General features: G+C 68.3%; 54 protein-coding genes (1 of these 54 cut by a window edge). 19 read left to right on the plus strand and 35 right to left on the minus strand.

Features of this window, described 5'->3' with window-relative positions:
* Positions 1-286: 286 nt before the first annotated feature.
* Positions 287-1,177 carry a class A beta-lactamase gene (gene bla, locus AX690_RS07935; protein WP_066680424.1) on the minus strand — a complete coding sequence of 297 codons (891 nt, stop codon included), beginning with the start codon at positions 1,175-1,177 and terminating at the stop codon, positions 287-289.
* Positions 1,178-1,273: 96 nt separating this feature from the next.
* Between bla and AX690_RS07940 the strand changes: the two genes are divergently transcribed.
* From AX690_RS07940 to AX690_RS07950, 3 genes are all read left to right on the plus strand, one after another.
* A complete protein-coding gene (locus AX690_RS07940) occupies positions 1,274-2,143 on the plus strand; it encodes a LysR family transcriptional regulator (RefSeq protein ID WP_066680422.1) in 870 nt (289 codons plus the stop codon).
* 179 nt (positions 2,144-2,322) lie between these two features.
* The gene (locus AX690_RS07945) at positions 2,323-2,892 is read left to right on the plus strand and encodes an OmpA family protein (protein WP_156449603.1); all 570 of its coding nucleotides are present in this window, start codon (positions 2,323-2,325) and stop codon (positions 2,890-2,892) included.
* Between the two features lie 321 nt (positions 2,893-3,213).
* Entirely contained in the window at positions 3,214-4,593 is a 1,380-nt protein-coding gene (locus AX690_RS07950; protein ID WP_066680419.1) for a M28 family peptidase, read from the plus strand.
* A gap of 141 nt (positions 4,594-4,734) precedes the next feature.
* On the opposite strand, the gene AX690_RS07955 is transcribed toward AX690_RS07950, so the two are convergent.
* The 10 genes from AX690_RS07955 to AX690_RS08000 all read right to left on the minus strand — a co-directional run bounded on the left by AX690_RS07955 (position 4,735) and on the right by AX690_RS08000 (position 15,896).
* On the minus strand, positions 4,735-5,004 hold the full coding sequence (locus tag AX690_RS07955; protein WP_066680417.1) for a GNAT family N-acetyltransferase: 270 nt from the start codon (positions 5,002-5,004) through the stop codon (positions 4,735-4,737).
* A 146-nt stretch (positions 5,005-5,150) separates the two neighbouring features.
* Positions 5,151-5,996 carry a 2,3,4,5-tetrahydropyridine-2,6-dicarboxylate N-succinyltransferase gene (gene dapD, locus AX690_RS07960; RefSeq protein ID WP_066681373.1) on the minus strand — a complete coding sequence of 282 codons (846 nt, stop codon included), beginning with the start codon at positions 5,994-5,996 and terminating at the stop codon, positions 5,151-5,153.
* A complete protein-coding gene (locus AX690_RS07965; protein WP_066681375.1) occupies positions 5,993-6,658 on the minus strand; it encodes a pyrimidine 5'-nucleotidase in 666 nt (221 codons plus the stop codon). Before AX690_RS07965 ends, dapD begins: the two co-directional genes overlap by 4 nt.
* Positions 6,655-7,569: an acetylglutamate kinase gene (argB, locus tag AX690_RS07970; RefSeq protein WP_066681377.1), complete on the minus strand. Its 915-nt coding sequence runs from the start codon at positions 7,567-7,569 to the stop codon at positions 6,655-6,657. The genes AX690_RS07965 and argB overlap by 4 nt, the downstream gene beginning before the upstream one ends.
* 76 nt (positions 7,570-7,645) lie before the next feature.
* Positions 7,646-7,918, minus strand: a complete 273-nt coding sequence (locus tag AX690_RS07975; protein ID WP_066681379.1) for a SemiSWEET family sugar transporter — start codon at positions 7,916-7,918, stop codon at positions 7,646-7,648.
* Positions 7,919-8,386 carry a response regulator gene (locus AX690_RS07980; protein ID WP_066681381.1) on the minus strand — a complete coding sequence of 156 codons (468 nt, stop codon included), beginning with the start codon at positions 8,384-8,386 and terminating at the stop codon, positions 7,919-7,921.
* 135 nt (positions 8,387-8,521) lie between these two features.
* Complete coding sequence (locus tag AX690_RS07985) at positions 8,522-9,622, minus strand: histidine kinase dimerization/phosphoacceptor domain -containing protein (protein ID WP_066681382.1); 1,101 nt, start codon at positions 9,620-9,622, stop codon at positions 8,522-8,524.
* A gap of 130 nt (positions 9,623-9,752) precedes the next feature.
* Positions 9,753-10,790, minus strand: coding sequence for a sulfate ABC transporter substrate-binding protein (locus AX690_RS07990; RefSeq protein ID WP_066681384.1), 1,038 nt, complete (start codon positions 10,788-10,790; stop codon positions 9,753-9,755).
* A gap of 91 nt (positions 10,791-10,881) precedes the next feature.
* On the minus strand, positions 10,882-12,345 hold the full coding sequence (locus tag AX690_RS07995; RefSeq protein WP_066681386.1) for an OprO/OprP family phosphate-selective porin: 1,464 nt from the start codon (positions 12,343-12,345) through the stop codon (positions 10,882-10,884).
* Between the two features lie 293 nt (positions 12,346-12,638).
* A complete protein-coding gene (locus AX690_RS08000; RefSeq protein ID WP_082769563.1) occupies positions 12,639-15,896 on the minus strand; it encodes an autotransporter outer membrane beta-barrel domain-containing protein in 3,258 nt (1,085 codons plus the stop codon).
* Positions 15,897-16,058: 162 nt separating this feature from the next.
* Between AX690_RS08000 and AX690_RS08005 the strand changes: the two genes are divergently transcribed.
* From AX690_RS08005 to phoB, 7 genes are all read left to right on the plus strand, one after another.
* A complete protein-coding gene (locus AX690_RS08005; RefSeq protein ID WP_066681482.1) occupies positions 16,059-17,438 on the plus strand; it encodes a cell wall metabolism sensor histidine kinase WalK in 1,380 nt (459 codons plus the stop codon).
* Between the two features lie 692 nt (positions 17,439-18,130).
* On the plus strand, positions 18,131-19,111 hold the full coding sequence (locus AX690_RS08010; protein WP_066681390.1) for a TerC family protein: 981 nt from the start codon (positions 18,131-18,133) through the stop codon (positions 19,109-19,111).
* Positions 19,112-19,252: 141 nt separating this feature from the next.
* Positions 19,253-20,686, plus strand: coding sequence for a phosphate ABC transporter permease subunit PstC (gene pstC / locus AX690_RS08015; protein WP_066681392.1), 1,434 nt, complete (start codon positions 19,253-19,255; stop codon positions 20,684-20,686).
* The gene (gene pstA, locus AX690_RS08020; protein ID WP_066681394.1) at positions 20,679-21,974 is read left to right on the plus strand and encodes a phosphate ABC transporter permease PstA; all 1,296 of its coding nucleotides are present in this window, start codon (positions 20,679-20,681) and stop codon (positions 21,972-21,974) included. Before pstC ends, pstA begins: the two co-directional genes overlap by 8 nt.
* A 58-nt stretch (positions 21,975-22,032) precedes the next feature.
* Positions 22,033-22,875 carry a phosphate ABC transporter ATP-binding protein PstB gene (gene pstB, locus AX690_RS08025; RefSeq protein ID WP_082769568.1) on the plus strand — a complete coding sequence of 281 codons (843 nt, stop codon included), beginning with the start codon at positions 22,033-22,035 and terminating at the stop codon, positions 22,873-22,875.
* Between the two features lie 22 nt (positions 22,876-22,897).
* On the plus strand, positions 22,898-23,590 hold the full coding sequence (gene phoU / locus AX690_RS08030; RefSeq protein WP_066681396.1) for a phosphate signaling complex protein PhoU: 693 nt from the start codon (positions 22,898-22,900) through the stop codon (positions 23,588-23,590).
* Between the two features lie 18 nt (positions 23,591-23,608).
* Positions 23,609-24,301 carry a phosphate regulon transcriptional regulator PhoB gene (gene phoB / locus AX690_RS08035; protein WP_013080924.1) on the plus strand — a complete coding sequence of 231 codons (693 nt, stop codon included), beginning with the start codon at positions 23,609-23,611 and terminating at the stop codon, positions 24,299-24,301.
* Positions 24,302-24,304: 3 nt separating this feature from the next.
* Here the strand turns inward: phoB and AX690_RS08040 are convergent, their stop codons facing one another.
* Complete coding sequence (locus AX690_RS08040; RefSeq protein ID WP_082769564.1) at positions 24,305-25,117, minus strand: LytTR family DNA-binding domain-containing protein; 813 nt, start codon at positions 25,115-25,117, stop codon at positions 24,305-24,307.
* A 23-nt stretch (positions 25,118-25,140) separates the two neighbouring features.
* Positions 25,141-25,824, minus strand: a complete 684-nt coding sequence (locus tag AX690_RS08045; protein ID WP_082769565.1) for a hypothetical protein — start codon at positions 25,822-25,824, stop codon at positions 25,141-25,143.
* Between the two features lie 113 nt (positions 25,825-25,937).
* Between AX690_RS08045 and purD the strand changes: the two genes are divergently transcribed.
* The 3 genes from purD (at position 25,938) to AX690_RS08060 (ending at position 29,783) form a co-directional block, all read left to right on the plus strand.
* Positions 25,938-27,221: a phosphoribosylamine--glycine ligase gene (purD, locus tag AX690_RS08050; RefSeq protein ID WP_066681397.1), complete on the plus strand. Its 1,284-nt coding sequence runs from the start codon at positions 25,938-25,940 to the stop codon at positions 27,219-27,221.
* A gap of 184 nt (positions 27,222-27,405) precedes the next feature.
* Entirely contained in the window at positions 27,406-28,488 is a 1,083-nt protein-coding gene (locus AX690_RS08055; protein ID WP_066681399.1) for a phosphotransferase family protein, read from the plus strand.
* 8 nt (positions 28,489-28,496) lie between these two features.
* Entirely contained in the window at positions 28,497-29,783 is a 1,287-nt protein-coding gene (locus tag AX690_RS08060) for an amidohydrolase family protein (RefSeq protein ID WP_066681401.1), read from the plus strand.
* Positions 29,784-29,919: 136 nt separating this feature from the next.
* On the opposite strand, the gene lpxK is transcribed toward AX690_RS08060, so the two are convergent.
* From lpxK to AX690_RS08085, 5 genes are read right to left on the minus strand one after another with little or no spacing between them, the layout of a single operon-like run.
* Entirely contained in the window at positions 29,920-30,927 is a 1,008-nt protein-coding gene (lpxK, locus tag AX690_RS08065) for a tetraacyldisaccharide 4'-kinase (protein ID WP_066681403.1), read from the minus strand.
* Positions 30,924-32,168, minus strand: coding sequence for a 3-deoxy-D-manno-octulosonic acid transferase (locus AX690_RS08070; RefSeq protein ID WP_066681405.1), 1,245 nt, complete (start codon positions 32,166-32,168; stop codon positions 30,924-30,926). The genes lpxK and AX690_RS08070 overlap by 4 nt, the downstream gene beginning before the upstream one ends.
* A 9-nt stretch (positions 32,169-32,177) precedes the next feature.
* Positions 32,178-33,185: a cation diffusion facilitator family transporter gene (locus tag AX690_RS08075; RefSeq protein WP_066681410.1), complete on the minus strand. Its 1,008-nt coding sequence runs from the start codon at positions 33,183-33,185 to the stop codon at positions 32,178-32,180.
* Positions 33,186-33,215: 30 nt separating this feature from the next.
* On the minus strand, positions 33,216-33,917 hold the full coding sequence (locus AX690_RS08080; RefSeq protein ID WP_066681411.1) for a lysophospholipid acyltransferase family protein: 702 nt from the start codon (positions 33,915-33,917) through the stop codon (positions 33,216-33,218).
* Entirely contained in the window at positions 33,914-35,707 is a 1,794-nt protein-coding gene (locus tag AX690_RS08085; RefSeq protein ID WP_066681412.1) for an ABC transporter ATP-binding protein, read from the minus strand. The genes AX690_RS08080 and AX690_RS08085 overlap by 4 nt, the downstream gene beginning before the upstream one ends.
* Before the next feature lie 143 nt (positions 35,708-35,850).
* Between AX690_RS08085 and AX690_RS08090 the strand changes: the two genes are divergently transcribed.
* Positions 35,851-36,516: a tyrosine-protein phosphatase gene (locus tag AX690_RS08090; protein ID WP_066681413.1), complete on the plus strand. Its 666-nt coding sequence runs from the start codon at positions 35,851-35,853 to the stop codon at positions 36,514-36,516.
* Positions 36,517-36,644: 128 nt separating this feature from the next.
* Here the strand turns inward: AX690_RS08090 and AX690_RS08095 are convergent, their stop codons facing one another.
* The 10 genes from AX690_RS08095 to obgE all read right to left on the minus strand — a co-directional run bounded on the left by AX690_RS08095 (position 36,645) and on the right by obgE (position 45,774).
* Entirely contained in the window at positions 36,645-36,878 is a 234-nt protein-coding gene (locus tag AX690_RS08095; protein WP_197426812.1) for a DUF4170 domain-containing protein, read from the minus strand.
* A gap of 20 nt (positions 36,879-36,898) precedes the next feature.
* Positions 36,899-37,678: a 3'(2'),5'-bisphosphate nucleotidase CysQ gene (locus AX690_RS08100; RefSeq protein WP_066681420.1), complete on the minus strand. Its 780-nt coding sequence runs from the start codon at positions 37,676-37,678 to the stop codon at positions 36,899-36,901.
* Complete coding sequence (locus tag AX690_RS08105) at positions 37,675-39,006, minus strand: TldD/PmbA family protein (protein ID WP_066681424.1); 1,332 nt, start codon at positions 39,004-39,006, stop codon at positions 37,675-37,677. The genes AX690_RS08100 and AX690_RS08105 overlap by 4 nt, the downstream gene beginning before the upstream one ends.
* A gap of 55 nt (positions 39,007-39,061) precedes the next feature.
* Entirely contained in the window at positions 39,062-39,463 is a 402-nt protein-coding gene (locus tag AX690_RS08110; RefSeq protein WP_066681427.1) for an MAPEG family protein, read from the minus strand.
* An 81-nt stretch (positions 39,464-39,544) separates the two neighbouring features.
* Complete coding sequence (locus AX690_RS08115; protein WP_066681429.1) at positions 39,545-41,371, minus strand: M14 family metallopeptidase; 1,827 nt, start codon at positions 41,369-41,371, stop codon at positions 39,545-39,547.
* Positions 41,372-41,408: 37 nt separating this feature from the next.
* The gene (locus tag AX690_RS22145; RefSeq protein ID WP_082769566.1) at positions 41,409-41,726 is read right to left on the minus strand and encodes a type II toxin-antitoxin system PemK/MazF family toxin; all 318 of its coding nucleotides are present in this window, start codon (positions 41,724-41,726) and stop codon (positions 41,409-41,411) included.
* Positions 41,720-41,986 carry an AbrB/MazE/SpoVT family DNA-binding domain-containing protein gene (locus AX690_RS08120; RefSeq protein ID WP_066681431.1) on the minus strand — a complete coding sequence of 89 codons (267 nt, stop codon included), beginning with the start codon at positions 41,984-41,986 and terminating at the stop codon, positions 41,720-41,722. The genes AX690_RS22145 and AX690_RS08120 overlap by 7 nt, the downstream gene beginning before the upstream one ends.
* A gap of 42 nt (positions 41,987-42,028) precedes the next feature.
* Complete coding sequence (locus AX690_RS08125; RefSeq protein WP_066681433.1) at positions 42,029-43,558, minus strand: UbiD family decarboxylase; 1,530 nt, start codon at positions 43,556-43,558, stop codon at positions 42,029-42,031.
* Positions 43,559-43,582: 24 nt separating this feature from the next.
* Positions 43,583-44,713: a glutamate 5-kinase gene (gene proB, locus AX690_RS08130; protein ID WP_066681435.1), complete on the minus strand. Its 1,131-nt coding sequence runs from the start codon at positions 44,711-44,713 to the stop codon at positions 43,583-43,585.
* Complete coding sequence (gene obgE / locus AX690_RS08135) at positions 44,710-45,774, minus strand: GTPase ObgE (RefSeq protein WP_066681438.1); 1,065 nt, start codon at positions 45,772-45,774, stop codon at positions 44,710-44,712. The genes proB and obgE overlap by 4 nt, the downstream gene beginning before the upstream one ends.
* A gap of 198 nt (positions 45,775-45,972) precedes the next feature.
* Here obgE and AX690_RS08140 point away from each other — a divergent pair, with 198 nt between their 5' ends.
* On the plus strand, positions 45,973-46,932 hold the full coding sequence (locus tag AX690_RS08140) for a hypothetical protein (protein WP_066681440.1): 960 nt from the start codon (positions 45,973-45,975) through the stop codon (positions 46,930-46,932).
* A gap of 9 nt (positions 46,933-46,941) precedes the next feature.
* Here the strand turns inward: AX690_RS08140 and AX690_RS08145 are convergent, their stop codons facing one another.
* From AX690_RS08145 to rplU, 3 genes are all read right to left on the minus strand, one after another.
* Positions 46,942-47,475 carry a GNAT family N-acetyltransferase gene (locus AX690_RS08145; protein WP_066681442.1) on the minus strand — a complete coding sequence of 178 codons (534 nt, stop codon included), beginning with the start codon at positions 47,473-47,475 and terminating at the stop codon, positions 46,942-46,944.
* 183 nt (positions 47,476-47,658) lie between these two features.
* Positions 47,659-47,928, minus strand: coding sequence for a 50S ribosomal protein L27 (gene rpmA / locus AX690_RS08150; protein ID WP_004615680.1), 270 nt, complete (start codon positions 47,926-47,928; stop codon positions 47,659-47,661).
* Positions 47,929-47,958: 30 nt separating this feature from the next.
* Positions 47,959-48,516: a 50S ribosomal protein L21 gene (gene rplU / locus AX690_RS08155; RefSeq protein ID WP_066681444.1), complete on the minus strand. Its 558-nt coding sequence runs from the start codon at positions 48,514-48,516 to the stop codon at positions 47,959-47,961.
* A 203-nt stretch (positions 48,517-48,719) separates the two neighbouring features.
* Here rplU and AX690_RS08160 point away from each other — a divergent pair, with 203 nt between their 5' ends.
* Together AX690_RS08160 and AX690_RS08165 are read left to right on the plus strand one after the other, a co-directional pair.
* The gene (locus tag AX690_RS08160; protein ID WP_082769567.1) at positions 48,720-49,349 is read left to right on the plus strand and encodes a hypothetical protein; all 630 of its coding nucleotides are present in this window, start codon (positions 48,720-48,722) and stop codon (positions 49,347-49,349) included.
* A 48-nt stretch (positions 49,350-49,397) separates the two neighbouring features.
* On the plus strand, positions 49,398-50,498 hold the full coding sequence (locus AX690_RS08165) for a GTP-binding protein (RefSeq protein WP_066681447.1): 1,101 nt from the start codon (positions 49,398-49,400) through the stop codon (positions 50,496-50,498).
* Between the two features lie 245 nt (positions 50,499-50,743).
* Here the strand turns inward: AX690_RS08165 and AX690_RS08170 are convergent, their stop codons facing one another.
* A complete protein-coding gene (locus tag AX690_RS08170; protein ID WP_066681448.1) occupies positions 50,744-51,193 on the minus strand; it encodes a biopolymer transporter ExbD in 450 nt (149 codons plus the stop codon).
* Between the two features lie 238 nt (positions 51,194-51,431).
* Here AX690_RS08170 and AX690_RS08175 point away from each other — a divergent pair, with 238 nt between their 5' ends.
* Positions 51,432-52,463 carry a WD40 repeat domain-containing protein gene (locus AX690_RS08175; protein ID WP_066681485.1) on the plus strand — a complete coding sequence of 344 codons (1,032 nt, stop codon included), beginning with the start codon at positions 51,432-51,434 and terminating at the stop codon, positions 52,461-52,463.
* Between the two features lie 9 nt (positions 52,464-52,472).
* Here the strand turns inward: AX690_RS08175 and AX690_RS08180 are convergent, their stop codons facing one another.
* Positions 52,473-53,135, minus strand: coding sequence for a nitroreductase (locus AX690_RS08180; protein WP_066681449.1), 663 nt, complete (start codon positions 53,133-53,135; stop codon positions 52,473-52,475).
* 86 nt (positions 53,136-53,221) lie between these two features.
* Here AX690_RS08180 and mtgA point away from each other — a divergent pair, with 86 nt between their 5' ends.
* Positions 53,222-53,926 carry a monofunctional biosynthetic peptidoglycan transglycosylase gene (gene mtgA / locus AX690_RS08185; protein ID WP_066681487.1) on the plus strand — a complete coding sequence of 235 codons (705 nt, stop codon included), beginning with the start codon at positions 53,222-53,224 and terminating at the stop codon, positions 53,924-53,926.
* Here mtgA and AX690_RS08190 read toward each other — a convergent pair.
* The gene (locus AX690_RS08190; RefSeq protein ID WP_066681455.1) at positions 53,923-54,555 is read right to left on the minus strand and encodes a glutathione S-transferase family protein; all 633 of its coding nucleotides are present in this window, start codon (positions 54,553-54,555) and stop codon (positions 53,923-53,925) included. The genes mtgA and AX690_RS08190 overlap by 4 nt on opposite strands.
* Positions 54,552-55,243 carry the 3' portion of a VOC family protein gene (locus AX690_RS08195; protein ID WP_066681458.1) on the minus strand. Its footprint extends 55 nt past the window's final position, so 692 of the gene's 747 nt are visible here — the last part of the coding sequence; the start codon falls outside the window, past its right edge; its stop codon occupies positions 54,552-54,554. Before AX690_RS08195 ends, AX690_RS08190 begins: the two co-directional genes overlap by 4 nt.

Here is a 55,243-nt window from a genome sequence, read left to right on the forward strand (position 1 = left end):
GGTGGGGGAGGGGGCGGTGCTCATGACTTCAAGCATGAGGGCGGGGGAGGCGCCGTGCGTAAGAAACCTGCGTTTTTGTGTAAGTGGCCGTGGCGTAAGGGAAACGTCTGTTACTGGGCGGGGAAAGGAACGGGAATTGATCCTTCTCCCCTTGCGGGAGAAGGTGGCCCGAAGGGCCGGATGAGGGGTTGAACGGGTGCATCGGAGTGACCCCTCACCCGACCGGCTTCGCCGGCCACCCTCTCCCGCAAGGGGAGAGGGGCGGCCCTGTGGATAACTTTTCCCGCTATCCTCCAAACCCCGCCGCCACGACGGCCCGCGCCACGTTCGCGTGGACGGTGTTGCGGGCGTCCTCGTCGCCGCCGCGATCATGGAAGACGCCGATCAACACCGGCCCCCGGCCCGGCGGCCAGGCGATGGCGACGTCGTTGGTGATGTCCTTGCCGTTGTTGCCGGTCTTGTCGCCGACGCGCCAGCCGGGCGGCAGGCCCGCGCGCAGCCGTCTGTCGCCGGTCTTGTTGGCGATCAGCCAGTCGCGCAGCCGCTGGCGCGAGGCGGGGGAGAGGGCGTCGTCCAGCAGCAGCGCCTTCCAGGTCGCCACGATCGCGGACGGTGTCGTCGTGTCGCGCGGATCGTCGGGGGCTCCGCCGTTCAGCGCCGGCTCCAGCCGGTCGCTGCGGGTGGTCTGGTCGCCGATGGCGCGCAGGAAGCGGGTCAGGGCCGCCGGTCCGCCGCTGGGACCGCCCAGGGCCTCGAACAAGAGGTTGGCCGCGGCGTTGTCGCTGAGCGTGATGGTCGCCTCGCACAACTGGCCGATGGTCAGGCCGTCCTGGACGTGCTTCTCGACGATCGGCGAATTGCCCATCAGCACCTCGGGGCCGAAAGTCACCCGTCGATCCAGCCGTTCGCGACCCTGGTCGACGCGGCGGAGAATGGCCGCCGACAGAGGCGCCTTCACCGTGCTGCACATCCGGAAGCGCTCGTCCCCGCGCCAGGCGAAACGGCGGCCGTCTTGGGTGTCCAGCACCGCCACGCCGATCCGTCCGCCGCTAGCGCGCTCCAATTCGTTAATACGTGAGCTAAGGGCTTTCTGGTCGATGGGCGCCGCGCCGGCGACGGCGGGCAGCAGGACGGGCGCGGCCGCCAGGGCCGTGATCAGGTTTCTACGATGCAGCATGCGGGGTTCTCCTCGGGCGGGACCCTGCCCAGGCCTGGCTTTCCGCGCAAACGACGATAGCTTGGCGCAGCCATTAGCTGAATTAGGGTCTGACCCGTGAGCCGCGCTCAACTGCCCCTCAACGCCCTGCGCGCCTTCGAGGCCTCGGCCCGCCACCTGTCCTTCACCAAGGCGGCGATCGAGCTGTGCGTGACCCAGGCGGCGATCAGCCACCAGGTGAAGGGGCTGGAGGCGCGGCTCGGCGCGGCCCTGTTCCGCCGCCTGCCGCGCGGCCTGGCCCTGACCGACGAGGGGCTGGCGCTGCTGCCGTCGGTGCGTGACTCGTTCGACCGGCTGGATGGCGCCCTGGCGCGTTTCGAAGGCGGCCGGGTCACCGAGGTGCTGAGCGTCGGCGTGGTCGGCACCTTCGCGGTCGGCTGGCTGCTGCCGCGCCTGCCCGCTTTCCGCGAGGCGCATCCGTTCGTGGACCTTAGGCTCTTCACCAACAACAACCGCGCCGACCTGGCGGGGGAGGGGTTGGACTGCGCCATCCGTTTCGGCGACGGGGCCTGGCACGGCACCGAGGCCGCGCCGTTGTTCGCCGCGCCGATGAGTCCGCTCTGCGCCCCGGCGGTGGCCGAACGCCTCGCCGAGCCCCGCGACCTGTTTGGCGAGACCCTGCTGCGCAGCTACCGCGCCGCCGACTGGCCCGACTGGTTCGCGGCCGCCGGCCTGTCGCCGCCGCCGATCCGGGGGCCCGTGTTCGACAGCTCGTGGGTAATGGTCGAAGCGGCGATCCAGGGTCTTGGCGTGGCGCTGGCGCCGCCCAATATGTTTAGCCGGGACCTCGCCCAAGGACGCGTGGTCCGGCCCTTCGACATCGAGGTCGGGGCGGGTCGCTACTGGCTCACCTGGCTGAAGTCGAAGGCGCCGGGACCGGCCCTGAAGGCCTTCCTGGCGTGGCTTTCGACGTCGGAAACGGAATAAATTTCGACGGAACCAAAGGCCGCCACCTGGGTTCGCGCGCGGTAATAATGTGCTTGAGAATCAATGCTCAAGCTTGGCTCGGAAGCGCCGGAATCGCGCCCATCTTTAGCCAAGTTCGGCTGTCCGTTTTGAAACAGCGAGCGTTGCAGGACGCCGCGTCACTACGGATGAGACGCAAGATGATAGCAAGCACGAAGACCATGATGGTCGCCGCCGCCCTGGTGATGGGCGGCCTTACGGTCAGCGGCTGCGCGACCAAGAAGTACGTCAACACCCAGGTTGGGGCCGTCAACGAGCGGGTCAGCGCTCACGACACCCAGATCGGCGAACTGGACCAGACGGCGAAGGAAGCGCTGGATCGCGCGACCAAGGCCGGCAAGCTGGCCGAGGGCAAGTTCCAGTACGCCCTGGTGCTCAGCGACGACTCGGTGAAGTTCCCGGTCAACGCCGCCAACCTCTCGCCGGAAGCCGAGCAGCGCCTGGGCGAATTCGCCGAGAAGCTGAAGGCCGACAACAAGAACGTCTACCTCGAGATCCAGGGTCACACCGACAACTCCGGCTCGAAGGAATACAACGACGAGCTCGGCGAAAAGCGCGCGGAGACGGTGCGCAAGTTCCTCAGCCAGCACGGCGTCGCCCTGAACCGGATGGCGACGATCTCCTACGGCCAGGATGCTCCGGTCGCCCCGAACGAGACGCGCGAGGGCCGCGCCCAGAACCGCCGCGTCGTCGTGATGGTCCTCAGCTAGTTCCTCCCGCGTTCCGGACGGGCGCTTCGGTCGGCATCAAGCCGAAGCGCCCGTCCTGGGCGGACTCGCCGGCGCGGGAGTGAGCGCCGCGCCGGCGAGGATTCCGTCCTGGGACGGAATGGCCTTGGAAGCGGAGATCAATTCCCGCCTTCCTGGGCCTTGCGCCCAGGACCCATCGTTCGCCGCCGCCGATTTGCTCAGTGACTCCCAAACCGCATCCGGATGCATCTGGGCCCCGGGCATTCGCCGGGGAGGTCGGGGTTTTGGGTTGTTTCTGGAGAGTAGGATCGGCAACGTTCGCGCTCTTGCTCCGGAGTCGCCATGCGCCTTTCCCTCGTCCTCGCCGCCGGCCTGATGGCGGCCGGCGTCGCTCACGCCGAGACGCCAGCCCCGTCGACGGATCAACCGTTGCTGCGGACGGTGGCCGCCGATGTGGACGCCAAGGCGCTGGAGAGCACGATCCGTTCGCTGGTGGGCTTTGGCACCCGCCACACCCTGTCCGATACCCAGTCGGACAAGCGCGGCATCGGCGCGGCCCGGCGCTGGACCAAGGCCCGGTTCGAGGCGATCTCCAAGGACTGCGGCGGCTGCCTGACCGTCGAGACGCCGTCCCAGGTCGTCACCGGCCGGCGCATCCCCAAGGCGACCGAGGTGATGAACGTCCTGGCGATCCAGAAGGGGACCAGCGATCCCAGCCGGGTGATCATCATCGCCGGCCACATCGACAGCCGCGTCTCCGACGTCATGGACTTCACCAGCGACGCGCCGGGCGCCAATGACGACGCCTCGGGCGTGGCGGCGGTGATCGAGGCCGCGCGGGTGCTGTCCAAGCACAGGTTCCCGGCCACCCTGGTCTACGCCGTCCTGTCGGGCGAGGAACAGGGGCTTTACGGCGGCAAGATCCTGGCCGACTACGCCCGCGCCAACGGCTGGAAGGTCGAGGCCGATCTCAACAACGACATCGTCGGCAACAGCCGCGGCCAGAGCGGGGTGATGAACAACACGGAGGTCCGGGTCTTTTCCGAAGGCACCAAGGCGGTCGAGACGCCCGAGCAGGCCAACGGCCGCCGCTACAATGGCGGCGAGGTCGACAGCCCTTCGCGCAACCTGGCCCGCTATCTGGACGGCCTGGCCGACAAGTACCTGACCAACTTTGACGTGGTGATGGTCTATCGCACCGACCGCTATGGCCGGGGCGGCGACCAGGTCCCGCTGCTGGAGGCCGGCTATCCGGCCGTGCGCGTCACCGAGGCCGTGGAGAACTACGACCGCCAGCACCAGGACCTGCGAACCGAGAAGGGCAGGGTCTATGGCGACACGATCGAGGGCGTGGACTTTTCCTATCTGGCCCAGGTCGCGCGGCTGAACGTGGTGGCGATGGCCAGCCTCGCCTCGGCCCCGCCGCCGCCGTCGGGCGTCAAGATTGAGGGCGCGGTCAGCCCCGACACCAAGGTCGCGTGGGCCCCGACGCCCGGCGCGGCCGGCCACCGCGTCTGGTGGCGCGTGACCACCGACCCGACCTGGAGCCTGAACCGCTGGGTCCCGGGCCCGGCCGCGACCGCGACCCTGAAGGACGTGGTGATCGACGACTACTTCTTCGGCGTCTCGTCGGTCACCGCCGACGGCTGGGAAAGCCCGATCGTCTTCCCCGGACCAGCGGGCAGCTTCGAGAGCGTGGTCCCGACGGCGGCCCCCAAATAATCCGACTTCCCCGGCGAATGCCGGGGTCCAGATCGAAACCCATTGAGCTTGCGCACCTTGCGAGGCCCGAGGGCGCGATCGCCCAAACCTTTCCGGATGAATCTGGGCCCCGGCGTTCGCCGGGGAGGTCGGGGTGATGGGCTAAGCGATCAGGTCCGGATCGTTCCGCTTCAGCCAGGCCGCCGCGTAGGAGCACAGCGGGGTGATCCGCATGCCCTCGGCGCGCGCGGTCTCGGCGACCTTGGTCATCAGCCGGCCGGCGGCGCCCGCGCCGCGCAGGGCGGGGTCGGCCTCGACGTGCGGGATGACCAGCCTATGCCCCGAACGCTGGTAGTCGGCGAAGGCCAGCAGGCCGTCGACCTCCAGCTCGTAGCGGCTGAGTTCGGGGTTGTGGCGGAAGATGTCGGTCATGAGGCTTCCAACGCTTGATCCTCCCCCGCGTTGCGGGGGAGGTGGCCCAGAGGGCCGGAGGGGGCGAACTGGAGGTCGGCCGAGCTGGCCCCCTCCGGCCCTCTGGGCCACCTCCCCCGCGACGCGGGGGAGGAACTAAGCCGCTATCAATCCCGCAGCAGGTCGTTGATGCTGGTCTTCGACCGCGTCTGCGCGTCCACCGTCTTGACGATCACCGCGCAGTAGAGGCTGGGGCCGCCGTTCGGGTCGGGCAGCCCGCCCGGGACCACGACGCTGTAGGGTGGGACCTTGCCGATGTGGACCTGGCCGGTCTTGCGGTCGACGATCTTGGTCGAGGCGCTGATGAACACGCCCATCGACAGCACGCTCCCCTCGCCGACGACCACGCCCTCGACGACTTCCGAGCGGGCGCCGATGAAGCAGTTGTCCTCGATGATGGTCGGGTTGGCCTGCAGGGGCTCCAGCACGCCGCCGATGCCGACGCCGCCCGACAGGTGCACGTTCTTGCCGATCTGGGCGCACGAGCCGACCGTGACCCAGGTGTCGACCATCGTGCCTTCGTCGACATAGCCGCCGATGTTCACGAACGAGGGCATCAGGATCACGTTCTTGCCGATATGGGCGCCGCGGCGGACGATGGCGCCGGGCACGGCGCGGAAGCCGCCGGCCTCGAACTGCGGCGCGTCCCAGCCGTCGAACTTGTTCGGCACCTTGTCCCACCAGGGACCGACGCCGCCGCCCAGCGTCCCGGCGCGCATCACGGTGTTGGGGTTCAGGCGGAACGACAGCAGCACGGCCTTCTTCAGCCACTGGTGCGTGACCCACTCGCCGTCGATCTTTTCCGAGACGCGCGCCTTGCCGCTGTCGAGCAGCAGCAGGGCTTCGTCGACGGCGGTGCGGACCGGACCGGTGGTGGCGGCCGAGACGTCGGCGCGGGCTTCCCAGGCGGCTTCGATCTCGGTTTGCAGATCGGCGAGGCTGACGGCGGTCATGCGGGATTTCCTTGCAGGCGGGCCGAGCTCAGGAACTCGGCGAGGTCGGGAGTGCGGAAATGGACGTGTTCCGAGGTCGAGGCGGCCGCGTGCGGGCCGACCAGCACCGTGGTCATGCCCAGGCGGGAGGCCGGCACGAGGTTCTTCTCGCTGTCCTCGAAGAAGGCGGTCATCGGCGGGTCGATGGCGTGCAGCTTGGTGATCTTGTCGAAGGTCGCCAGGGCGGGTTTCGGCACGTAGTCCGCCGTCTCGATCGCGAAGACCTCGGAGAACAGATCGCGCAGCTCCAGGTGCGTCAGCACCCGCTCGGCGTGGCCCAGCGAGCCGTTGGTGAAGATCAGCCGGCGGCCCGGCAGGCGGGCGATCGCCGCGCGCAGGGCCGGGTTCGGCGTCAGCCGGTCCAGCTCGACGTCGTGGACCTCGTCCAGGAAGCGCTTGGGCTCCAGGCCATGGTTGATCATCAGCCCGGCCAGGGTGGTGCCGTGCTCGGTGAAGTAGCTGTGCTGCAACGCCCGGGCCTCGTCGCGGGGCAGACCGGTCTCGCGCTGGACGAAGTCGGTCATCTTGGCCTCGATCAGCCCCATGAACTCGCTTTCCAGCGGGTACAGGGTGTTGTCGAGGTCGAAGAGCCAGGTGTCGACGTGGGTGAGGTCGGCGCTCATTTCGAGATGAGCGTGCCCGCGCCGTGTTCGCTGAACAGCTCGACCAGCATGGCGTGGGGACGCCGGCCATCCAGGATGACCACGGCCTCGACGCCCGACTCCACGGCGTGGATGGCGTTCTCCAGCTTCGGGATCATGCCGCCGGTGGCGACGCCCGTGGCGATCAGCGCGCGGGCCTCCTCGATCGTCATCTGGCGGATCAGTTCGCCGTTGGCGTCGAGCACGCCCTTGATGTCGGTCAGCATCAGCATCCGCTTGGCCTTCAGCGCGCCCGCCAGGGCGCCGGCCACGGTGTCGGCGTTGATGTTGAAGGTCTCGCCCGCCTCGGAGACGCCGATCGGGGCGATCACCGGGATGTAGTCGGTCTCGGAGGTCAGCAGGGCCTGGATGATGTGCGGGTCGATCTTGGTCGGTTCGCCCACGAAGCCCAGGTCCACGACCTGCTCGATATTGCTGTCCGGGTCCTTCTTGGTGCGGGTCACCTTCTCGGCGGTGATCAGGCGGGCGTCCTTGCCCGACAGGCCCACGCCGCGCACGTCGGCCTCGGCGCCGGCCTGGGTGATCCAGTTGGCGATTTCCTTGTTGATCGCCCCCGACAGGACCATCTCGGCCACTTCCATGGTGGCTTCGTCGGTGACGCGCAGGCCGTCGACGAAGGTCGACTTGACGCCGGCCTTGTCGAGCATGCGGCTGATCTGCGGGCCGCCGCCGTGGACGACCACCGGGTGCACGCCCAAGAGCTTCAGCAGCACGGCGTCGGCGGCGAAGACCTTGGCCACCTCTTCCTGGCCCATGGCGTGGCCGCCGTATTTGATCACCACCGTCTCGCGGTCGTAGATCTGGATGTAGGGCAGGGCTTCGGCCAGGGTCTTGGCGGTGGCCCAGCCGGCTTCCTCGGCGGCGTCGGTCAAGGCGGCTTGTCCTCGAAGGGAAATTAGGCGCGCCTCGATAGCGGACCCCGCCCCCCCTGTCATCAAAAACGCTGAGTTAGCCGCGCCGCTCGAACCGCCACTTCATCAGCAACACCGCGCCCGACATCAGCAGGCAGGCGATGTTGGACGCGATCACCGGCCAGGCCCGGATCATGATCCCGTAGGCGATCCAGCAGGCGAAGCCGGTGACGGTGACGACATAGGTCCGCAAGGACACGGCCGAGGCGTCCTTTTCCTTCCAGATCTTCAGGATCTGGGGCGCGAAACTGGTGATCGACAGCAGCGCCGCGATCGTCCCGATGGTCGCGGCGACGGGCGTGACGGCCATCTAGGCGGTCTGGGCCAAGGTCTGGTCCAGGCCCCACAGGTCGGCGTAGGCCGGCGCCAGGGTCAAGCCCACCGGCGTCGGGCCCGGCGCGTGGCCCTCGCGCAGGCAGTGGGCCAGGTAGGACAGGGCGGTTTTCACGCCATGCTCGGAATAGGGCTTGCCGATCACGCCGCAGGCGCCGGCGAAATCCTCGGGCAGCCGCTTGACGTTGGCGGTCATGAACAGCGCCACGCCGCCGCAGTCTTGCGAGATCTTGCGGGCGACATCGACGCCGGTCGGGCCGTCGCTGAGGTGGACGTCGACCAGGGCGAGGTCCGGATGCAGTTGCTGGGCGAGGGCCACGGCCTCGTCCGAGCTCATGGCCAAGCCGAGCGGATGGCAGCCGACCTCTTCGATCAGGTGCTCCAGCTCGATGGCCAGCAGCATCTCATCCTCGACGATCAGTACCTCGAGCGCTCGACCGCTCATACCCAAAGCCTTGTCCTTCACTCTAGAGCCTGTCTGGTTTAGATGGTTCCATCTAAACCAGATAAACAGGCTCTAATTCAAACACTTAGAGCGCGTTCGAGCGGTTCAACCGCTCACACTTAAACCTAACGCGCTCTAATGCGCGCCATTCACGGGCAGGAGAACGACCACGCGGGTTCCAGGTTCCGCGTCGGTGGTTTCCCACTTAGCTTTCAGCTGCTGGCAAAGCAGCTGAACGATGGTCAGGCCAAAGCCGATGGCCTGTTGCTGGATTCCAACGCCGTTGTCGGTGATTTCGATCCTGAAATCGCCGTTCAAGCGGCTGACGCCCACGAAGATCCGGCCGCCGCGGCCTTCGGGGAAGCCGTGCTTCAACGAATTGGTCAGCAGCTCATTGACCACCAGGGCGAACGGCGCGGCCTTGGCGGCGGGGATGTCGACGCGCTCGAGATCCAGCTGCATCTCGATGTCGTCGCGGCCCGCCGAGCCCATCAGGTCGGCGACCATGTCGCGGATGAAGGCCGAGACGTCGAACCGTTCGACGTCCTCGCTCTGGAACAGGCGCCGGTGGACGGTGGCGATGGCGTTGACCCGGCCCAGCATGCCCTTCAGCGACGCCTTCAGGGCCGGATCAGGAACCCGGCGCGTCTGCAACAGCAGCAGGCTGGAGATGAGCTGCAGGTTGTTCTTCACGCGGTGGTCGACCTCGTGGAGCAGGGCGGTCTTCTGCTCCAGGGCTTCGGTCAGCTCCCGCGTGCGGGTCTCGACGACCTGCTCCAGGTCGTCCCGATGCTCGCGCACCTTGGCCTCGGCGGTCTTCTTATCGGTGACGTCCAGTTGGGACCCGAAGAAATAGACGATCTCGCCCGCCGTGTTGCGCACGGGCGAGACGTAGAGCGCGTTCCAGAAGGTGGCGCCGTCCTTGCGATAGTTCAGCAGGTCGACATTCATGTCCTCGCCGGCGGCGATGGCCTTGCTCAGGGCCGCGACGGCGTTCCGGTCGGTGTCCGGCCCCTGCAGCATGCGGCAGTTGCGACCGATGACCTCGTCGCGCTCGTAACCGGTCAGTTTCAGGAAGGCGTCGTTGGCGAAGATGATCGGGTTGTCGGCCTGGGCGGCGTCGGTGACGATCATCGCCATCCGGGTCGCGCGGATCGCCGCGGCGAAAGGATCGTCGATGCCGTGTCCGGCGGCCAGGCGGTCGCCGGCGCGTCGCGATTCCGAATAGTCGTCCATGCCTGCAATCAGCTCCACCGCCCCGTGGACGCTCAACGTACTCGATGGTGTCGAGTTCCCTACATAGGTTCAATCCAAAAATAGGGACGGCGGGTAGGCTGCGGCCGCCGCCGCGCTGTCTGGAGGCCCCCTACCTGGGCTGATAGATCCTGTCGAAGACGCCGCCTTCGCCGAAGTGCGTGGCCTGGGCTTTCTTCCAGCCGCCAAAGGTGTCGTCGATCGTGACCAGCGGAATCGACTTGAACTTGCTGGCGTATTTGGCCGCCACGGCCGCGTTGCGTGGGCGGTAGTGGTTCTTGCCGATCAGATCCTGCGCCAGCGGGCTGTAGAGAAAGTTCAGATAGCCCTCGGCCACGGTGCGGGTCTTGTGGCGGTCGACGTTCTTGTCGACCAGGGCGACCGGCGGTTCGGCCAGGATCGAGATCGACGGATAGACGATGTCGAACTTGCCCGGCAGCTCCTCCTGGGCCAGGAACGCCTCGTTCTCCCAGGCCAGCAGCACGTCGCCGATGCCGCGCTGGGTGAAGGTGGTGGTCGCGCCGCGCGCGCCGGTGTCCAGCACCGGCACGTGGTCGAACAGGCTGCGCACATAGGCCTCGGCCTTGGCGGGGTTGCCGCCGGGCTGCTTCAGCGCCCAGGCCCAGGCCGCCAGATAGTTCCAGCGCGCGCCGCCCGAGGTCTTCGGGTTCGGGGTGATCACGTCGACGCCCGGCTTGATCAGGTCCGGCCAGTCCTTGATCTTCCAGGGATTGCCCTTGCGGACCAGGAACACGATCGTCGAGGCGTAGGGCGTCGAGTTCTGCGGCAGGCGCGACTGCCAGTTGGCCGGCAAGAGCTTGGCCCTGGCGGCGATCTCGTCGATGTCATAGGCCAGCGCCAGGGTGACGACGTCGGCCTGCAGGCCGTCGATCACCGAGCGGGCCTGCTTGCCCGAGCCGCCGTGGCTCTGGTTGATCGTCAGGGTCTGGCCGACCTTGTCCTTCCAGTACTTGGCGTAGGCGGCGTTGATGTCCTTGTAGAGTTCGCGCGTCGGGTCGTAGCTGACGTTCAGCAGCGTGACCGGCTTGGCCTGGGCGTGGGCCAGGGGCCCCGCCATCAGGGTCGCGGCCCCGGCGCCGGCGCCCGCCAGCAAGCCGCGTCGGGTGGGAGCCTTGCGGGTGTCGCTCATGGGCGCGATCCTTTCCTTGGACTTGGACGACGGGAGGTGAGGGGCCGCCCATTCCGGGCTCTTCGCCTTGCGGCGCGGGCGGCCTGTTAAGCTAGAACGCGAACTGACTGCGGAGGTTGATCGCCTGGTAGCTCTGGCTCAGCGGCAGCAGGCCTCCGGCCGGATCCTTGCGATCGATGTCGACATCCAGATAGTCGAGCGAGAACTTGGTCACCGAATTGGGGAACCAGTTCAGGCCGGCTGTCCAGATGGTCTGCTCGCCGCCGCGCACGCGGTCGGCGGCCAGGATCGCGTCCTCGTGGTGGTTGAGATCGAGCACGGAGTAGCGCGCGGCCAGCTCCCAGGCGCCCCACTTGCCCTTCTTGGGGTCGAACGGATTGGCGATGGTCGGGGCGTCGAAGGCGAAGTTGGCCGTATTGTACTTGCGGGCCTCGCCCGTCAGCACCCAGCCGCCTTCCACGTACCAGCCCTTGAACCTGGGATCGCTGACGCCCGCGGCCGGATTGCGGCGGTCGATCTTGTAGTCGAAGACCTCGCCCTGGATCAGGAAGTTCGCCTTCTGGGCCGCCAACTCCAGGCCGTAGTGGCGCGCGCCCTTGGCGTTGATGGCGCCTGTGCCGATCAGCTGCTGGCCGTCGACGCGCAGCTCGGGACGGTCCTGGATATTGATCGGATAGGCGCCGCTGAGGGCGGCGGTCTGGGCGGGCGTGGCGATGACGCTGGCGTTGGCCCCGACATGGATCAGCCAGTCCTGGCCCTTCAGCGGCGTACCGGCCAGGCGGGCCAGATAGCCCAGTTGCTCGTCGAAGGTCTGGCCGTCACCCGCCTTGGCCCCGGTCACGGCGCCGGACAGGATCCAGCGTTCGCCGACGGTCTGGGCCTGCAGGGCGATCCGGCGGTCGGCGCCGGCCAGGCCGCGGGCGGCCTCGGCGGCCGAGGGGCGTTCGGGGAACAGCGAGCCGTTGGTCGAGGCGGCGTCCTCGAGACCGAGGTTCGGGGCGAACGCGCCGACGCGGACCTTGAACGGGGCGTAGTTGTACTGGAGGTAAATCTCCTGCAGCACGCCCGAGCCGTCCGTGCCGGCGCCGCCGAAATCCAGCAGGATCGAGTAGTCGAAGTTCTTGGCGAACTTGCCGTCGACGCCGAGGCGGGCGCGGCGGAAGTTCGTGCCGTTGTTCAGGTCGCGGCCGTTGCCGATCACCGCCGGCAGGTCCTTGTCCTGGAAGTAGTGGGCGGTGTCGAGCTGCATGACGCCGTGCAGGGTGGCGCTGTAGGCGCCGTCGCCGGACACAATGGTCGGCTTGCCGCCGGCGATGCTGACGGTGGCGCCCGCCTGCGTCGTGCGCACGTCCTTGAAGCTGGCCGCGGTGGCGGCCTTCAGGTCGGCGACCTGCTGCTGCAGGGCGGCCAGCTGGGCCTCGAGCGCGGCGATGCGCGCGGCGGCCTCATCCGGGCTGGGCGGGGTCGTCTGAGCGGACGCCGCGCCGGCGGCGGCCAGCAGGGAGACGCCGGCGATCAGCGCGGCGCGGAAGACGATCTGGGTTGGCTTGATCATGTTGGTCCCCTCTCGGCGCCGCGGGGCGGGCCGACCTGCCGAGCTAGGGAAGACCATTATCCCTATCTCGGAAATAGAGATTTGAGAGCGCCGGCCATGAGTTTTTCTGTAAGGCGCGGCGACCGGTGCGGAAGATCCTTCGAATCCTCCCCTCGGATTCAACGCCGCAAGCAAGAACAATCTGTTTACGGATGAAATGATCTGGTCGGTCGTTTGGCGCGCGCGAGGCATGAAAAAGGGGCCCACGGCATGCCGTGGGCCCCTTCGGGTCGTCGGTAGAAAGGCGATCCGCCTTAGAACATCGCGCGCCCGGCCAGGCGCAGGTTGTAGCGCTTCTGCTTCTTGGTGGCTTCCACGCCGCCTTCCAGCGCCAGGTACGACATCGGCGTGCCGGCGCGCAGGGCGAAGCCGGCGGTGACCGCGCCGTCCTTGTCGTTGAGCGCCGCCAGGGTGAACGGGTTGCCGCCCTTGAAGCTGGCGATCGTGTCGCCGACCGAACCGGCCAAGGTCTTGCGGTAGCCGACGCGGATTTCCGGACGCCACCAGACGGTCTTGCCGTAGTCGGCGCCGAGGACGAGGCCCAGTTCGCCGCTGAGATTGCTGGAGGTGCGCTTGTCGACGGTCAGGTCGAAGCCCGAACCGCCGCCGCTTTCGGCGCGCTTGCCCTCGCGCAGCCAGACGTAGTCCACGCGGCCTTCGGGGCGGGCGAAGAAGCGGCCCATCTTGGCCTCGTAGGCGACGCCGGCATAGGCGTTCGAGGTCAGGCCGTTCCAGTCGGCGCGGTTCTTCAGGACCAGGTCGGCCACGCCGTCGGCGTTTCTGTCCGGCGCGATGAAGCTGCGCTTGCCGTTGAAGAAGCCATAGCCCACGCCGCCGCCGGCGTTGAAGCGCCAGCCGCCGACCGAACGCCGCCAGTAGGCGCCGGTCTGGATGAACGAGGCGGTGGTGTGCTCGCCGACCTTGGCGACGGTGTCGTGCTCTTCCAGGCTGGCGTAGGCCAGGGTCACGCCCAGGGCGCCGCCCGCGTCGCCCATGGCCTCGTAGCCGGCGACGAAACCGAACGCCTGGGTGTCGGAGCCCAGGGTCTGGTCGGTGTCGCGCCGGGTCAGCGAGTTGATCTCCTGGACCCACAGGCTGTCAGGCCCGTAGCGGTCGCCCGGATCGGGGCGGAACATGGTCGCCGCCGAAATCTGCTGGTTGACCGACTGCAGGGCCGAGAACATGCCTTCGCCCTGGTCGGGCAGCATCTGGTCGTAGACGTCGCGGAAGCTGTCGCGCGTGCTCTGGTTCAGGAAGGCGCTGGCCAGGGCCGTGTCCTGGCCCAGGGCCGCGAACACGGCGTCATAGGCCGAAGTCTCGGCCTTGTTGAAGCCGATCTCGGCGGCGGTCCGGCGGCGCACGTCGATATAGACGTTGTTGGCGTCGGCGCGGCTGGTGGCGACGTACAGATAGGGCGACTGCGCCAGCAGGCCGTTGCCGAACGTGCCCGTGCTGATGTTCGAGCCCTGGATCACCGTGAAGGTGGTCGGCTGCTTGACCAGATTGGCCAGGCGGATGCCCAGCTCGGCGCCCGAGGCGATCGTGGTCGCGCCGGAGACGACCAGCTTCGTGCCGGTCCCGGCGGCCGGATCGGCCGAGAACAGAATCTTGCCGGTCGAGCCGATGTTCAGGCTGCTGACGTTGATCGTCTCGCTGTTCAGGATGCCCAGGCTGCCGTTGGCGACCGAGATGTCGAGCTTGCCGTCGCTGTCGGTCAGCGCGCCCAGGGCCACCGCGCCGTTGGTGATCGACAGGCGGTCTTGGCCCGCGCCGAACGACATGGCGCCCACCAGGGTGCCGCTGTTCAGGTTCAGGGTGTCATTGCCGCCGCCGAACAGCACGTCGCCCACGGTGGTCGGCGTCGACGTGACGGTGGTGGTGTCGGTGCTGGTGACGGTGTCCGTGCTCGGGAAGGTGGTCGTCGAGGCGAAGCTGGACGGCCCCGTCTGGGTGTAGGTCACGCCGGCGTTATTGGCGCGGAGGTCCAGGGCGATCGCCTGGCCGCCGGCCGTCACCGTGGCGGTCTTGCCGTCGGCCTTGAACTGCGGGGCGGTGACCGTGGCGCGGATCGCGCCCGTGTTGGTGATCGTCTTGAGCGTGCCGCCCTGGTCGAGCACGGCCACGGCGTCGCCGGTCTCGCCGACGCGCGTCGCGCCGATCGTGCCGTAATTGTTCACGGTCGAGGCGGTGGAGCCAGCGCCCAGCACCAGGCCGCGGGCCGAGGCGGTGACGCCCGAAGCGGCGTACGAGGAGGCCGTCGACAGGATCGAGCCGCGGTTCAGCAGCTGGTCGGCGACCGCGCCGCTGTTGAGGATGGCGCCCGTAGCGTTGGCTTCGTACGTGCTGGCCGAGATCTGGCCGTCGTTGCGCAGGCCTCCGACCAGCGTGGTCGTACGCCCGCCGCCCGCGCCGACCGACAGACCGGTCGCGGTGACGCCGTTATAGACGCCGCCGGCGGTGATCGAGCCCTTGGCGATCAGGCCGAAGGCGTTGTCGCCGGTTCCGACGGCGCCCAGAGTCACGTTCTGGTTGGCCGAGCCAATCTGCAACGCCGGCGCCGCGCCGAAGGCGCTGATGCTGGACGTCCCGGTGTTGCTGGACGTGATCGTGGTGAGCACGGTGTTGCCGTCAGCGCCCACCTTGCTCGAATAGTTGGATCCCTGCAGCAGGACGCCGCCCGTCACGTCGCCCGCGATTCGTACGGCGGACCCGCCTTGCCGCAGGTCGTCGGCGTCCAGCTTGTTCAGGGCGTCCACGGTGGCGGGGCGGGAGGTCGAGCGGTAGCCGGTGGCGCTGGCCGAGCCTTGCAGCACCAAGGCGCCGTTGATGTTGGCGTCGATATCCTGCGCGATCGCGCCGACGCCCTGGACGGTGATCGAGCCGCCGAGCGTGACCTTGCCCGTCACCGGCGCGGCGATGCGCACGCCGCGGGCGTTGTCGCCGATGACGCTGATGCTGCCCAGGTTGGTGACGTTCCCGACGACGGGACCTTCCAGCAGCATGCCCGCGGAGTTGTTGCCCTCGACGCTGATCACGCCGGCGGCGTCGTTAACGATATCGCCGGTGAAGGTCCCGGCGTTGGTCAGGCGCACGCCGAAGCGATTCGAGCCCTGGGCGAACGAACCGTCCAGATCGCCGTCATTGTCGCTATCGGTGGGCGTGTAGTCCTCGACCAGCGAGATGGTCGCCGAATTGGTCAGGCCCCCCGTCTTGCCGCCGATGATCAGCACGCCGACGCTGTCATTGACGTTGTTGGTCGAGAGCGTGCCCGAGTTGGTCACCTTGTTGTTGCTGTCGATCGTGACGATGGCGCCCGCCGCGGTCGGCTTGATCGAGCCATCGGACGTGATCTTGATGTCGTCAGCCGCCGAGCCCGTCGCCGTGCTGGTGGCGATCGGCGTCGTGCGCGCGGTGGAGACCGAGGTTTCCGCCGACGCGGCGAAGGCCATGGCCAGAAGAGGAGCGGCCGCGACCGTCGCGACCAGGACCTTGCGCTGCATTACGAACGACACCTCGATAGAAACTGGCGCACCTAATTCGGGTCACGTTGCGGCGAAAATGCGGTGAGTCCCGCTCGCGACACGCACTAAGGCGCCAACCGTCTATCGCATGGCTTGGCGGGGCGCCATATCTGCTTCGTCGAATCGCTTCAGCTCGAGACCATGAGCAATCCCATGCCCTTGGCGAACACGTCCCCTGGAGGACCGGAAATTCGCCGCTCCGGCGCCTTTTGGCCCATTCTGGTGGGGCCTGGCGCGATCCTGGGTCTGATGGTCGTCGGCATGGCCCAACCGCTCCCCGCCGCGCTCGCGGCCGCCGGCGCGGCCGGCGCGGGCTACTGGCTGGCCAAGCGCGATCAGGCGCGGCAGGCTCCCGTGACCCCCGGCGCGCCGCTCGCCCCCGTCGCGGCGGCGGAAGAAATCCCGCCTTTCGCCTCGATTCTCGATCGCCTGCCCGATCCCCTGATGGTCATCGCCGCCGAGGAGGCGGATGACCTGACGGGCCGGCGTTTCCTGTTCGCCAACGCCGCCGCCCGCGATCTGTTCAAGATCCAGCACACCGGCCAGCTCCTGGTCACGGCCGTGCGCAATCCGCGCGTGCTGGAGGCGGTGGACGAGGCCCTGTTCGGCGGGCTTGAGGGGGTGGTCGAGTTCGAGACGGGCGGGACCCAAGGCCGCGCCTGGCTGGCCTATGTCCGGCCGCTCAAGGAGGCGCCCGGACGCTCGCGCCTGGCCCTGCTGGCCCTGCGCGACGAGACCGACGCCCGGCGCAGCGAGCGGACCCGCGCCGACTTCCTGGCCAACGCCAGCCATGAACTGCGCACGCCGCTGGCCTCGCTGTCGGGGTTCATCGAGACCCTGCGCGGCCACGCCAAGGACGATCCGGGCGCCCGCGACAAGTTCCTAACCATCATGCTGGCCCAGGCCGAGCGGATGTCGCGCCTGATCGACGATCTGATGAGCCTGTCGCGGATCGAACTGAACGAACACATCGCGCCGCTGGGCCGCGTCGACCTGGCCATGGCCGCCATCGACGTGATCGACGCCCTGGCCCCGCAGGCCAAGGACAAGGCCGTGACCTTCGATCCCGTGCTGCCGCCGCGCGGCGGAGCGGTGGTCGACGGCGACCGCGACCAGATCATCCAGGTCATCCAGAACCTGGTCGACAACGCCATCAAGTACACGCCCAAGGGCGGGACCGTGCGGGTCGAGATCTTCCCGGGCCTGCCGGCCGAGGCCGCCGCCGCGCCGCGCGATTCGGCGGCCGCCCGCATGTCGTTGTTGACGCCCGACCACGATCCGGCCGAGCGCTACGCCGCCCTGCGGGTGACCGATCGCGGACCAGGCATCGCTCGCGAGCACCTGCCGCGCCTGACCGAGCGCTTCTACCGCGTCGAGGGCCAGAAGAGCGGCGACCGGTCGGGCACGGGTCTTGGCCTGGCGATCGTCAAGCACATCATGAATCGCCACCGAGGCGGTCTGACGGTCGAGAGCGTGCAGGGCGAGGGCGCGACCTTCGGCATCTATCTCCCGATGGCGGGGGGCGACAGCTAGGGCGCGGCGCCCGCGCGCCTAGCGTCAAAGCCGATAGCGGGGCCACGCCTTGCAAAATCCGCCGTTTCCATCTATCTTTGTTATGCGAGCCGGGCCCCTCTGACGGTCGACGCTGGAACAGCGTGATCGTGATGTCGGAGCGCATCGGGTGTGCTCGATGCCGGGTCTAGAGGGACTTCCCCACAGCCCAGCAAGCCTGACATCGGGCCGCCCTCCCAACAGAGGAGAGCGTCAATGTTCCTGAGTTCAATTTTTTCCAAGTCCGTGCGCCGGGGGCGGACTCCATCCGATCCGCGCGAGCGCTCCAGCAGGTCCGCCGCGTCGCCCGACCTGCCGGCTCAGCGACCGTTTTTGCTGGACCTGATCGATCGCTGGGGGCGGCGATGAGAGTCGGGGCCTCGCCTTCACCCATGGCCTGGCTGCCTTTGCGGCTGACGCAGCAGACGCTGGTTCAGGCCGCGTCTCACGCCAGTCAGCCGACGAGCAAGCCCGTGACGCCGCCCGACCGGATCGAGACCTCTCCGACCGCGCGATCCGCGCGTCGAAGCGTGCTCGACATCCGTGTCTAAGGCTTGTCGCCTCTGACGCCCGCCGCGTCTGACGCGCTGGCCTAGCCAGCATTCCCTAGACCCCACGCCCCTCGGCGGCCGCCCTGAACGGCGGCCGCCGAGACCTGGAGCGCGCTTACGATCATGGACTTTCTGACTCTGCCGGTTATCGGCAAGCCCCTTTGGATGTGGGCCGGCTTCGTGCTGGCCGTCGTGGCCCTGCTGGCGTTCGATCTCGGCGTCCTGCATCGCAAGACGCGTGAGATCGGCGTCCGCGAAAGCCTGCTGATGTCGGCGATCTATATCGCGCTGGGCCTGGGCTTTGGCGGTCTGGTCTGGCTGCAGCTGGGAGCGACCTCGGGCGTCGAGTACCTGACGGGTTTCGTGATCGAGAAAAGCCTGGCGATCGACAATGTCTTTGTCATCGCCTTGATCTTCGGCTTCTTCGCCATTCCGCCCGCCCTGCAGCACCGGGTGCTGTTCTGGGGCGTGCTGGGCGTGATCGTCATGCGCGGCGTCATGATCGGCGTCGGCGCGGCGCTGGTCAGCCAGTTCGGCTGGGTCCTCTACATCTTCGCCGTCTTCCTGATCCTGACCGGTTTGAAGATGCTGTTCTCGAGCGGCAAGCCCATCGATCTCAACGAGAACGCCGCCCTGAAGTTCGTGCGACGGGTCCTGCCGGTGACCGACCGGCTGGAAGGCGAGGCGTTCTTCGTCAAGGGCGTCGACACGCGCACCGGCAAGGCCGCCCTGCTGGCGACGCCGCTCTTCCTGGCCCTGGTGCTGGTCGAGATCGCCGACCTGATCTTCGCCGTCGACTCCGTGCCGGCGATCTTCGCCATCACCACCGACCCCTACATCGTCTACACCTCGAACATCATGGCCATCCTCGGCCTGCGCGCCCTCTATTTCGCGCTCGCCACCGTGCTGCATCGTTTCGCCTACCTCAAGCAGGCGCTCGCCGTGCTGCTGGTCTTCATCGGCGGCAAGATCTTCATCGCCGACCTTCTGGGCTGGACCAAATTCCCCGCGGGTCTGTCGCTGTCGATCACCTTCGCGATCCTCGCGGCGGGGGTGCTGTGGTCACTCTGGAAGACTCGAAAGAGCGCCTCCTTCGTCAGATGAAGCGTGTTAACCGGGCGCTGTCGTCAAACTGTCATGTAACTGTCGCATAAGCACAGCGCCGGCCGGTCATAGATCGGACCCGGGGGAAGGCCGCGATCCTGCGGAGCCTTCGACACTTCTGGCGCAAGATTAGCTTCACGCATGCTGACCTGGCTTTCGCTCCTTGTCCTGGCGCTGTTCTCCGGCGCGGCCTTCATGGCCGGCCGCCGTCGCGCCGTGGCCGCCGCCGGAGGCCGCGCCCGCGTCCTCCACTCCCTGCCGGACTACTACGGGACCTACGCGGCCCTGTGGGCCGGCGTTCCCGCCGCCTTGCTGCTGCTGCTGGGCGTGACGTTCGGCGGCCGCGTCGAGGACGCGATCCTGCAATCGAGCCGTCCGGCCGCCGTCCAGGCGCTGGAGCCCGACCGCCAGGACGTCTTCTACAGCGACGCCCACGCGATCGCCGCCGGCAAATCGCCGAGCGAGGTCACGTACGAGGGCGAGCTGAAGGTCGCGCTGGACGCCAAGGTCGCCGAGGCTCGCCGGATCGAAACCGTCCTGAAGGTCGGCGTCCTGGCCGCCGCGGGCGTGCTGGCCCTGGCCGGCTTCCTGCTGGCCTTCCCGAAGATCTCCGCCGAATTCCGCGCCCGTAATCGGGTCGAGGGCTGGATCGGCGTCCTGCTGATCGGCTGCTCGGTCGCCGCGGTGCTGACAACCCTGGGCATCGTGCTGTCGCTGGTCTGGGAAAGCTGGCGCTTCTTCCAGAGCGTCAATCCGCTGTCGTTCCTGTTCGGCACCGAGTGGAGCCCGCAGATCGCCATGCGCGCCGACCAGGTCGCCTCGTCGGGCGCCTTCGGAGCCGTGCCGCTGTTCGCCGGCACCTTCCTGATCATGTTCATCGCCATGCTGGTGGCCGCGCCCGTCGGCCTCTACTCGGCGATCTATCTGTCGGAATACGCCAGCCGCGGCGTCCGCGGCGTGGTCAAGCCGCTGCTCGAGGTCCTGGCCGGCGTGCCGACCGTGGTCTACGGCTTCTTCGCCGCCCTGACCGTGGGGCCGCTGTTCCGCGCCGGCTTCAACGCAATCGGCGCGGCCCTGCCGCCGGGGCCGATCGCCACCTACCTGATGGAAGTCCAGAACCAGATGGCCCTGGTGGCCGGCGTGGTGATGGGGATCATGCTGATCCCGTTCGTCTCCTCGCTGTCGGACGACATCATCAACGCCGTGCCGCAGAGCCTGCGCGACGGCAGCTACGCCATGGGCGCCACCAAGTCGGAGACGGTCAAGAAGGTCGTCCTGCCGGCCGCCCTGCCGGGCATCATGGCCGCGATGCTGCTGGCCATCTCCCGCGCCGTCGGCGAGACCATGATCGTGACCATGGCCGCCGGCCTGCAGGCCAAGCTGACCGCCAATCCGCTCGACACGGTGACCACCGTCACCGTCCAGATCGTCACCCTGCTCACCGGCGACCAGGAATTCGACAGCCCCAAGACCCTGTCGGCCTTCGGTCTCGGCCTCACCCTGTTCGTGGTGACGCTGTGCCTGAACATCATCGCCCTGCGCATCGTCCAGAAGTACCGGGAACAATATGACTGACGCGACCCTCGGCGCGGCCGCCCCGCGCTCGGCCTTCTCGGCCGCCGACGACCGTCTGAAGAAGCGTCACCGCGCCGAGCGCCTGTTCAAGGCCCAGGGCGTCGCGGCGATCATCATCGCCATGGTGTTCCTGGTGGTGCTGGTGGGCCGGATCGTGGCCCAGGGCTACACGACGTTCGAGACCCACACCTTGAGCGTGCCGGTCTATCTGAATCCGGACCGCATCGACACGTCCGACCTCTCGGGCGTGAACTACGACTACATCGTCGCCGAGGCGGTGATGAAGAAGCTGGGCGTGCAGGACGACGACCTGGGCACGGTCTCGACCAAGGTCCAGGACCTTGTTTCGCGTGACTTCGGCTTTCAGTTGCTGAACAAGCTGAAGGCCGATCAGAGCCTGATCGGCAAGACGATCGACGTCTCGGGCCCGCTGAAGGCCGACGCCGATCTCTACTTCAAGGGCGAGCTGAAGCGCTCGACCGCCGAGGGCGACCGCAAGCTCGACAACCAGCAGCTCGACTGGCTGGACCAGCTCGAAAAGACGGGCGCGATCAAGTCGGGCTTCAACTTCGCCTTCTTCACCAACTCCGACTCGACCGAGCCCGAACAGGCCGGCGTGCTGGGCGCGGTGGTCGGCTCGGCCATGATGCTGTTCATCACCGCCCTGATCGCGGTGCCGGTCGGGGTGATGGCCGCGGTCTATCTGGAAGAGTTCGCGCCGAAGAACCGCTGGACCGACGTCATCGAGGTCAACATCAACAACCTCGCGGCCGTGCCGTCGATCGTCTACGGCCTGCTGGGCCTGGCTTTGTTCATCAACTGGCTGAACGTGCCGCGGTCCTCCCCGCTGGTCGGCGGTCTGGTGCTGGCCCTGATGGCCCTGCCGACCGTGATCATCGCCACCCGTTCGGCGCTGAAGGCCGTGCCGCCCTCGATCCGCGAGGCCGCCCTCGGCGTCGGCGCGTCGAAGACCCAGACGGTCTTCCACCACGTGCTGCCGCTGGCCATGCCCGGCGTGATGACCGGCGCCATCCTGTCGCTGGCCCACGCCCTGGGCGAGACCGCGCCGCTGCTGATGATCGGCATGGTGTCGTTCGTGCCCGGCGTGCCGGAAGGCTTCACGGGCGCGGCCACCGTCCTGCCGGTCCAGGTGTTCATCTGGGAGAACGCGTCCGAACGCGCCTTCCACGAGCGCACGGCCGCCGCCATCATCGTCCTTCTCGTCTTCATGATCGTCATGAACGCCGCGGCCGTGATCCTGCGCCGCCGCTTCGAGCGCCGCTGGTAGGTTTCACATGACCCAGATCCTGAACCCTCTCGCCCAACCTCTCCTGCGCGGACACGCCATGACCGTCCAAAGCCCTGACGACACCGCCGGCACGCCGGTGATCCAGACCGCCGTGCCGGCGGCCAGCGCCGCCGCTCCGGTCGGCGAGCCCAAGATCAAGGCGCGCGACGTCAAGGTCTTCTACGGCGACAAGCAGGCTCTGTTCGACGTCAACCTGGACATCCCGGCCAAGTCGGTCACCGCCTTCATCGGCCCGTCGGGCTGCGGCAAGTCGACCTTCCTGCGCTGCATCAACCGCATGAACGACACGATCCCCTCGGCCCGCGTCGAGGGGGCGATCCTGATCGACGGCGCCGACGTCAACGCCAAGAGCGTCGACCCGGTGGTCCTGCGCTCGCGCGTCGGCATGGTGTTCCAGAAGCCGAACCCCTTTCCGAAGACGATCTTCGAGAACGTCGCCTACGGCCCGCGCATCCACGGCCTGGCCACGCGCAAGGACGAGCTGGAAGCCATCGTCGAGAGCAGCCTGAAGAAGGCCGGCCTCTGGAACGAAGTCGCCGACCGCCTGCACCAGCCGGGCACCGGCCTCTCGGGCGGCCAGCAGCAGCGCCTGGTGATCGCCCGCGCCATCGCCGTGTCGCCGGAAGTGATCCTGATGGACGAGCCCTGCTCGGCCCTCGACCCGATCGCCACCGCCAAGATCGAGGAGCTGATCGACGAGCTGCGGACCCAGTTCTGCATCGTCATCGTCACCCACTCGATGGCCCAGGCCGCCCGCGTTTCGCAGCGCACGGCCTTCTTCCACCTCGGCAAGCTGGTCGAGAGCGGCCCGACCGAGGAGATGTTCACCAATCCTCGCGACAGCCGCACCCAGGACTACATCACCGGCCGCTTCGGCTGATCCGGCGGGGAGGGACACCGACATGACCGAACATACCGTCAAATCCTACGGCGAAGAGCTGGCCCACCTGACCGCGGAAGTCACCCGCATGGGCGGCATCGCCGAAAGCCAGGTCGCCGACTGCATCGCCGCCATCGCCCGCCGCGACGGCCCGCTGGCCCAGGCCGTGGTCCAGGGCGACGAGCGCCTGGACGCCCTGCAGGCCGAGATCGAGCGCAAGGCCTTCAAGCTGATCGCCCTGCGCCAGCCGATGGCCGTGGACCTGCGCCACGCCGTCGCCGCCCTGAAGATCTCGATGAGCCTGGAACGCTGCGGCGACATGGCCAAGAACATCGGCAAGCGCGCTCTGATCCTGAACGACGCCGATCCGATGACCGCCCTGACCCGCTCGATCGAGCGCATGGGCAAGCTGGTGCTCGGCCGTCTGAAGGACGTGCTGGACGCCTACACCACCTCGGACCTGCAACGCGCCATCGGCGTGTGGAGTCGCGACGAGGAAGTCGACGAGCACTACAACTCGATCTTCCGCGAGCTGCTGACCTACATGATGGGCGACCCGCGGACGATCAACGCCTGCGCCCACCTGCTGTTCGTGGCCAAGAACCTCGAGCGCATCGGCGATCACGCGACCAACATCGCCGAGATCATCCACTTCGAGCTGACCGGCGAGGAACTGACGTCCCAGCGCCCCAAGCTCGACGTCGTTGCGCAATAAGGCTGGAGGCGATCAGAAGTGACACCCTATGTTCTGGTGGTCGAAGACGAAGACGCCCTGGCCACCCTGCTGCACTATAACCTCGACAAGGAAGGCTACCGCGTCGCGGTCGCCGGCGACGGCGAGGAAGCCCTGACCCTGGCCAGCGAACGCGCCCCGGACCTCGTTATCCTCGACTGGATGCTGCCCAAGGTGTCCGGCATCGAGGTCTGCCGCCGCCTGCGCGGCCGCGCCGAAACCCGCAACGTGCCGATCATCATGCTGACGGCGCGCGGCGAGGAAAGCGACCGCATCCGCGGCCTGGACACCGGCGCCGACGACTACGTGGTCAAGCCGTTCTCGATGGTCGAGCTGACCGCCCGCGTCCGCGCCGTGATGCGCCGCATCCGTCCGGGCCTGGCCGACGATCGCATCACGGTCGGCGACATCGTGATCGACCGCGTCGCTCACCGCGTGAAGCGGAACGGCAAGGAGATCCACCTGGGCCCGACCGAGTTCCGCCTGCTGGACTACCTGATGCAGCATCCGGGCCGGGTGTTCAGTCGCGAGCAGCTGCTGGACGCCGTCTGGGGCTCGGACGTCTATGTCGAGGCCCGCACGGTCGATGTCCACATCGGCCGCCTGCGCAAGGCGCTGAACGGCTCGTCCGACGGGGACCCGATCCGCACGGTTCGCTCGGCCGGCTACTCGCTGGACCTCGACGCGGCCTAGGTCTCAAAGACCCAGCCGCTCCAGCAGCTCACGACGGTAGCTGCGGCTGGTCACGACCTCCGCGCCGCTCTCCATCGTCAGCCGCCACGAGCCGTCCGACAGGGGCGCGAAAGCGGTGACGCGCGCCAAGTTGACCAGGGCGGAGCGGTGGCAGCGGGCGAAGAGCTTGCCGTCCAGCCGTTCCTCCAGGGCCTGTAGCGTGCTGCGCAGCAGGCCTTCGCGGTCCGACCAGTGGACGACCACGTAGTTGTCGGCGGCGCCGAACCACTCCACCTCGGCCGCCTCGACCGGGACGCGACGCGACCCGCTCATCACGATCAACCGTTCTTCCGGCGGCGACGGCGCCGCGGAGGCGCGGGCCAGGGCCTCCCGCGCCTCGGACAGCGCGATCTCCAGGGCGCGAGCGCGATCCCGTTCGTCGTTGGCGCGGCGATGATGCGCGGCCGCGAGGCCGACTGCCACGATCGCCGTATACAGCAGCAGGCTGATGGGCATGCGCGCTAGGGTGCGGACGGCCAGTGTGGCCGGGCTTGGCGCGAACGCCGTGTCGATCATCGCCGAGACCAGCGACTCCAGTGGCACGATCAGCGCGCCGGCCAGATAGAGCGCCAAGTGGCCGATCGCGCCGCTGCCGTATCGGCGCAGCAGCAGCCAGACGACAGCGGCCGTAGGCAGCCAGGCCGCGTAGACGCCGCCTTGCCAGACCAGGGAGTCGAGCACGCCGAGCTCCCGATTGTCGTTAGCCGCGAAGCGACGAGCGAACCAGGCCGCGCACAGGGTGGTCGCCAGCCAACTGTAGGCCGTGAAGGCCAGCATCCAGGCTCGAGTTCGGTGGCGGCCTAGGCGCTCGCCGCCAGCCGGTCGCGTCTCCGGTCCAGGATCAGGACCGCGATCCAGATCACGGCCATCGGTTGGAACAACAAGGTTGGCCAGAGCTGACTCCACGGTGTCGGCAGAAAGGTCAGGAAGTTACCCGAGAACGCGCTGATCACGGCGCCATAGGCCGAAAGCATTTTTAAGACGTGCTCGTAGCGCCAGAGAGACGGGCTGAAAGGCCACGCCATCGGCCGCAAGAAACGCCAGAGGTCCCAGAGGCCGTAGGCGAGGGCCGCGAAGACCAGGGCCAGACTCACCGTCGCCCTATCGCCCGCCCGGCCCTGCGCGACCTGTATGGCGATCCACGCGCCCACCGCCAAGACCACAAGGGTGGCGATCCAATCCAGCGGCTTGGCGCGCTGGCGCGGATCGAGGTCCGGGCGCTTGCGCCGCAGGACCCTGACGCCCGAGAGCAGCGTCAGGGTGGCCGTGGCCGACAGCGCCGCGAAATAGGCGCTGAACCTTAGGGCCGTTATGACCCACGCGGCCGCCAGCAGCACGCTCATCAGCAGGACGAAGATACGGCCGGACAGCCGGTGCAGGCGCGATCCCTTGCGACTGAGCAAGGGGATCAGGCCGGCGGCGACCAGCGGGAAGCCCACGGCGACGTGCACGGCGAGGGCAGGGGTGAAGATGAGCTTGTCCATGCCGCCGGCTTAGCCTTGCCTGGCCGACTGGCGAGCCGATTGGGGCGAATGGCGGCGGGCGGGGGCGAGCGACGGCTTGACCCGGCGGCGCCCGCGCGTCACACCCCGCGCTCATGGAAAAGCTGACCATCCTCCTCGTCGGGTCCGGCGGGCGCGAGCACGCCCTGGCCTGGAAGATCGCCCAGTCGCCGCTGTGCGGCCGCCTCGTCGCCGCCCCCGGCAATCCCGGCATCGGCAAGGTCGCCGAGCTCAAGGCCGTCAAGGCGACCGACGCAGAGGGTCTCGTGGCCCTGGCCCAGGAGATCGGCGCGGACCTGGTGGTGGTCGGCCCGGAATCGGCGCTGGAGGTTGGTCTCGCCGACAAGCTCGCGGCGGTCGGCATCCCGTGCTTCGGCGGCAGCCAGCGCGCGGCCCAGCTGGAGACCTCGAAGGCCTTCACCAAGGACTTCTGCCAGCGTCACGGCCTGCCGACGGCGGCCTATGGCGTGTTCGAGGACGCGGCCTCGGCGGGCGCCTTTCTCGACACCCTGACCGCGCCGTTCGTGATCAAGGCCGACGGCCTGGCCGCGGGCAAGGGCGTGGTCATCGCGGCGACCCGCGCCGAGGCCGACGCGGCGGTGCTGGACATGCTGGGCGGCCGCTTCGGCTCGGCCGGCGCGCGGGTGGTGATCGAGGAGTTCATGCACGGCGAGGAGGCCTCGCTGTTCGCGGTCTGCGACGGCGAGACAGCGATCTTCTTCGGCGCGGCCCAAGACCATAAGCGGGCCTATGACGGCGACGAGGGGCCCAACACCGGCGGCATGGGCACCTATTCGCCGCCGCCCGTGCTGACCCAGGACCTGATCGATCAGGCCTGGCGCGAGCTGATCATCCCGACCGTCGAGGGCATGGCTGCCGAGGGCAATCCCTATGTCGGCGTGCTCTATGCCGGCCTGATGCTGACGCCGACCGGGCCGAAGCTCGTCGAATACAACGCGCGATTCGGCGATCCCGAGTGCCAAACGCTGATGCTGCGCCTCGAGAGCGATATCGTGCCGATCCTGCTGGCGGCCGCGAAGGGCGAGCTCGCCTCGATCGAGCCGCCGAAGTGGCGCGACGAGGCGGCGATCTGCGTGGTGCTGGCCGCCGAGGGCTATCCCGACGCCCCCAAGACCGGCGGCCGCATCCAGGGCGCCGACGCCGATTTCGGCGAGGCGGTCGTGGTCTTCCACGCCGGCACGACGCGCGAGTTCGAGGGCCGCCTGGTGGCCTCCGGCGGCCGGGTGCTGAACGTCTGCGCCCTGGGCGCGACGCTGAGCGAGGCCCGCGACCTGGCCTACGCGGCCCTGGGGAGCATCAGCCTGGAAGGCGGCTTCTACCGCCGCGACATCGGCTGGCGGGCGCTGAAGGCGTCCTAATCCTCCCCCTAGCGGGGGAGGCGGCCCGTAGGGCCGGAGGGGGACGTTCTGTTGAGCCTGTCTCTTCCCCCTCCGTCGTCTCTTCGAGCCGACACCTCCCCCTAGCGGGGGAGGATCTTTGGGTTGCGCGGCGCTCATCACCCTCTAAACTCCCTTTCAAACAAGTGTTGGGGAGAACCGCGCCATGGCCCAAGCCGCCGAACAGTCCGCCCAGGACCTGAACTCGGGCACCAAGCCGGTCGACCCGCGCCACGCGATCGACGAGGTCAAGCTGGCCGCTTGGCTCGAAGCGAACGTCGAGGGCTACGCCGGGCCTCTGGAAGTGCGCCAGTTCAAGGGCGGCCAGTCGAACCCGACCTACCAGCTGGTCACGCCGGGCCGGAAATACGTCCTGCGCCGCAAGCCGCCCGGCAAGCTGCTGCCCAGCGCCCACGCGGTCGACCGCGAGTACAAAGTGATCTCCAGCCTGAACAAGGCGGACTTCCCGGTCGCCAAGGCCTATGCGCTCTGCATGGACGAGGATGTCATCGGGACGATCTTCTACGTGATGGAGAACGTCGAGGGCCGCATCCTGTGGGACGGGACCCTGCCGGACTACCAGCCGGCCGAGCGGCGGGCGATCTACGAGGCGCAGATCGACACCCTGGCGGCCCTGCATAACGTCGACTACGCCGCCGTGGGCCTTTCCGACTACGGCAAGCCGGGCAACTATTTCGCCCGCCAGATCGACCGCTGGACCAAGCAGTACAAGGCTTCCGAGACCACCCCGATCCCGGAAATGGACCGGCTGATCGACTGGCTGGCCAAGACCGTGCCGGCCGACGACCAGACCTCGATCGTCCACGGCGACTACCGCCTCGACAACATGATCCTGCACCCGACCGAGCCCCGCGTGATCGCGGTGCTGGATTGGGAGCTGTCGACCCTGGGCAATCCGCTGGCCGACTTCAGCTACTTCCTGATGAACTGGGTGATGCCGTCCGACCAGCGCGGCGGGCTGGCCGAGATCAAGGACCTGGAAGCCTATGGCATCCCGACCATTCCCCAGGCGGTGGACCGCTACTGCAAGGCCACCGGTCGCGCGGGCCTGCCCGAGCTGGACTGGTATTTCAGCTACAACCTCTTCAGACTGGCCGGCATCTGCCAGGGCATCGTCGGCCGCGTCCGTGACGGCACCGCCGCCAGCGCCCATGCGCAGCTGATGGAGGCGCGCGTGCCGGTGCTGGCCAAGGGGGCCTGGGACTTCGCGCGCAAGGCGGGGGCTTGAGGGGCTAGATGAAGAAACTGCTGTCGGGCGCTTGCGCCCTGGTCGTGGCCGGGGCGCTCGGTGGCGTCGCGAGCGCCGAGACCGTGTTTGTCCAGGCCGGCCGGCTGCTGGCCGATCCGACCACGGGCAAGGTCGAGACCGCCAAGACCTTGGTGCTGGAGAACGGCAAGGTCGTCCGCATCGTCGATGGCTACGTCGCCGAGAAGGGCGGCAAGGTCGTCGACCTGAAGGACAGTTTCGTCCTGCCCGGCCTGATCGACAGCCACGTTCACCTGACCCACGAGCAGAACCCGAACTCGCGTCTTCAGAACGTGACCCGCTCGTCGGCGGACGACGCTCTGGTCGGCGCCGGCTTCGCGCGCAAGACCCTGATGGCCGGCTTCACCACGGTCGCCGACCTGGGCGCGGAGAACCAGGCGATCTTCGCCCTGCGTGACGGGATCAAGCGCGGCGACGTGGCGGGACCGCGGATCATCGCCGCCGGCTCGGCGGTGTCGATCCACGGCGGCCACGGCGACGTCAACGGCTACTCGGACGAGGTCATGCAGGTGCTGCGCCCGACCTCGGTCTGCTCCGGCGCGGACGACTGCCGTCGCGCGACGCGCGAGCAGGTCTGGCACGGCGCCGACATCATCAAGATCACGGCCACGGGCGGCGTGCTTTCGAACACCGCCGCGGGGCTGTCCCAACAGTTCTCCGACGATGAGCTGAAGGCGATCGTCGACGCCGCCCACAAGATGGGCCGCAAGGTCACCGCCCACGCCCATGGCGTCGATGGCGTCAACAGCTTCCTGCGGGCCGGCGGCGACTCGATCGAGCACGGCACCTATCTGGACGCCGAGAGCATCGCGCTGTTCAAGAAGAACGGCGCCTATCTGGTCCCGACCCTGATGGCCGGCGACTTCGTCTATCGCGTCGCCTCGGGCCCGAACAACTTCCTGACCCCCGCCCAGACCGCCAAGGCGCTGGACGCCGGTCCGAAGATGCTGGCCATGGCCCGCCGCGCGCATGAGGGCGGCGTCAAGATCGCCTTCGGCACCGACACCGGCGTCTCGGCCCACGGCGACAACGCCGGCGAGTTCGCCCTGCTGGTCAAGGCCGGCCTGACGCCGCTGGAGGCGATCCAGACCGCGACGGTCAACGCCGCCGACCACTTCTCGCTGTCCAGCGAGATCGGCAGCCTGGCCCCCGGCAAGGCCGCCGACCTGATCGCCGTGAAGGGCGACCCGCTGAAGGACGTCACCGAGCTGCGCCGCGTGACCTCGGTGATCAAGGGCGGGGTGGTTTACAAGTAAGGGGGTGTCCTTCCGCCCCCTCCAGGGGCGGACGACCGCGAAGCGGTCAGGCGGGGGGAGTTAGGTGAGTACGCTCTGACTTGCCCCCTCCGCGCCTGTCGGCGCTCCTCCCCCCGGAGGGGGAAGAAGGCGAGTCCTACACTCCCACGCTCGCCAGCAGCTCCGCCAGCGCCGCCGGGTCATCGAAGCGCGCCCGGACGGGCCAGGGCGTGACCTTATCACGCCACGCGGGCGGCAGGCGCATCCAGTCCTTTTCCGTCGTCACCAGCCCGGCGTCATAGACCTTGGCGCGGTCGGCCAGCATCAGCAGCGTCGCCTCGTCATATTCGCCGTGGTCGGGGAAGGGGGCGAAGTCGACCACCTGGCAGCCAGCGGCGGTCAGGGCCTTTTCCACCTTCCAGGGCTTGCCGACGCCCGCGAAGCCGACCTGAGGCCCCTTCGGCACGGGGGCGGCGGCCTCTAAGCGGGCGACCAGCACGGGCATGTCGCCGAACTCCACGAGGAGATCGAAGTCGGGCTGCTCGACATCGACCGGCAGCAGTACGATCACCGCGTCGGCGCGGGACAGCCCGACCTTCAGCGGCTCGCGCATCGGGCCGGCGGGGAAGACGCGGCCGTCGCCGAACGGCCATTCGCCGTCACGCGTCTCGCCGTCCACCACCACCAGGGACAGGGCCTTGCGGATGGTCGGGTTCTGGTGGCCGTCGTCCATCACGATCGCCTGGGCGCCCCAGCGCGCCGCCGCCTTGGCGCCCGCGACCCGATCGGCCGAGACCCACATCGGGAAGTCCTGAGCCAGCATCAGCGGCTCGTCGCCGACGTCCTTGGCCGTGTGGCGCGTGGCGTCGACCCGCACCGGGCCTTTCAGCCGGCCGCCATAGCCGCGTGACAGACCGTGGGCGTTGACGCCGCGCTGAGTCAGGGTCAGCAGCAGCTCTCGAACGATCGGGGTCTTGCCGGCCCCGCCCATGGTGACATTGCCGACGCAGATCACCGGCGCGCCGACGATGGACGGCGTCGTGCGGGCGATGCGCCGGCGGGTGACGTCGGCCCAGATCCACGAGAGCGGAGTCAGCAGGGCGCGGGTCAGCGGGGCCGGACCGCCGCTCTTCACGTACCACCAGCGGGGTGTGCCGAGTTTCATGGAGCCAGCTCGAGAATGCGAGAGAGGCCCGCGCGCGCCTCGACGTCGCGGGCGTCGACATAGGCGCGCGCGCGGGCGGCGCGGTCGCGCGCCGCGGCGGGATCGGCGAAGTCGGCGGCCAGGGCGTCGCGCAGACCTTCCGGCGAGGTCATGACCACGCCGCCGGCGGCTTCGAGGCCGGCGAACGCCGAGGCCCAGTTCTCGACGAACGGGCCGCTGATCGCCGGGCAGTCCAGGCGGGCGGCCTCCAGCGGATTGTGGCCGCCGATGCCCTCGACCAGGCTGCCGGCGATGATGGCGGTCCCAGCCAAGCGGAACCACAGGCCCATCTCGCCCAGGGTGTCGGCGACGACGACATCGGCGCTTTCGCCCGGCGCCTGGCTGCGCAGGACGGCGGAGAGACCGCGCGCTTTCGCCAGGGCCAGGATCGCCGGACCGCGCTCGACGTGGCGCGGCGCCAGCACCGCCGGCGGCCGGTCGGAGAGGGCGGCGAGGGCGTTCAGAACGATCTCGTCCTCGCCCGGATGAGTGCTGGCGATCAGCAACGGCGGGCGGGCGAACCGCGCGCGCTCCACCGCCAGCGCGGGCTCGTCGACCGGCAGCGGCGCGGCGCCGAATTTCAGGTCGGCCTCGCCCGCGACCCGTCCGCCCAGGGCCTCGAAGCGCTCGTGGGCGCGGGCGTCCTGGGCCAGGATCAGGTCGAAGGCCGACAGCAGCTGGCGGGCGGCGTCGGGCCGCTGGCTCCAGCGCGCGAAGCTGCGATCCGACAGCTTGGCGGAGACCAGGGCTAGGCGCGTCCCGGCGGCCTTGGCCTCCAGCAGGAGGTTGGGCCACAGCTCGCTCTCCACGAAGACGGCCAGGTCGGGCTTCCAGCGGGCGAGGAAGCGCCGCGCCGCGCCGGGCGCGTCGACGGGGACGTACTGGTGGATCGCGCCGGCCGGCAGGCGCTTGGCCAAGAGAGCGGCCGAGGTGGTGGTGCCGGAAGTGACCAGGACGGTGACGCCAGGCCGTTCGGCGCGCAGGCGCTCGACCAGCGGCAGGATCGACAGGCTCTCGCCGACGCTGGCGCCGTGCAGCCAGACCAGCGGGCCGGCGGGGCGCGCGCGGTCGCCGCGTCCCAGTCGTTCGGACAGTCGGGCCGGATCCTCCTTGCCCCGGCGCGCGCGGCGAGACAGCAGCGCCGGCGCGAAGGGTTCGAGCAGGCCCGTGGCGGCCCGGTAGAGGCCCAGGGACAGGGTCACACCACGCCCCTAGACAACATCGGCTGGCGCCAGGCGGCAGGCATGGGCCCCGTGGCTGCTCTCGACCTGGATGGTCGCGTGGCCGATGTTGAACTTGCTGGCCAATTCCGAGCAGGCGTCGTGCAGGAACTGGTCGTGATCGGCGTCCAGCGGACGCACGACGTGGGCGGTCAGGGCGTTCTCTGTCGTGCTCATGGCCCAGATGTGCAGGTCGTGCACCTCCGAGACGCCTGGACGGGTCGCCAGCCAGTCGCGGACCTTGCCGGGATCGATGCCGCGCGGCGTCGCGTCGAGCGCCAGGTCCAGGGAGTCGCGCAGCAGACCCCAGGTGCCCAGCACGATCACGGCGACGATCGCCAGGCTGACCACGGGGTCCAGCCACAGCCAGTGCGTCAGACTCATGGCGAAGGCGGCGACCACCACGCCCGCCGACACCGCCGCGTCGGCGGCCATGTGCAGGAAGGCGCCCCGAACGTTCAGGTCCTCCTTGGAGCCGCGCATGAACATCAGGGCCGTGGCGGTGTTGATGGCAATGCCGACGGCGGCGACGACCATCACCGGACCGGTCTCGATCGGTTGGGGATCGGCGAAGCGGCGGACGGCTTCCCACGCGATGGCGCCGACGGCGACCAGCAGCAGGGCGGCGTTGATCAGCGAGGCCAGGATCGTGCCCTTGCGCAGGCCATAGGTCCGGCGAAGGCTGGGCGCGCGCTTGGCCAGCACCGCCGCGCCCCAGGCCAGCAGCAGGCCCAGCACGTCCGACAGATTGTGGCCGGCGTCGGCCAGCAGGGCCAGCGATCCCGTGATCAGGCCCGCGGCGGCCTCGACCACCACGAAGCCCAGGTTCAGGGCGGTGCCGACCGCGAAGGCGCGGCCGAAGTCCTTGGGCGCGTGGCTATGGCCGTGATGGCCGTGGCCATGATGGTGGCCGTGCGCGTGATCATGATCGTGGTGATCATGATCACGCCCATGGTCATGATCGTGGTGGTGCGCGTGTCCGGGGTGATCGTGAGCCATGGCCCTACATCCCACCAAGCATCAGCCGGATCAATCTTCGACCAGGGCTTCGGCCCGGCGGGTGACCGCCGAGAGCCGCGCGGCCCAGTCCTCGACCAGCTGGTCGGGGTCGTCGCCGCGTCCGGCGCCGGTCGGCCCATCCCAGACCATGGCGGCCTTGGCGAAGGGCAGCGGGATCATGGTCTGGTCCCACGAGCCCAGGCGCAGGCAGGGCTTGGCGGCGAGGCCGACGAAGATCACCGGCGCGCCGGTGACGCGGGCCAGGGAGGGCGTGCCCTTCTCCATGTGCTCGGCCGGGCCGCGCGGACCGTCGGGGGTGATGGCGACGCCGCCGCCGTCCTTCACCCACTTGACCATGTCGCGGAAGGCCTGCTCGCCGTGCTTGTTCTTGGCCAGGTCCGTCTTCTTGGCCGACGAGCCCCGGATGGCGGGGAAACCCAGCTTCTCGACCGTGCGGGCGATGAACTCGCCGTCGTTCGAGCGCGAAATCAGGGCGCGCATGTCCTGGCGACGCGAGAGGTCCTGCGGCCAGCTCAGCGGCGACATCGGGATGCGCGAGTGCCAGAAGCACAGGATCGCGCCGACGCCGGTCTCGCGGCCCTGGGCCCAGACAGCCTCGGCCTGCTCGCGACCTTCCTCGGTCATGCGCAGGGTCCTGAAGACCAGCTTGGAATAGCCGGCGAAGATCGAGGACAGCAGCCAGATCACGAACGGCGAACGCAGAGGTCTCAAGCGTCACCTTCCAGGCGCGGCGCGTCGGGGGCGTGGTCCAGGTCCTGGGCCTTGGCTAGGCGGGCATAGAGGCCGCCGGCCTGCACGAGTTCGGCGTGCGATCCGGTCTCGACGACGCGGCCCTTGTCGATGACGTAGATGCGGTCGGCGTTCTTCACGGTCGACAGGCGGTGGGCGATCAGGATCGTCGTGCGGCCGGCCATCAGCCGCTCCAGCGCCGCCTGCACCTGGGCCTCGCTCTCGGTGTCGAGGGCGCTGGTGGCCTCGTCGAGCAGCAGGATCGGGGCGTTCTTGAGGAAGGCGCGGGCGATGGCGATCCGCTGACGCTGGCCGCCAGACAGGCGGGTCCCGGCCTCGCCGACCGAGGTGTCGTAGCCCTCGGGCAGGGCCAGGATGAAGTCGTGGGCGGCGGCCTGGCGGGCGGCGGCCTCGATCTCCAACTGGCTGGCGCCGGGACGGGCGTAGGCGATGTTGGCGCGGATGGTGTCGTCGAACAGGAACGGCTCCTGCGTCACCAGGGCGATCTGGTCGCGCAAGGAGGCCAGGGTCACGGTCCGCACGTCGTGGCCGTCGATCGTCACGGCGCCGCCGTTCACGTCGTAGAAGCGCGGGATAAGGTTCAGGATCGAGCTCTTGCCGCCGCCCGAGGGGCCGACCAGGGCCACGGTCTCGCCCTGGCGCGCCTCGATCGAGACGTCGGAAAGGGCGGGGATGTCCGCGCCGTACGAGAAGGTGACGTGGCTCAGGGCGATGGCGCTGTCGCCGGCCGGCAGCGGCCTGGCGTCGACCGGATCGACGATGGTCGGCTCGACATCGAGGGCGGCGAACAGGCGGCGGGCGCCGGTGAAGCCCTCGCTGAACACCGTCTGCAGATTGGCGACCTGGCGCAGCGACTGCAGGGCCATCGCCAGGGCCGCCAGGAAGGCCGAGAAATCCCCGGCGCTCATCTGGCCCATCGTCGCCCGCCAACCGGCATAGGCCAGGACGCCGGCGGTGATCAGCGCGCCGAAGGTCTCGGTGGCGGGCGCCGCCATGGCCTTGGCGTTCGAGCCCTTGATCAGGTGCCGCTGACGGCGCTCGATCACGGCGGCGACGCGGCCTTCCTCATAGGCCTCGCGGTTCTCCATCTTGACGATCTTGACCCCGTCCAGGCTCTCCATGATCGCGGTGGAGAGGTTCGAGGTCTCGCCCATGGCGCCCTTGGCGGCCTTGGTCGTCTTCTTCGAGAAGCGGCGGATGAACAGGCTGGAGACGGGGCCGATGATCAAGACGCCGCAGGCCAGCGGCCTGTCCAGCTGGAACATGACCACCAGCGCGCCGACGACGGTCAGGAGTTCGCGCGTGTAGTTGACGACGCCGCTGGTGGCCGCCTCGCGGATCAGGGTGGCGTCATAGAGCATCGACGAGACGTAGGAGCCCGAATGGGCGCCGCGCAGGCGCGCCAGGTCCGAGCGCATCAGCCGGCCGAACAGCCGCAGCTGCATGTCGCCGACGACGCCGTTGCCGATGCGGTTGATCGAGGTGGTCTGCAACACCTGGAAGACGCCGCGCGCGATCGCGATGAGCGCGATCAGCAAAGGGATCCGCCACAGGGCGCCCGGCTGGGGATGGGAGATCAGGTGATCGACCGCCGGCTTCAGCACATAGGCGAGGGCCGCGCTTAATCCGGCGACGGCGACCGCGCAGAGCAAGGCGGCGGCCAGGCTGTTGCGCCGGGGCTGCAAGTACTCGCGCCAGATCCGCGCGGCGAGGGCGCGGTTCGAAAGCTGCGGAGAGTCCTGGGCGGTCATGGGCGAGGGGTCGGATTTCGAGGCGAAGCTGTCAATGACTTCGCGGACGCACTGCCCGCGAAAAGCGACGCCATCGGGGCCGGTTTTGCCTTTCCGGGCGCTCTACCCTACTTAGACCGCGCATTTCGCAAGGATCGTCCCGCTTGGCCAAGTTCGACCTCACCACGCCCTGGGGCCGGTTCAGGACCTATCTCCACTACCTATGGAACGACCACGCCTATCTGCGCCTGGGCTTTTCCAACGCCCACTGGATCAGCCCCGAGATGGTCCGCGCCAACCAGCCGTGGCCGTTCCAGCTGGCCTGGTGGAAGAAGCAGGGGATCAAGACGATCGTGAACCTGCGCGGCGGCTTCGACGGCAGCTTCTACGCGCTGGAGAAGGACGCCTGCCAGCGCCTGGGCCTGAACTTCGTCGACTTCACCATCACCTCGCGCGAGGTTCCGATCCGCGAGCGGGTGCGGGGGGCCAAGGAACTGTTCGAGACGATCGAATATCCGGCCCTGATGCACTGCAAGTCCGGGGCGGACCGGGCCGGCATCATGAGCGTCTTCTACGCCCACTACCGGCTGGGCCAGCCGATCCGCGAGGCGATGAAGCAGCTGGGGCCGCGCTATCTGCACATCAAGCACGGCAACACCGGCGTGCTGGACTATGTCTTCGAGCAGTATCTGGAGAAGGGCGAGCCCAAGGGGCTGACCTTCAGCGAGTGGGTCGAGAGCGAGGACTACGACCCCGTCGCGATGAAGAAGACCTTCCGCGCCGGGATGCTGGGGAAGGTGCTGACGGACAAGATTTTGAGAAGAGAATAGATGCTCCCCCGTGATACGGGGGAGCTGTCGCGGAGCGACTGAGGGGGCGAGTTGGACGAACGCCGCGTTAGCCCCCTCCGGCCCTCTGGGCCACCTCCCCCGCGATGCGGGGGAGGAACTTAGAACCCTTACCCCTCGCTCGGATCCAGCAGCTTGTGGGCGTGGATGATGAAGTAGCGGGCGTGGGCGTTGTCGACGGTGGCCTGGGCCTTGGCCTTCCAGGCCTTGTGGGCCTCGTCGTAGTTCGGATAGGCGCCGACGAATTCGACCTGCGACAGGTCGCGGAATTCAGTGCCGGCGACGTCCTTCAGTTCACCGCCGATGACGATATGAAGAAGCTGCTTATCGGGCATTTGGAGCAAGTTCCTGCGAGGAATTGGTTTTATGGCAGCTCGATATGCCCGACGCGGTTAAGGATCAATGGCGCGAGCGCCGGATTGGCGCAAACCAGGCTCGGAACCTGCGGAACGGGGCGATTATAGGCGAAATCTCGCCCCTTATGGTCGCTAAGCGTGGCGCCCGCGCGACGGACGATCAGGTCGGCGGCCGCCAGGTCCCACTCGCACTTGGGCGACAGGGCCACGGCCGCGTCGAAGGCGCCCGAGGCCACCAGGCACATGCGGTAGGCGATCGAGTTGCGGCTTTCGATGCGCATCTCCGGCCACGGCTCGCGCCAGGCGGGATGGGCGAACATCTTGGCGTCGCCCAGCATGGCGGCGCCGAACAGCTGGTCGGTGGCGCTGGGCGAAATCGGGGCGCCGTTCAGGGTGGCCGGGCCCTCCAGCGTGGCCGCGTAGGTCTCGGACAGCGCCGGGGCGTGGACGACGCCGGCGATGGGCCGTCCGTCCTCGACCACGGCGATCGAGATCGCGAACCACGGCTTGTTCTTCATGAAGGCCACGGTGCCGTCGATCGGGTCGACGACGAACTGCCGGCGGGTGGAGAGGCGCGCCGGATCGTCGGCGGTTTCCTCCGACAGCCAGCCATAGTCGGGCCGCGCCGACTTCAGTTCCAGTTTGAGCAGGGTGTCGACGGCCAGGTCGGCGTCAGTGACCGGCGAGCCGCCTTTCTTGGACCAGATCTTCAGGCCGCTCTCGCGCGCGGTGAGCGCCAGCTCCCCGGCCTTGCGAGCGGCGTCGAGGATCAGGTCCAGGTCGTTCATTTGCCCGCGATGGCCAGGGCGTCGACCAGCAGCGACGGACTGTTGCTGGCCCCGCGAAGCTCGAGGTCCGAGCCGGGAACGAGACGCGCGTAGATGTCGATCAGGTTGCCGGCCACGGTGATCTCGGTGACCGGCCCGGTGCTCTCGCCGTTCTCGAACCAGTAGCCCGAGCAGCCGACCGACCAGTCGCCGGTGTTGCCGTTCAGAGAGGGTCCGAACATCGAGGTGACGACGAGGCCGGTTCCGGCGTCCTTCATCAGGCCCTTGAGGTCCTTCTCGCCCGGCTGGAGCGTCAGGTTGTGGGTCGACACGCCGGAGGGGCCGGCGAGGCCCCGCGAGGCGTGGCCGGTGGTGGTCATCCCCAGCTGCTTGGCCGAGCTGGTGTTCAGCAGCCAGGTGGTCAGCACGCCGTCGTCGATCAGGGCGCGAGCCTGCGTCGCCACGCCCTCGTCATCGAACGGCGCCGAGCCAAGGCCGCGCACGCGGTGCGGGTCTTCCAGCAAGTGGACGCCGCGGGCGAAGATCGGCTGACCCAGCTTGTCCTTCAGGAACGAGGTGCCCCGCGCGATCGAGGGGCCGGAGATCGCGCCCAGCAGCGGGCCGATCAGGCTCATCGCCAGGCGGTTCTCGAAGATCACCGGGGCGGTGGTCGAGCTGATCTTGCGCGGGTTCAGGCGGGCGACCGCCTGACGGCCGGCCTCCATGCCGATGTCGCCGGCGGCGGGAAGGTCGCCGAAGTGACGGGTCGAGCGGCCCTCGCCGCCACGCTCCATGCCCGCGCCCTCGCCGGCGATGGCCGAGGCCGAGATCGAGTGGCCGGTCGCCGCGTGGCTGGCGTGGAAGCCTTCGCTGGTGACCATCGCCCAGCGCGACGACGACCATGCCGCCGAGCCGCCGTCGGAATTGGTCACCCCCTTGACCGCGCGGGCGTGCTCCTCGGCCGTGCGGGCCTGGGTCTCGAGCGTCTCGGCCGAAGGTTCGTAGGGATCGACGAGGTCGAGTTCGGGATAGGGCGCGCGGGCCAGGCGGTCCTGCGGCGCCAGGCTGGCGTAGGGATCCTCGGGCGCCAGGCGGGCCATGGCGACGGCGCGCTCGATCAGCTTGCCGCGCGCCTCGGCTGAGATGTCGGAGCCGGAGACCGTGGCGCTGCGCTGGCCGATGAAGACGCGCAGGCCGAGATCCCGGGCTTCCTCGCGCTCGACCTCTTCCAGATCGCCCAGGCGGACGCTGACGGAGAGCGACTGGCGCTCGGCGAAGACAGCCTCGGCCGCGTCGGCCCCGGCCTTGCGCGCGGCGGCGACCACGTCATGCAGCAGGTTTTCGTCCATGCGGTCTTATGGACGAGGTCTCCTCCCCCGTGCAACGGGGGAGGACAATTCGTGATCAGGCGATCGCCGAGATCAGCAGGGCCACGCCGGCGAAGATGTAGGCCAGCCAGGTGGCGATCATGCCCGCCGCGCGGGGGATCGAGACGCCGCCGCTGTTGGAGAGGCCGATGGCGTGGGTCACGCGGCCCGCGAACAGCAGGAAGCCGACGACGTGGATGGTCAGGCTCGAAGCGCCGGCGACGGCCAGCACCGCCAAGGCGGCGATGCCCGTCGGCACGTATTCCGTGGCGTTGCCGAAGGCGCGGATGGCGCGCGCCAGCTCGGGGATGCCTTCGTCGCCCAGGGCCACCTTGTGCTTCTGGCGCAGGCGCACGACCAGCACGGACAGGATCAGCAGAAGGAAGAGGTGCAGGCCGGCCCACAGGGCGGCCGCGTGGCCGGAAACGATCGTATCCATGACTTACAAGACCTTATGACGCCGCCCGCCCCCGAGCGGCCGGCCATATGAGACCTTTCGCCCGGGAACGGCAACCCGGCGCTACCGCGCGACCTCGCGGGCGATCGGATAGAGCAGGTGATGGTCGTCGTAGAAGGGCGTGCGCTTGTAGAACCAGGCTAGGCGCGCCTGGGGATCGGCGGCGAACTTGGGCTCGGCCGCCAGCTTGGCCTCGAATTCGGCCTTCAGCTTGGGATCTGCGGCCATCATCCTCTCGGCCAACGGGGCGATGGCGTAGGGCTCGATATATTCGACGCGGCTCAGCACCTCGGGGACCATGCCCCAGGCGAAGACGCTCTCGTTCGACTGCGGCTCCAGCAACAGGACCACCAGGTCGCCCAGCGGCTGGTCGGTCGGCACGCGGACCGAGCCCTTCGGGAAGGTCCAGTCGCGGGTCTCGGTGGTGACCTTGTCGACGCTGATCTGCACGTGGCCCTCATTGGCGCGCGTGGCGATCTTGGGATCGACCAGGCGGATCATCTCGACCTTGAGCGTCTTGTCGGCGGGCAGGGGCTCCAGCGCCACGCCGTGCAGCTTCAGGCGCTCGATGATGTCGGCGCGGTAGCTGGGCACATAGTAGGCGGCGGGGCGCTTCAGGGTCAGCGAGGGCTTGGAGCCGTAGAACGGCACGTTCCAGAGCTCGGGATCAGGCTCGCCCAGCCAGCGCACTTCCTTCCGGCCCGAGGCGGGGCTGTCGTAGTACTCATAGCGGATGCCCTTGAAGGCGCGCGTGTAGGCGGGCTTGTCGTCGGCGACGAAGTTGGCCGGGATCTCGCTCGGGCGCAGGGCGCTGTCGGCGGCGATGGCGGTCCGCAGGTCGCCGCCCTTGTCGGCCAACAGCTTCATCGCCGTCTCGATGAACACATAGGTCCCCAGCACGCGCTGGGCGTGGGGCTTGAGGCTATGGTTCTCGATCAGGATGGTCGGGACGTGGGCGGCCGCGCCCCAGCCGTTCGAGAAGCGCTCGCCCAGGCCCCCATCCGAGAAGCCGGCCTTGGGATCGTGCTCGTCGATCCCGAACACCAGCTCGCCCGGGATGTGGCCCTCGGCCTCCAGGCTCTTGTTCATGACGGGCTTGAGCACCCCGTCCAGCCATTTGGCGATGGCCGGCGAGCGGTTCCAGACGCCGTTCTCGCCGTTGAAGCCGTAGGTGACGTCGTACTGGTAGTCCATGCCGTCGGTCACGTGGACGTCGACATAGAGATCGGCCTTGTACTTGGCCTGCAAGCGTTTCAGCGCCCGCATCTCCGGCTGGTCCAGCTTCATGAAGTCGCGGTTCAGGTTCTGGTTGGTCGCGGTGTTGCGCCAGCCCTGGATGCGCGGCCCGCGCTGGTTCGGACGCGAATAGGGGCCCGACCGCTCGTGGCCATCGACCGACAGGATCGGGATGAGGACGAGGTTCACCTTGTCCAGCAGCCCATCCTTGCCGTGGAACGCCATGTCCCGCAGCAGCATCATGCCGGCGTCCTTGCCGTCGATCTCCCCGGGGTGGATGCCGGCCTGGACCAGCAGCAGCGGCTTCTTGGGATCCAGCTTTTCGCCGTCCTTGGACGCGATCACCGCGAAGATCGCGCGGCCCTGCGGCGAGACGCCGAAGTCCTCGACGCGGATCAGGGGGCTGGCCTTGTCGAGCTTGTCGAACCAGGCGCGGGTGTCGGCGTAGGTCGGCGAGAAGTCGTGCTCGGCGTCGGCCTCGAACGGCGTCACCCACGGATCGGCCTTGTCGCGGATCAGCGCCTGGCTGGCGCCCTGCCAATGCGGGGCCGGCGGCAGGAAGGCTTCGTCCCACGGGGCTTTGCTGGCGGGTGTCTGCGACATGGCGGGGGATCCCAACGAGAGAATGACGGCGGCGAGGGCAAGTGAACGCATGCTGAGTCTCGGGTAATGGGCGAAGGGCGGGCGACGCCTACTCCTCAAACATTTCCCTTAGCGCCGCCAGGGTGGCCGACAGGGTTTTGGGATCAATGTCTGGAAGTCGTCGCACCATGCGAGACCGGGCGACGGTGCGGATTTGATCGGTAAGAACGAACCCGTCGCGTCCCTGATAGGTCACGGGCGGCCGGAACGGCGCTGCAAAGCCGCCGGTGGTCAACGGCACTACTGTCGATACGCGGAAGGGGTTCAAGTCCGATGGGGACACGACCACACATGGACGCGTCTTCTGGAGTTCGCCGCCTTCGGCCGGGTCAAGGCGGACAAGCCAGACCTCTCCCCGGTTCACCATGTCCAATCCTCGTCGGTTTCAGCCGTCAGCGGCGCTTCCAGCCATTCGACTTCTTCCTCGCTGAGGCCGTGAGCGGCGATTTTCTTTGCGGCCTCTTCCCAACCCTCACGCACTTTGCGTTTGCTGGCCTTCACGATCACCTCGTCGCCGTTGAGCGTGATTTCTAGGGGGTCACCCACTTCGACGCCCAGGCCGTCTAGGACTGGCCTTGGCAGGATCAAGCCGGCGGAGTTGCCAATCTTTCGGACAGACGAACGCATGGCGTTACCTCGTTATAACGAAGTAATAACACGGCTGCGTCGCTACTTCCAGATCGGCGTCCCGTCGCCTGGCAGGCCAAGGCGCGACCACTTCTCGCTGACGGCGTCGACGACGGACTGGTCCATGCGGATCTCCTGGCCCCATTCGCGCTTGGTCTCGGGCGGCCACTTGTCGGTGGCGTCGAGGCCGATCTTGGAGCCGAGGCCGCTCTCGGGGCTGGCGAAGTCGAGGTAGTCGATGGGGGTGTGCTCGATCACCGTGATGTCCCGGGCCGGGTCCATCTTGGTGCTGATCGCCCACATCACGTCCTTCCAGTCGCGGGCGTTGATGTCGTGGTCCACGACGATCACCCACTTGGTGTACATGAACTGGCGCAGATAGCTCCAGACGCCCAGCATCACGCGCTTGGCGTGGCCGGGATAGGCCTTCTTCATCGACACCACGGCGATGCGGTAGCTGCAGCCCTCGGGCGGCAGCCAGAAGTCGACGATCTCGGGAAACTGCTGGCGGATCAGCGGGATGAACACCTCGTTCAGCGCCTCGCCCAGCACGCTGGGCTCGTCCGGCGGCCGGCCGGTGAAGGTGGTCAGATAGATCGGGTCCTTGCGCATGGTGATCGCCGTCACCTGGAAGACCGGGAATTTCTCGACGCTGTTGTAGTAGCCGGTGTGGTCGCCGTAGGGGCCCTCGTCGGCGAACTCGTCCAAGAGGACGTGGCCCTCGATGACGATCTCGGCGTGGGCTGGCACCATCAGCGGCACGGTCTTGGCCGGGACGAGATCCACCTTGGCCCCGCGCAGCAGGCCGGCGAACTGATACTCCGACAAGGTGTCGGGCACCGGCGTCACGGCCGCCAGGATGGTGCCCGGATCCGCGCCCAGAACGGCGCAGGCGGGCAGGGGCTCCTTGTTCCCCGCCTTCTTGTGGCGAGCATAGTGCTGGGCGCCGCCGCGATGGGCCAGCCAGCGCATGATGCACTTGTCCTTGCCCAGCACCTGCATCCGGTAGATGCCCAGGTTGAAGTCGTCCTCGCGGTCCTTGCCAGGGCCCTTGGTCACCACCAGCGGCCAGGTGATCAGCGGCGCCGGTTCGCCCGGCCAGCAGGTCTGGACCGGCAGCTTTGTCAGGTCGATCTGGTCGCCGGTCAGGACGACCTCCTGCACGGGGGCCTTCTTCACCGCGCCCGGCCGCATGCTCATGACCGTCTTGGCGAGCGGCAGCATGTCGAGGGCGTCCTTGATCCCCTTGGGCGGCTGGGGCTGGCGCAGGAAGGCCAGCAGTTCGCCGACCTCGCGCAGTTCCCCGGCCGTCTCGCGCGGCTCGCCGCCCAGAGTGACGCCCATGGCCACGCGCTTGACGGTTCCGAACAGGTTCGCCAGCGCCGGCATCTCCGAGCGCGAGCCGTCGGGCAGCAGAACATGCTCGAACAGCACCGCCGGACCGCCGGTCGCCAGCAGGCGGGTCTGGATCTCCGTCATCTCCAGCACGCTGGAGACCGGCTCCTTGACCCGGACCAGCTCGCCCTTGGCCTCCAGGACGTCGATGAATTCGCGGAGGGATCGGTAGGCCATGGGGATGCTCGTAACTGGAAACGTCTAGTTGGCTACGGCCAGGTCGTCGGCGTGGATCATCGGGCCCTCGGTGAAACCGAGCTCGGCCTCGATGGCGTCCGAGCGCAGGCCCGCGATGCGCTGGGCGTCGGCGCTGTCGTAGCGGACGATGCCGCGCGCCACTTCGCGGCCGGTCTCATCGCGGACGCGGACGGCGTCGCCCTTCTCGAACGGGCCCTCGATGGCGCGCACGCCGGCCGACAGCAGGCTCTTGCCCGCCTCCAGCGCCTTGGCGGCGCCGGCGTCGATCGTGACCCAGCCCTGGGGCGCGAGCGAGCCGGCGATCCAGGCCTTGTAGGCGGCGGCGGGGCTGGCGCCGGCCTCGATCAGGGTCGCCTTCTCGCCCTCGGCGATGGCGGCCAGGGGGCGCGGGCGCGAGCCCAGGGTGATCAGAGTGGCGCAGCCGGCGGCGCGCGCGATGCGGGCGGCGGCGATCTTGGTGGCCATGCCGCCGGTGCCGACCCCGGCGGCGGCGTTGGCCCCTTCGGCCATGCCGGCGATCTCGGCGGTGATCTCCGAGACCAGCGGAATGTGCTGGGCCTTGGGGTTCTTGCGCGGGTCGGCCGTGTAGAGGCCGTCGATGTCCGACAGCAGCACCAAGAGGTCGGCGCCCGCCATCTGAGCGACGCGCGCGGCCAGGCGGTCGTTGTCGCCGTAGCGGATTTCCTCGGTGACGACGGTGTCGTTTTCGTTGACCACGGGCACGACGCCCAGGCCCATCAGGGTCTCGGTGGTGGCGCGGGCGTTCAGCCAGCGGCGGCGGGTCTCGGTGTCGTCGCGGGTCAGCAGGATCTGGGCGACGCCCAGGCCGTGGGGCTCGAAGGCCTCTTCCCAGGCGCGCATCAGCAGCGACTGGCCGGCGGCGGCGGCGGCCTGCTTCTCGGGCAAGGTCGCCTTGCGGCCGGTAAGGCCGAGGCGTCGGCGACCCAGCGCCACCGCGCCCGACGAGACCACCAGCACTTGCTTGCCGGCGGCGCGCAGGGCGGCGGCGTCGGCGCAGAAGGCCTCCAGCCAGGCGCGGTCGGCCGCGCCCGTCTTGTCATCGACCAGCAGGGCCGAGCCGACCTTGAAGACGATGCGACGGGCGTTCCGATATGCCTCGGCCGCCTGGCTCACGGCGTCCAGCCTCCGGGGGTCTCGTCGACGTGGTCCTCGTCCTCCTCGATCTCTTCCTCGAGATCGCCGCGACGGATGCGGACCTGCTTGTAGGCCGCGCGCAGCAGCGCCTTTACGCCCTGACCCGAGACGCCCGACACCAGATAGGGTTTCACGCCGGCCACGGCCTCAAGTTCGGCGACCTTCTCGGCGAGGGTTTCCTCGTCCAGGGCGTCGATCTTGTTCAGCGCCAGGATCTCGGCCTTGTCGGCCAGCTCGTCGCCATAGGCTTCCAGCTCGCCCCGGATCGTCTCATAGGCGCCGACGACGTCGTCCTGGGTCGCGTCGATCAGGTGGATCAGGGTCGCCGAGCGCTCGACGTGGCCCAAGAACCGGGTGCCGAGACCAGCGCCTTCCGACGCGCCCTCGATCAGGCCGGGAATGTCGGCCAGCACGAAGCGTTCGCTGGACGACAGGTCCACGACGCCGAGGTTCGGGGTCAGGGTGGTGAACGGATAGTCGGCGATCTTGGGCTTGGCGGCGCTGGCGGCGGCCAGGAAGGTCGACTTGCCCGCGTTGGGCAGACCCACCAGGCCGACGTCGGCGATGAGTTTGAGCCGCAGCCAGATCCAGCGCTCCTCGCCCTCCTGGCCGGGATTGGCGTACTTGGGCGCCTGGTTGACCGGGCCCTTGAAGTGCAGGTTGCCCCAGCCGCCGTTGCCGCCCTTGGCCAGCAGCACGCGCATGCCGGCGTGGTCCAGGTCGGCGATCAGGGTCTCCTTGTCCTCTTCCAGCACCTCGGTGCCGACGGGAACCTTGAGGACGACATCCTCGCCGGCGGCGCCGTGGCGCGCGCGACCCATGCCGTGCACGCCCGTGCCGGCCTTGAAGTGCTGCTGGTAGCGATAGTCGATCAGGGTGTTGAGGCCCTCGACGGCCTCGATCCACACGTCGCCGCCGCGACCGCCGTCACCGCCGTCCGGGCCGCCGTACTCGATGTACTTCTCGCGGCGGAACGACACCGACCCGCCGCCGCCGTTACCGGAGCGGATGTAGATCTTGCATTGGTCCAAGAATTTCATGGGGTCCTTTTGTCCCAAGGCGTCCCGCGCGTCGAGCCAAAACCCCGTTTTCACCGTGACGCTTGGTCACGTTCGTTAACCTCAAGAAAGTCGCGACCGCCGTTCGTCTTCGTGACGAAATGTTAAAACACGTTATGCGACAAAGAGTCATGGCTAGCGAACCGCCGTGTTTCTCGCCGGCGGAACGGGAGGCTGACCTTGGCGACCGAAGTAGAAGTCGATGATGTGCTGGCGAAGGACCTGGTCGAGCTCTCGACGCAGGAAATTCACCGTAAGTACAGCGCCGAGGCCTCCGTCCACCGCAACATCCTGATCGGCCGCGGGACCGGGGTCGCGCCGCAGTGGCGAGACTTCAAGACCTTCCTCGGCGAAGTGGGGCGACGCCCCTCGACGGACCACACCCTCGTTCTGCTGAACCGCTACGAGCGAACCTATGGCCCGGGCCGCGCCCGTTGGATGACGGCCGAGGAGCAAGCCGCGCACGAGGAAGAATTCGACCGCCTGCGCGCCGAACAGCAGCGCGAGGAACAGCTTCTGCTGCACAAGGCCGCCGCGACCAAGCGCGCCAGCACGCCGGGCGCGCCGTCGTTCGGCCAGTGGACGCCGATGGCCGGCAAGCAGGTGGCCTATACCGATGTCGCCAAGAAGCTGGCCATTCCGGTCAACGCGCTGTCCAAGACCATGCCGGCCGGCACCAGCGCCGATGAACTGATCAAGCGCTCGTCCACGGCCAATGACCTGATCAACGAGAACGCCTCCTGGCTGCCGCCGGATCCGACCAAGAAGGCGGGCTTCTTCGAGGCCTACCGCATCTGGCACCTGCAAGTGCAGCCGCAGTTCGCCAAGGCCGCGACCCCGACCTTCCTGTTCCTGTACATCGCGCTGCCCGTGATGAAGCAGTGCCGGGACGATCTGATCGATCTGGACCTGTGGAATCCGTTGGGCCAACGCGCCCTGAACGCGCGCGACAGCCACGTGGCCTGGAAGAAGTACACCGAGTTCATGCCGCGGGCGCAGGTGGCGATGATGGAGATCCCCATCTACGCCACCTACTCGCTGCTGACCGACCTTGACGCCCTGTGCGAGCGGATCGTCACGGCCGAGAAGCGCTTCCGCGAAGGCCCGCAGAAGGTGATCCACACCCACCGCGCGGCTTAAGGGCGCGCTCTAGGCCAGCCACACCATCATGCGAGTGGCCGCCAGGGCCCCGCGCGCGACCGACGGCTTGTGCTCGACGACGCCGGTGTACAGAAATCCCGCCTTGACCAGCACCCGGCCCGACGCCTCGTTGTCGGCGAAGTGGCCGGCGGTGACGTAGCGCTTGTTCCAGGCGCCGCGGGCCCAGTCCAAGGCGCCCATGGTCGCCTCGGTCGCGTAGCCGCGTCCCCAGTAGGGACGGCCGATCCAGTAGCCTAGCTCGACGGGGCCGTTCGGGTTGGTGAACAAGCCGACGACGCCAATCAGCCCTTCCTCCGCCAGCTCGATCGCGAAGGTGTTGTCGCGCGAGCGGTCCTGGGTCCCGCAGCGAGCCACGAAGTCTTCCGCGTGGGCGCGGGTGTAGGGCGAGGGCATGCGCGTGGTCATGCGCGCCACGTCATGATCGACGCAAAAGGCCGCCACGCGCTCGACATCGGCCTGGGCCGGAGCGCGCAGCGTCAGCCGCTGGGTTTCGATGACGGGTCTTTCTTCGATGACGCACATCGGCGCCTCCCAAGGTTCCTCCGGTTCTCTTGATGCGGAACCGTGACGCCGCCGTGGCGTGTCCTGTTGCGGCGGCGAGACAAAACAAAAGCGGGGAGCCCGGCGTTCCGGACTCCCCGCTAGAGATCGTCTGTCCGGATCGTCTTCAACTGAAGCACGATCCGAAGAAACCTTGGTTCGTGCTTACTCGGCCGGTTGAGCGGCCGGGGTCACGGTCACGTAGGTGCGGTTGTGCTTCTTGGTCACGAAGCCCACCGCGCCCTGCACGAGCGCGAAGAGGGTGTGATCCTTGCCCATGCCCACGCCCGAACCGGGGTAGAACTTGGTGCCGCGCTGACGCACGAGGATGTTGCCGGCGAGAACCTTCTCGCCGCCGAACTTCTTCACGCCAAGGCGCTTCGACTCTGAGTCGCGGCCGTTGCTGGACGAACCGCCAGATTTTTTGTGAGCCATTGTGCTCTCCTATCCTCTGGGGGCGTCGCCTTAGGCTTCGCCGTCTTCCGTCTTGGCGGCCTTCTTAGGGGCGGCCTTCTTCTTCGGGGCGGCTTCGGCGGCCGGCTCGGCGGCGGCTTCGGCCTTCGGAGCCTTGGCCTTCTTCGGAGCCGGAGCGGCTTCCGCGGCGGCCGGGACCGAGAACGGCACGGCGGCGTCGCCGAGGCCGCGAGCGCGGGCGTCCAGGATGACCTTCGGGGTCAGGTCGATCGAACCTTCCCACTTGGCTTCCTTGCCGGCGCCGGCGACGGACGTGACGCGCACGACCGACTCGAGTTGGCGGTGACCGCGGGTGCGGCGGTAGCCCTGGCGGCGGATCTTCTTGAAGATCTTCACCTTCTCACCCTTGCGGGTTTCGATCAGGGTGCCGGAGACGACAGCGCCGTCCACGGTGGGGGCGCCGACCGTCACGGCCTCGCCTTCGCCAAGCATCAGGACTTCGCCGAAGGCCACGGCCGCGCCGGGTTCACCTTCGAGCTTTTCGACCACCAGCAGGTCGCCGGCTTGAACCCGGTACTGCTTGCCGCCGGTTTTGATCACCGCGTACATAGGTTTAGCGCCTTAAAAACGTGCGTTCGCAAAATAGGGAACGCCCGCTCGGAAACCCGGCGGGCGAAGAGGGCGCGACTTATACAGCCGCGAGCCCGAGAGTCAACGGCGTCGCCACGGGAATCCGGCCCTGAATCCGCTAAATGCGAGAAGTTCGCGATGACCCCTGGTGTGTTACTTTATAACACGCTATAGGGCTCCGCGTGAACATGACGCTTCTCGCCCCGATCGCCGCCACCGGTTTCGCCGTCGCCTTCCTGCACGCGGCGCTGCCAACCCACTGGTTGCCGTTCGTCCTGGTCGGGCGCGGACAGCACTGGTCGGCGGGCAAGACCCTGAGCGTGACCGCCCTGGCGGGCCTGGGCCACGTGGCCTTCACCATTCTGCTGGGCGTCGTGCTCGTGGGCGCGGGCCTGGCCGTCCAGCCCCATATGGGCGCGGTGTTCGGCTGGGTGGTCGGCGCGCTGATGGGGGCGTTGGGACTCTTCTATCTATGGCGCGGCCGGCACGAGCATGGCCAAGGCGACATCACCACTCGACGTTACGCCTCCGACCGCGCGGCCATCATCGCCCTGGTGGTGCTGCTGACGCTGTCGCCCTGCGAGGCCTTTCTGCCGATCTACCTGGCCGGCGTGAAGCATGGCTGGACCGGCTTCTTGGCCCTGAGCGCGGTCCTGATGGCCGCGACCGCCGCGGGCATGCTGCTGTTCACGACCCTCAGCCTGGCCGGCGTCAAGCGCCTGGGGCTGGAGCGGATCGCCCGCTACGAATCGACGATCCTGGGCCTGGCCCTGATCGCCATGGGCCTTGGGGTCGCGTTCCTCGAACTGTAAGGACGCCCCGGCTTTTGTTTGCCGGGGCGAGCGCCTAAATAGCGCTTCATGACCCAAGCCTCCTCCGCCGCTTCCGGCAAGATCCCCGTCACCGTGCTGACCGGCTATCTCGGCGCCGGCAAGACCACGCTGCTCAACCGCATCCTCACCGAGGAGCACGGCAAGCGCTACGCCGTGATCGTCAACGAGTTCGGGGAGGTCGGCATCGACAACGACCTGGTGGTCGGCGCGGATGAAGAAGTGTTCGAGATGAACAACGGCTGCGTCTGCTGCACGGTGCGCGGCGACCTGATCCGGGTTTTGCAAGGTCTGATGAAACGGAAGGGCGGCTTTGACGCCATCATCGTCGAGACCACGGGCCTGGCCGATCCCGGTCCGGTGGCCCAGACCTTCTTTGTCGACGAGGACGTCAAGGCGCGCACGGCGCTGGACTCGGTGACCGCCGTCGTCGACGCCAAGCACATCATGCTGCGCCTCTCCGACAGCAAGGAAGCGGTCGAGCAGATCGCCTTCGCCGACCAGATCGTGCTGAACAAGACCGACCTCGTCTCCGAGGACGACCTGCGCCACGTCGAGGCCCGCATCCGCCGGATCAACCCGCTGGCCCCGATCCACCGCGCCCAGCGCTCGAACGTTCCGCTGGACGCGATCCTGGGCAAGCACAGCTTCGACCTGGACCGCATCACCGAGCTGGAGCCGGACTTCCTCAATCCCGCCCACGGCGAGCCGGGCCACGTGCACGACGAACACTGCGGCCACGATCACCATGATCATGACCATGTGCACGATGAGCACTGCGGTCATGACCATCACCACCATCACCACCACGACGCCAAGAGCGACGTGCACGACGACGGCGTGAAGGGCATTTCCCTGACCCTGGACAAACCGGTCGACGGCCAGAAGATCACCGCCTGGCTGAACGACCTCTTGGCCCGCCGCGGCCCGGACATCCTGCGCGCTAAGGGCATCATCGACGTGAAGGGCGAGAACAAGCGTCTCGTCTTCCAGGCCGTGCACATGATCTTGGAGGGCGACTTCCAGCGCGAGTGGACCGACAAGGACAAGCGCTACAGCCGCATGGTCTTCATCGGGCGCGACCTCGACGAGGCCGAGCTGCGCGCGGGCTTCGAAGCGACGGCGGCTTAGAGAAGAGGCTCCCTCTCCCCTTGCGGGAGAGGGTGGCCCGCTAGGGCCGGGTGAGGGGTTGAAGACGAGATCCGCCGCGACAGGCCTGACTGCCGTCGCGGCGGTTTTCGTTTGCGCGACCCCTCATCCGTCGCCTTTGGCGACACCTTCTCCCGCAAGGGGAGAAGGGCTGCTCCGGACAACAAAAAAGCCCCGGAGCCTGAGGCGCCGGGGCTTTCGTGTTTGGCTGTCGCCGAGGACGATCCTTAGTGGATGTCCTCGTTGATCAGGCCGACCTTGTACCAGCCCGAGGTCTGCAGCTGGTTCAGGACGCCCATGAAGTCGGCGTACATGACGTCGGCGTCGGCGCGGATCATGATGCGCTGGTCGTCCTTCGGGCCGGCTTGGCCGTTGGCGGCGAACTTGGCGTTCAGATCGGCTTCCAGGCCGTCCAGGCTGGTTTGCTTGTCGGCGATGAAGACCGCGCCCGACTTCTGGATCGAGATGAAGACCGGCTCCTTCGGCTTCGGCGCGTTCGGCGGCGGCGGAACCGCCGGAGGCAGGTCGATCTTGATGGAGGTCACGGCCATCGGCACGGCGACCATGAAGATGATCAGCAGCACCAGAAGGATGTCCACGAAGGGCGTGACGTTGATTTCGGAATTTTGGCCCAGCGAATAACGGCCACCGCCGCCGCCAGCAAGTTTAGCCGCCATGCCTGACTGTCTCCCAGAAGGCCACGCGCCCCGCGCGCGCCTGAAATGTCATTACGTCGCCACGTCTGGCGCAGACGGGCGCGGAAGTAAAGCCCGACGACGCGGCGCAATAGCAAGCCCCTTTTTTCGACTTTTCGCCGAACGCCGTTCGAACGGGCGCCTGAGACCAAACGCGCCCGGAAACGCATCGCCTTGAAAGAGTCTGGCCGTGGAAGGCTTGGCGCCTTATCTCGCGCGCATGATCTTTTCCTTCGACGCCTTCGTCACCGACGTCCTTTTCGACCGCTCCGGCCGCGCCGCCTTCGCCCTGGGCGACGGCACCGTGCGCCTGCAGACCGAGGACGGCTTCGTCACCGTGGAAGCCCATGGCGGCCCGCTGGGCGGCGCCGTCCTGGCCGCGGCCGCCCACCCGAGCGGCGCGGGAATCGTCACCGGCGGCGACGACGGCCGCGTGGTCTGGACCCGAATCGAGAAGGGCGAGGTCGTCGCGACCGTCCTGGCCGAGGTGAAGAACAAGTGGATCGAGCACGTGGCGACCAGCGCCGCCTCGGGCCTGATCGCCTTCACCGCCGGCAAGGAGGTCCATGTCCGCGACGCCGCCGACCCGGCCTTCGCGCGGACCTTCACGCACGAGAAGACGGTGTCGGGCCTGGCCTTCGAGCCCAAGGGCCGGCGCCTGGCCTCGGCGACCTATGGCGGCGCCTATCTCTGGTACGCGCGGATCGCCGACCAGAAGCCGCAGCTTCTGAAATGGGCCGGCAGCCACATCGCCGTGGCCTTCAGCCCCGACGGCAAGTTCCTGATCTCGTCGATGCAGGAGAACCAGCTGCACGGCTGGCGACTGTCTGACGGCAAGGACATGCGGATGGGCGGCTATCCGGCCAAGATCAAGAGCCTGGCTTTCTTCGACAAGGGCAACCTGCTGGTCACGGCCGGCGCCAACGGCGCGGTCATCTGGCCGTTCGCCGGCGCCAGCGGCCCCATGGGCAAGGAAGCCGCCGAGATCGGTTTCTCCCGCGACTCGATGGTCGTCCGGGTGGCGGGCGTCGACGTCCATCCGGTGTGCCTGGCCGCCCAGGACAACGGCAAGATCTGGGCCGCGCACATGCGCAACGGCCGCATCGAGACCCTGAAGGCCGAGAAGGGCGCCCCGATCAGCGCCCTGGCCGTCAGCGCCGACGGCAAGCGCATGGCCTGGGGCGACGAGAGCGGCGAGGCCGGGGTGCTGGAAATCCCCGACATCAGCGGCCCGCGCCAGTTCGCGGGGTAAGGCTAGGGTCTAGAACCCCTTCAGCTCGCCCCACTCCTCGAACGGGGCGCGGCGCGAGCGGAAGTTGTTCACCGGGGCGTCGGCGTCGCGATAGCCCAGGGCCATGCCGGAAAACAGCATGTGGCCCTCTGGCAGGCCGACATGCTCGTCGACCAGCTTGTTGTAGTGCGACCAGAACTCCTGCGGGCAGGTGTCGAGGCCGCGCTCGACGGCCAGCAGCATGAAGGTCTGCATGAACATGCCGACGTCGCTCCACTGCGGCGGGCCGCAGCGGCGGTCGATCGAGAAGAACAGCTGCACCGGCGCGCCGAAGCCCTGGCCGTTGGTCGAGAACCATTGCAGGCGAGCCATCTTGTCCTCGCGCGGGATGCCTAGCGCCCCGTACATGTCCTCGCCGACCTGGAAGCGGCGGCTGCGCAGCGGCTCCCAGAGGTTGGCGGGATAGACGTCGTATTCGGTCGGATCGGGCGAGGCGACGCGCGTCAGCATGGCGTCGGTCAGGGCCTTCAGCGGCGCGCCGGACACGGCCTGCACCCGCCAGGGCTGGAGGTTGCCGCCGGAGGGCGCGCGGGCGGCGAGCTCCAGCATCTCACGCACCACGGCGGCGTCGACGGGATCCGGCTTGAAGGCGCGCACCGACATGCGGCGGTTGACGGCGTCGATCACGTCCATGGAAGGCTCCCTTGATCTTCTCGCCGCGATGCCCGCGACAGCGGCTTTTCCTCTGGCTAGCATCCCGCCGCAGGGTAAAGACAAGTCTGTCTGGATCTTTTCGGGGGCGTTCCTTGCGGCGGCTACTGCGCAACATCGCGTTGGCTCTGTTCATCATCCTGGTCGCCGGGCCGATCGTGGCGGTGATTCTGTTCCGCTTCGTGCCGCCGCCGATCACGCCGCTGATGGTGATCCGTGCGGTCGAGGGTAAGGGGCTGGACCATCGCTGGCGGCCCATCGACGAGGTCGCCCCGGCCCTGCCGCGCGCCCTGATCGCCGCCGAGGACGCCCGGTTCTGCGAGCATCACGGCTTCGACTTCGACGCCCTGCAGAAGGCCTACGCCAATAACGAGGCCGGCAAGAAGATCCGCGGCGGCTCGACGATCAGCCAGCAGACGGCCAAGAACGTCTTCCTGTGGCCGGGGCGCTCCTATGTCCGCAAGGGTCTGGAGGCCTGGTTCACCGTGCTGATCGAGGTGGGCTGGGGCAAGAAGCGGATCATGGAGGTCTATCTGAACTCCATCGAGTTCGGCCCGGGCATCTATGGCGCGGAGTCGGCCTCGCGTCGCTATTTCGGCGTCGGCGCCGACAAGCTGACCCAGGCCCAGGCCTCGCGCCTGGCGGCGATCCTGCCCAGTCCCCTGAAGTGGCGGGTGATCAAGCCCGGCAAGTACGTCGCCAAACGCACCCAGAAGATCGGCAAGGCCTCGAAGACGGTGCGCCGCGACGGCCTCGCCGACTGCGTGAGCTAGCCGCCCCACCAGCCTCGCGTGGCGGGGCAGGCGTCGAGCGCTCGCCGGTAGCCGTCGCGCTGGCGCAGTCGCTTCACGTACGCCATCTCGGCCTCGCCGAGCGGGAAGTCGATGTTCTTGCGCGCCATCTCCAGGGCGTAGCCCACAGAGATGTCCGCCGCCGTGAAGGCCTCGCCGGCCATGTAGGGCGTCTCCGCCAGCCGGCGTGTCACCAGGCCCAGCCGGCTGGTGAACACGTGCATCGCCTGGCGGACCGTCCAGTTGTCGCGGTCGGTCTCGGGGGCGAAGTGCTTGGCGCCCGTCAGGAAGAAGACCGAGGCCGCCAGTCCCGCTTCGCCGAGATGCAGGAACTGCTGGTAGGCGGGGAAGGTCGCGTCCCGCGGATCCGGCGCCAGGGGCGAGGGGCCGTAGCGGCCCAGCAGGTACTCTAGGATCGCGATCGACTCGACCATGATCACCTCGCCGTCCTGGATCGCCGGGATGAAGCCGCCGGGATTGATCGCCAGGAACTCCGGATCGTTCTCGACCCCCGCCAACATGTCGACGTCCCGCAGGCGATAGGGCAGCCCCATCTCTTCCAGCAGCCAGACGACGCGGAAGCCTCGGCCTTCTCCGAAGACCGTGATCATCCGCGCATGCCCAGGAGGGCGAACAGCCCGCCTTGCGGGTCCATGGCGTTGACCACGAAGGCGCCGCCGGGAACCTCGACCGGACCCATCAGGACCTGGCCGCCCTGGGCCTTCACCCGTTCGATGGCGGAATCGACGCCCTCGACGCCGAAATAGTGGAGCCAGTAGGGCATCGGCGCGGGCGCGTGGTTGCTGAACATGCCGCCGATCGCCGCCGTGCTGGGGCCGAAGGTCTGATAGACGCCCATCTCGCCCATTGGCACGGCGTCGTGCTTCACCCAGCCGAACAGGGGCGCGTAAAAGTCGAAGGCCTTCTCCCAGTTGGCCGCGTGCAGCTCCGACCAGCCCAGCGAGCCCGGCGACATCGGCGCGGGGCGCGGCGGCGGCGCGTCGAGCGATCCCCGGAACAGGACAAACATCGCGCCTTGCGGATCGGCGACGACAGCGAAGCGGCCGACGCCGGGAATGTCCTGGGGCGTCTTGTGAACCGCGCCGCCGGCGGCTTCGACCTTCCTGGCGACGGCGTCGACGTCATCGACGCCGACATAGCCCAGCCAGCCCGCCGGGACGTCCTTCATCTCCAGCATGCCGCCGACATGGAACTCGCCGGTCTTGAAGATCGTGTAGGGGCCGGCGGGACCGGAGGACGCCTCGGTCGTCCAGCCGACGACCGAGGTGTAGAACGCTT

Origin of the sequence: Caulobacter sp. CCH9-E1 (assembly GCF_001556515.1) — a bacterium.
Taxonomy (GTDB): domain Bacteria; phylum Pseudomonadota; class Alphaproteobacteria; order Caulobacterales; family Caulobacteraceae; genus Caulobacter.

What these genes read in the sequence shown, in the direction of transcription:
- AX690_RS08040 (WP_082769564.1), bottom strand. Translation starts at nt 25,117, where the DNA reads ATGCTGGCCTTCACGGCCTACAGTTGGCTGGCGACCACCCTGTGCGCG.
- AX690_RS07945 (WP_156449603.1), top strand. Translation starts at nt 2,323, where the DNA reads ATGATAGCAAGCACGAAGACCATGATGGTCGCCGCCGCCCTGGTGATG.
- rpmA (WP_004615680.1), bottom strand. Translation starts at nt 47,928, where the DNA reads ATGGCTCACAAAAAATCTGGCGGTTCGTCCAGCAACGGCCGCGACTCA.
- purD (WP_066681397.1), top strand. Translation starts at nt 25,938, where the DNA reads ATGGAAAAGCTGACCATCCTCCTCGTCGGGTCCGGCGGGCGCGAGCAC.
- obgE (WP_066681438.1), bottom strand. Translation starts at nt 45,774, where the DNA reads ATGAAATTCTTGGACCAATGCAAGATCTACATCCGCTCCGGTAACGGC.
- AX690_RS08005 (WP_066681482.1), top strand. Translation starts at nt 16,059, where the DNA reads ATGCCCTTGGCGAACACGTCCCCTGGAGGACCGGAAATTCGCCGCTCC.
- pstA (WP_066681394.1), top strand. Translation starts at nt 20,679, where the DNA reads ATGACTGACGCGACCCTCGGCGCGGCCGCCCCGCGCTCGGCCTTCTCG.
- AX690_RS08010 (WP_066681390.1), top strand. Translation starts at nt 18,131, where the DNA reads ATGGACTTTCTGACTCTGCCGGTTATCGGCAAGCCCCTTTGGATGTGG.
- AX690_RS08055 (WP_066681399.1), top strand. Translation starts at nt 27,406, where the DNA reads ATGGCCCAAGCCGCCGAACAGTCCGCCCAGGACCTGAACTCGGGCACC.
- bla (WP_066680424.1), bottom strand. Translation starts at nt 1,177, where the DNA reads ATGCTGCATCGTAGAAACCTGATCACGGCCCTGGCGGCCGCGCCCGTC.
- AX690_RS08170 (WP_066681448.1), bottom strand. Translation starts at nt 51,193, where the DNA reads ATGGCGGCTAAACTTGCTGGCGGCGGCGGTGGCCGTTATTCGCTGGGC.
- AX690_RS22145 (WP_082769566.1), bottom strand. Translation starts at nt 41,726, where the DNA reads ATGGTGAACCGGGGAGAGGTCTGGCTTGTCCGCCTTGACCCGGCCGAA.
- AX690_RS08100 (WP_066681420.1), bottom strand. Translation starts at nt 37,678, where the DNA reads ATGAACGACCTGGACCTGATCCTCGACGCCGCTCGCAAGGCCGGGGAG.
- AX690_RS08175 (WP_066681485.1), top strand. Translation starts at nt 51,432, where the DNA reads ATGATCTTTTCCTTCGACGCCTTCGTCACCGACGTCCTTTTCGACCGC.
- AX690_RS08060 (WP_066681401.1), top strand. Translation starts at nt 28,497, where the DNA reads ATGAAGAAACTGCTGTCGGGCGCTTGCGCCCTGGTCGTGGCCGGGGCG.
- AX690_RS08045 (WP_082769565.1), bottom strand. Translation starts at nt 25,824, where the DNA reads ATGGACAAGCTCATCTTCACCCCTGCCCTCGCCGTGCACGTCGCCGTG.
- AX690_RS07995 (WP_066681386.1), bottom strand. Translation starts at nt 12,345, where the DNA reads ATGATCAAGCCAACCCAGATCGTCTTCCGCGCCGCGCTGATCGCCGGC.
- rplU (WP_066681444.1), bottom strand. Translation starts at nt 48,516, where the DNA reads ATGTACGCGGTGATCAAAACCGGCGGCAAGCAGTACCGGGTTCAAGCC.
- AX690_RS08165 (WP_066681447.1), top strand. Translation starts at nt 49,398, where the DNA reads ATGACCCAAGCCTCCTCCGCCGCTTCCGGCAAGATCCCCGTCACCGTG.
- lpxK (WP_066681403.1), bottom strand. Translation starts at nt 30,927, where the DNA reads ATGAAACTCGGCACACCCCGCTGGTGGTACGTGAAGAGCGGCGGTCCG.
- AX690_RS07965 (WP_066681375.1), bottom strand. Translation starts at nt 6,658, where the DNA reads ATGAGCGCCGACCTCACCCACGTCGACACCTGGCTCTTCGACCTCGAC.
- phoU (WP_066681396.1), top strand. Translation starts at nt 22,898, where the DNA reads ATGACCGAACATACCGTCAAATCCTACGGCGAAGAGCTGGCCCACCTG.
- AX690_RS07955 (WP_066680417.1), bottom strand. Translation starts at nt 5,004, where the DNA reads ATGACCGACATCTTCCGCCACAACCCCGAACTCAGCCGCTACGAGCTG.
- pstB (WP_082769568.1), top strand. Translation starts at nt 22,033, where the DNA reads ATGACCGTCCAAAGCCCTGACGACACCGCCGGCACGCCGGTGATCCAG.
- AX690_RS08075 (WP_066681410.1), bottom strand. Translation starts at nt 33,185, where the DNA reads ATGGCTCACGATCACCCCGGACACGCGCACCACCACGATCATGACCAT.
- AX690_RS08120 (WP_066681431.1), bottom strand. Translation starts at nt 41,986, where the DNA reads ATGCGTTCGTCTGTCCGAAAGATTGGCAACTCCGCCGGCTTGATCCTG.
- dapD (WP_066681373.1), bottom strand. Translation starts at nt 5,996, where the DNA reads ATGACCGCCGTCAGCCTCGCCGATCTGCAAACCGAGATCGAAGCCGCC.
- AX690_RS08125 (WP_066681433.1), bottom strand. Translation starts at nt 43,558, where the DNA reads ATGGCCTACCGATCCCTCCGCGAATTCATCGACGTCCTGGAGGCCAAG.
- AX690_RS07975 (WP_066681379.1), bottom strand. Translation starts at nt 7,918, where the DNA reads ATGGCCGTCACGCCCGTCGCCGCGACCATCGGGACGATCGCGGCGCTG.
- AX690_RS08145 (WP_066681442.1), bottom strand. Translation starts at nt 47,475, where the DNA reads ATGTGCGTCATCGAAGAAAGACCCGTCATCGAAACCCAGCGGCTGACG.
- AX690_RS07990 (WP_066681384.1), bottom strand. Translation starts at nt 10,790, where the DNA reads ATGAGCGACACCCGCAAGGCTCCCACCCGACGCGGCTTGCTGGCGGGC.
- AX690_RS08105 (WP_066681424.1), bottom strand. Translation starts at nt 39,006, where the DNA reads ATGGACGAAAACCTGCTGCATGACGTGGTCGCCGCCGCGCGCAAGGCC.
- pstC (WP_066681392.1), top strand. Translation starts at nt 19,253, where the DNA reads ATGCTGACCTGGCTTTCGCTCCTTGTCCTGGCGCTGTTCTCCGGCGCG.
- AX690_RS07985 (WP_066681382.1), bottom strand. Translation starts at nt 9,622, where the DNA reads ATGGACGACTATTCGGAATCGCGACGCGCCGGCGACCGCCTGGCCGCC.
- AX690_RS08085 (WP_066681412.1), bottom strand. Translation starts at nt 35,707, where the DNA reads ATGACCGCCCAGGACTCTCCGCAGCTTTCGAACCGCGCCCTCGCCGCG.
- AX690_RS07980 (WP_066681381.1), bottom strand. Translation starts at nt 8,386, where the DNA reads ATGAGCGGTCGAGCGCTCGAGGTACTGATCGTCGAGGATGAGATGCTG.
- AX690_RS07950 (WP_066680419.1), top strand. Translation starts at nt 3,214, where the DNA reads ATGCGCCTTTCCCTCGTCCTCGCCGCCGGCCTGATGGCGGCCGGCGTC.
- AX690_RS08190 (WP_066681455.1), bottom strand. Translation starts at nt 54,555, where the DNA reads ATGATCACGGTCTTCGGAGAAGGCCGAGGCTTCCGCGTCGTCTGGCTG.
- AX690_RS08115 (WP_066681429.1), bottom strand. Translation starts at nt 41,371, where the DNA reads ATGCGTTCACTTGCCCTCGCCGCCGTCATTCTCTCGTTGGGATCCCCC.
- AX690_RS08180 (WP_066681449.1), bottom strand. Translation starts at nt 53,135, where the DNA reads ATGGACGTGATCGACGCCGTCAACCGCCGCATGTCGGTGCGCGCCTTC.
- AX690_RS08110 (WP_066681427.1), bottom strand. Translation starts at nt 39,463, where the DNA reads ATGGATACGATCGTTTCCGGCCACGCGGCCGCCCTGTGGGCCGGCCTG.